The organism is Georgenia sp. 311 (assembly GCF_006151955.1).
Taxonomy (GTDB): Bacteria; Actinomycetota; Actinomycetes; order Actinomycetales; family Actinomycetaceae; genus Oceanitalea; species Oceanitalea wutianyii.
The window spans coordinates 28828-86498 of the sequence record NZ_VDFS01000064.1; the positions used below are offsets into that span (position 1 = coordinate 28828).

Annotated in this window: 28 protein-coding genes and 7 pseudogenes (1 of these 35 running past the window's edge); 15 read left to right on the top strand and 20 right to left on the bottom strand. The window is 67.1% G+C overall.

Features of this window, described 5'->3' with window-relative positions; translation table 11 throughout:
* Positions 1-480: 480 nt before the first annotated feature.
* Positions 481-999, bottom strand: a complete 519-nt coding sequence (locus tag FHE66_RS14580) for a hypothetical protein (RefSeq protein ID WP_139073708.1) — start codon at positions 997-999, stop codon at positions 481-483.
* 250 nt (positions 1000-1249) lie between these two features.
* Here FHE66_RS14580 and FHE66_RS14585 point away from each other — a divergent pair, with 250 nt between their 5' ends.
* The gene (locus tag FHE66_RS14585; RefSeq protein ID WP_139073709.1) at positions 1250-1441 is read left to right on the top strand and encodes a hypothetical protein; all 192 of its coding nucleotides are present in this window, start codon (positions 1250-1252) and stop codon (positions 1439-1441) included.
* Between the two features lie 157 nt (positions 1442-1598).
* Here FHE66_RS14585 and FHE66_RS14590 read toward each other — a convergent pair whose 3' ends face one another.
* Complete coding sequence (locus FHE66_RS14590; RefSeq protein ID WP_139073710.1) at positions 1599-2903, bottom strand: exonuclease domain-containing protein; 1305 nt, start codon at positions 2901-2903, stop codon at positions 1599-1601.
* A gap of 241 nt (positions 2904-3144) precedes the next feature.
* Between FHE66_RS14590 and FHE66_RS14595 the strand changes: the two genes are divergently transcribed.
* Positions 3145-5523 (top strand): AAA family ATPase, encoded by a 2379-nt coding sequence (locus tag FHE66_RS14595; RefSeq protein ID WP_255303767.1) that lies wholly within the window; start codon positions 3145-3147, stop codon positions 5521-5523.
* A 16-nt stretch (positions 5524-5539) separates the two neighbouring features.
* On the opposite strand, the pseudogene FHE66_RS14600 reads toward FHE66_RS14595, so the two are convergent.
* Positions 5540-8637 (bottom strand): annotated as a pseudogene (locus FHE66_RS14600) (DUF3427 domain-containing protein).
* A 366-nt stretch (positions 8638-9003) separates the two neighbouring features.
* Here FHE66_RS14600 and FHE66_RS14605 point away from each other — a divergent pair.
* A protein-coding gene (locus tag FHE66_RS14605) for an IS3 family transposase (protein ID WP_139073712.1) occupies positions 9004-10283 on the top strand; the annotation gives its coding sequence in 2 pieces (ribosomal slippage) (positions 9004-9277 and positions 9277-10283; 1281 coding nt in all).
* Positions 10284-10311: 28 nt separating this feature from the next.
* Here FHE66_RS14605 and FHE66_RS15775 read toward each other — a convergent pair.
* The 9 genes and pseudogenes from FHE66_RS15775 to FHE66_RS14645 all read right to left on the bottom strand — a co-directional run.
* Positions 10312-10419: pseudogene (locus FHE66_RS15775) on the bottom strand (helix-turn-helix domain-containing protein); the annotation flags it as partial.
* 69 nt (positions 10420-10488) lie between these two features.
* A pseudogene (locus FHE66_RS14610) lies at positions 10489-10775 on the bottom strand (transposase); the annotation flags it as partial.
* Between the two features lie 536 nt (positions 10776-11311).
* Positions 11312-16219, bottom strand: a complete 4908-nt coding sequence (locus FHE66_RS14615) for an ATP-binding protein (protein ID WP_139073713.1) — start codon at positions 16217-16219, stop codon at positions 11312-11314.
* Positions 16216-17859, bottom strand: a complete 1644-nt coding sequence (locus FHE66_RS14620) for a hypothetical protein (protein ID WP_139073714.1) — start codon at positions 17857-17859, stop codon at positions 16216-16218. Before FHE66_RS14620 ends, FHE66_RS14615 begins: the two co-directional genes overlap by 4 nt.
* Positions 17856-21644, bottom strand: coding sequence for a protein kinase (locus FHE66_RS14625; RefSeq protein ID WP_139073715.1), 3789 nt, complete (start codon positions 21642-21644; stop codon positions 17856-17858). The genes FHE66_RS14620 and FHE66_RS14625 overlap by 4 nt, the downstream gene beginning before the upstream one ends.
* A 1-nt stretch (position 21645) precedes the next feature.
* The gene (locus tag FHE66_RS14630; RefSeq protein WP_139073716.1) at positions 21646-23244 is read right to left on the bottom strand and encodes a 3'-5' exonuclease; all 1599 of its coding nucleotides are present in this window, start codon (positions 23242-23244) and stop codon (positions 21646-21648) included.
* A gap of 711 nt (positions 23245-23955) precedes the next feature.
* Positions 23956-24357 carry a hypothetical protein gene (locus FHE66_RS14635; protein ID WP_139073717.1) on the bottom strand — a complete coding sequence of 134 codons (402 nt, stop codon included), beginning with the start codon at positions 24355-24357 and terminating at the stop codon, positions 23956-23958.
* Entirely contained in the window at positions 24354-25307 is a 954-nt protein-coding gene (locus FHE66_RS14640; protein WP_139073718.1) for a hypothetical protein, read from the bottom strand. Before FHE66_RS14640 ends, FHE66_RS14635 begins: the two co-directional genes overlap by 4 nt.
* Positions 25307-26026 carry a hypothetical protein gene (locus tag FHE66_RS14645; RefSeq protein ID WP_369692771.1) on the bottom strand — a complete coding sequence of 240 codons (720 nt, stop codon included), beginning with the start codon at positions 26024-26026 and terminating at the stop codon, positions 25307-25309. Before FHE66_RS14645 ends, FHE66_RS14640 begins: the two co-directional genes overlap by 1 nt.
* A gap of 189 nt (positions 26027-26215) precedes the next feature.
* On the opposite strand from FHE66_RS14645, the gene FHE66_RS14650 reads away from it, so the two are divergent.
* Genes FHE66_RS14650 through FHE66_RS14665 form a run of 4 tightly spaced genes read left to right on the top strand, consistent with a single transcriptional unit; the run spans position 26216 to position 42355 of the window.
* The gene (locus FHE66_RS14650; protein WP_255303768.1) at positions 26216-29089 is read left to right on the top strand and encodes a helicase-related protein; all 2874 of its coding nucleotides are present in this window, start codon (positions 26216-26218) and stop codon (positions 29087-29089) included.
* Positions 29089-33777: a class I SAM-dependent DNA methyltransferase gene (locus tag FHE66_RS14655; RefSeq protein ID WP_139073721.1), complete on the top strand. Its 4689-nt coding sequence runs from the start codon at positions 29089-29091 to the stop codon at positions 33775-33777. The genes FHE66_RS14650 and FHE66_RS14655 overlap by 1 nt, the downstream gene beginning before the upstream one ends.
* Positions 33774-40124, top strand: coding sequence for a DEAD/DEAH box helicase (locus FHE66_RS14660; RefSeq protein WP_139073722.1), 6351 nt, complete (start codon positions 33774-33776; stop codon positions 40122-40124). The genes FHE66_RS14655 and FHE66_RS14660 overlap by 4 nt, the downstream gene beginning before the upstream one ends.
* Positions 40124-42355, top strand: a complete 2232-nt coding sequence (locus FHE66_RS14665; protein ID WP_139073723.1) for a 3'-5' exonuclease — start codon at positions 40124-40126, stop codon at positions 42353-42355. The genes FHE66_RS14660 and FHE66_RS14665 overlap by 1 nt, the downstream gene beginning before the upstream one ends.
* Before the next feature lie 226 nt (positions 42356-42581).
* Here FHE66_RS14665 and FHE66_RS15930 read toward each other — a convergent pair.
* Positions 42582-43019 (bottom strand): annotated as a pseudogene (locus FHE66_RS15930) (hypothetical protein); the annotation flags it as partial.
* A gap of 1169 nt (positions 43020-44188) precedes the next feature.
* Between FHE66_RS15930 and FHE66_RS14675 the strand changes: the two are divergent.
* From FHE66_RS14675 to FHE66_RS14685, 3 genes and pseudogenes are all read left to right on the top strand, one after another.
* The gene (locus tag FHE66_RS14675) at positions 44189-44842 is read left to right on the top strand and encodes a DUF5919 domain-containing protein (protein WP_139073725.1); all 654 of its coding nucleotides are present in this window, start codon (positions 44189-44191) and stop codon (positions 44840-44842) included.
* Positions 44843-45153: 311 nt separating this feature from the next.
* Positions 45154-45654 (top strand): hypothetical protein, encoded by a 501-nt coding sequence (locus FHE66_RS14680; RefSeq protein ID WP_139073726.1) that lies wholly within the window; start codon positions 45154-45156, stop codon positions 45652-45654.
* Between the two features lie 233 nt (positions 45655-45887).
* Positions 45888-46160, top strand: a pseudogene (locus FHE66_RS14685) (leucine zipper domain-containing protein); the annotation flags it as partial.
* A gap of 68 nt (positions 46161-46228) precedes the next feature.
* Here FHE66_RS14685 and FHE66_RS14690 read toward each other — a convergent pair.
* The 3 genes and pseudogenes from FHE66_RS14690 to FHE66_RS15935 form a co-directional block, all read right to left on the bottom strand.
* A pseudogene (locus FHE66_RS14690) lies at positions 46229-47422 on the bottom strand (IS3 family transposase).
* 374 nt (positions 47423-47796) lie between these two features.
* Entirely contained in the window at positions 47797-50403 is a 2607-nt protein-coding gene (locus FHE66_RS14695) for an NB-ARC domain-containing protein (protein WP_139073728.1), read from the bottom strand.
* An 83-nt stretch (positions 50404-50486) separates the two neighbouring features.
* A pseudogene (locus FHE66_RS15935) lies at positions 50487-50689 on the bottom strand (integrase core domain-containing protein); the annotation flags it as partial.
* Positions 50690-51191: 502 nt separating this feature from the next.
* Here FHE66_RS15935 and FHE66_RS14700 point away from each other — a divergent pair.
* Together FHE66_RS14700 and FHE66_RS14705 are read left to right on the top strand one after the other, a co-directional pair.
* Positions 51192-52415: a toxic anion resistance protein gene (locus FHE66_RS14700; RefSeq protein ID WP_139073729.1), complete on the top strand. Its 1224-nt coding sequence runs from the start codon at positions 51192-51194 to the stop codon at positions 52413-52415.
* A gap of 3 nt (positions 52416-52418) precedes the next feature.
* Positions 52419-53207 (top strand): hypothetical protein, encoded by a 789-nt coding sequence (locus FHE66_RS14705; RefSeq protein ID WP_139073730.1) that lies wholly within the window; start codon positions 52419-52421, stop codon positions 53205-53207.
* A gap of 58 nt (positions 53208-53265) precedes the next feature.
* Here the strand turns inward: FHE66_RS14705 and FHE66_RS14710 are convergent, their stop codons facing one another.
* Together FHE66_RS14710 and FHE66_RS14715 are read right to left on the bottom strand one after the other, a co-directional pair.
* On the bottom strand, positions 53266-53475 hold the full coding sequence (locus FHE66_RS14710) for a hypothetical protein (RefSeq protein WP_139073731.1): 210 nt from the start codon (positions 53473-53475) through the stop codon (positions 53266-53268).
* Between the two features lie 121 nt (positions 53476-53596).
* Positions 53597-54391: an isocitrate lyase/phosphoenolpyruvate mutase family protein gene (locus tag FHE66_RS14715; protein WP_139073732.1), complete on the bottom strand. Its 795-nt coding sequence runs from the start codon at positions 54389-54391 to the stop codon at positions 53597-53599.
* Between the two features lie 126 nt (positions 54392-54517).
* Between FHE66_RS14715 and FHE66_RS14720 the strand changes: the two genes are divergently transcribed.
* Entirely contained in the window at positions 54518-54865 is a 348-nt protein-coding gene (locus tag FHE66_RS14720; RefSeq protein WP_139073753.1) for a UBP-type zinc finger domain-containing protein, read from the top strand.
* A 73-nt stretch (positions 54866-54938) separates the two neighbouring features.
* Entirely contained in the window at positions 54939-55826 is an 888-nt protein-coding gene (locus FHE66_RS14725; protein WP_139073733.1) for an oxidoreductase, read from the top strand.
* Between the two features lie 41 nt (positions 55827-55867).
* Here FHE66_RS14725 and FHE66_RS14730 read toward each other — a convergent pair whose 3' ends face one another.
* Both FHE66_RS14730 and FHE66_RS14735 read right to left on the bottom strand, forming a co-directional pair.
* Positions 55868-56497 (bottom strand): bifunctional 2-polyprenyl-6-hydroxyphenol methylase/3-demethylubiquinol 3-O-methyltransferase UbiG, encoded by a 630-nt coding sequence (locus FHE66_RS14730; RefSeq protein ID WP_139073734.1) that lies wholly within the window; start codon positions 56495-56497, stop codon positions 55868-55870.
* A 107-nt stretch (positions 56498-56604) separates the two neighbouring features.
* On the bottom strand, positions 56605-57546 hold the full coding sequence (locus FHE66_RS14735; RefSeq protein ID WP_139073735.1) for a LacI family DNA-binding transcriptional regulator: 942 nt from the start codon (positions 57544-57546) through the stop codon (positions 56605-56607).
* A 79-nt stretch (positions 57547-57625) separates the two neighbouring features.
* Between FHE66_RS14735 and FHE66_RS14740 the strand changes: the two genes are divergently transcribed.
* A protein-coding gene (locus tag FHE66_RS14740; RefSeq protein ID WP_139073736.1) for a zinc-binding dehydrogenase crosses the window boundary here: on the top strand, positions 57626-57671 show its 5' portion. Its footprint extends 890 nt past the window's final position; 46 of the gene's 936 nt are visible here — the first part of the coding sequence; it begins with the start codon at positions 57626-57628; its stop codon lies off the right edge, out of view.

Sequence of the window (57671 nt, forward strand, 5' to 3'; positions counted from 1 at the left end):
GCGACCCGCATTCTGTCACCTGATTGCAGACGTGCCTAGCAGTAGCTTCGGGCCTCGATGGGGTCAAAGTGCCGGTCGAGGCCCGTCCATGGCGCCAGTGGTAGGTCCCCTCGATCCCGGTCAACCGCGGGACCCTGAGTTCCCCACGTGTGGCCGAGGAGCGTTGGCTAAGGATGTTCTTCCCTGGGAGCGCGAAACTCTGCAATTGCTCGCCGCTAAGCCGATTCGAAGTAGGCGCCACGTCCTGGCAACACTCAAGGTGATCAGGCCAAGCCGATCAACATTCCATACAGCCAACTGGATAGCCTCACAGTCCAGGGAGCGTACGTACGCTCCCTGGACTGTCGCGGCGCATCTTCATCGCGCATCTTGGCGCTCGGTGCGGCGAGCGGCTCGCCAAGGCGCTGAGCTCGACCGGCGGCAGCCCGACACGCACCGGCCCCACCGCCGTGCGCCCGTCGACCGGCACGCCGTTCTACGTCACGACGAGCAGTCCATCGTCGGCGAGGGCGCACGCGACCGCCCGGGCCACGGGCGTGAGCTTGCGGCGCCGCTCGGGGGCGACGGCGCCCGCGGCCTCCGAGGGCACAGCGTCCGGTCTGGGCCGCTGACCGGCGAGGCGGAGCAGGTGGCGAGCAGCCGGTCCTGGAGCTCGTCGGTCGTGTCGAAGGTTGTGACGGCGTCGTCCAGGGGGCGGCGGAACCCGGCGAACCCGCGACCGGCGCGGCCCTGGCGGCGGGAGGAGGTGAGCACCCGGGGGCGGTCGGGGCTCGTCCACGGCAGGTCGGCGACGTCGCGCACGGCGTGGGTGTGCCGGACGTCCTCACCGTCGTCGAGGTCGGGGAAGCCGCCGGCGTCGTCATAGACGGTCAGGCGCAGCCCGGGGTTGCCGCCGGGGATGCCGAGGTGTCCCTCGGTGAGGTGGTGCTGGGTATGCCAGAGGTGCGCGGACTCCGAGCCGTCGTCGCGTGGCTCGACGGTACCGAGCGCGAGGTCCAAGCCCTGGGTCGGCGAGGGCGCGTTGCTCGGTGAGCCAGGCGGGCGGAACCTGGAAGTCGGCGTCCGTGCTCTCACAGCACACGGTGACCGGGACGAGACCGGCGAGCGCGTCGTGGGCGCGACCGGCGGCGATGCCGTCGGCGCGCGCGGCGTCCAGGCTGCCGGCGGCGCTGTCTGCGGCGACCCAGTGGACGTCGGACCGGGCGCTGACGGCAGCGGCGACCGCCTCGGCGGTGCCGTCGGTGCACCGGTGGAGGACGACGTACACGACGACCGGCAGACCGGCCCGCCCGGCGGCGGTGGCGAGGTGGGTCAGGCAGGCGCCGATCTCGGGCTCCTCGTCCCGCGCGGGCACGACGACGAGCGCGCCCGGGAGAGCGGGGCGGGGGAGCGGTCACGTCGCGGGGCGCACGTCGGCATCCTCACACGCTCCACGCCGTGAGCACGACGTCGTCCTCTACGAGGTGGCTGCGTCGCCGCAGCCCGGTCACGGTGAGCGGGTCCTCGAGCACGGAGTGGACGTCGTCGCCGACCAGCGGCCAGCCGACGGTGGCCGTCCAGGTTCATGACCGGGTGGCGATCATCCGTCGTCGACCGAATCAGTTCAGGTCAGGACACCTCGTGCGGTAGTGCCCGGGAGTGCGGCAGTGCCCGCACCGCCGCACGGCTGGCGTCCGCGTCGCCGTCACGGTGGTGACGGGCGCACCGCTCACAGCCGCCGGGGCGCTGGTCGGAACCAGGTCATCGAAGTAGTCCGACACGCTGAGGGCGTCGGCTGCGCGGTTGAGCTGGCGCAGCTCCGTGGTCGTGAGGACGCCGTCGGAGAGTGCCACCTCCCGCATGAGCTCCAGGAAGCGCTCGTTGAGTGCCGCGACCTGCGCCGCTCCCATGCCTGCCGAGCCTGCGATCCGGGCCAGCGCCCGTGCCTCATCACCGATGATCTTGCCATCCGCCAGTGCCTCGCCCAGAGTTTCGAGGTACGCGGCGGCGGCGGCGTCGTCGAGCTCCTGGGTCGACATGGGCAGACGGGCGAGGAGCGAGCTCATCCAGCCGTCCTGGCCCTTGCGCAGGCTGACTGCGCGGGTCATGGGGCGGCAACCGCCCACGGGGAAGTCACCACACAGGTCACTTCCGGGTGGGCAGGGGTAAGTGAGAGAGTCCGCGTGGCGGTCCATCATCGTGCCGAGAAGACCCGCCACCGCCCGCACATCACCGAGGGCCGCATGCGCGTCAGGCATGACGATTCCCGCATGCTCCGCCAGAGTGGCGAGCTTGTAGTTCGGGGTGTTGAAGGTCTGCTTGCCGAGCCACAGAGAGCACAGGGCCGGCATGGTCGAGGTTCGTGCGCCGACCCGGCTGAGCTCCGCCGCCAGGAACCGCTCCTCGAAGGCTGCGTTGTGGGCGACGACCACCGCTCCGTCGAGGCGGCTGAGGATCTCGCCGGCGACATCGCCGAAGAGCGGAGCGTTCCTGACCATCTCGTTGGTGATCTGGTGGATGAAGACTGCTCCGGTGTCTCGCCCCTCAGGGTTGAGGAGTGTGGAGTACTCGTCCTCGATCCGGCCAGAGGCGTCGACGCGCGCGATCGCGATCTCGATGACGCGGTCCCCATTGCGCGGGGAGAAACCAGTCGTCTCGACGTCGATGACGGCGAAGGGGCCGTCATGCCGGATCCCTCCCTTCCGGCCGAGCTCCGCGTAGGAGAAGAGCGGGCCGACCCGGCCCGGCTCGGCGAACGGCACGCGGGAGCTCGAGTCGGCCTTTGGCCGCGGCGTCGCGGTGACCGGCGCAGGAGCGGGCGCAGGCGCGGCTGCAGGGTGACGGGGAGTGGGCTTCGCGGGGCGTCGCCGCCGGAACAACAACAGCGCTAAGGCAATGGCGGCAAGGCCGATGAACAGTTCCACTCATACTCCTTTAGAGGCTCACGCACAGGTTGTGCCCCCCTGCTCGTGAGCCTAGGGGGGAGCTCGGACATTGCTGTTCACCCGGACCGAGAACAGGCGCCGGCGTCTGTCTGGCAGAGGCGGTGCCAGTCACGGGCTCATCCAGCGCTAGCCTGAGCGCGAGGGGTCCCAGCAGGAGGTCATCATCGAACAACAGCACAGCCCGACCGTTGCAGCTGAGGCCCGGCTGACCGGCGAAATCGTGCTCACCGAGGAGTTTGCCGCAGCGCTGCAGATCCTCGAAGGAGGTGGCAACCTCTTCCTCACCGGGAAAGCCGGCACCGGTAAGTCCACGCTGATCCGGCACTACCTCGAGCGCACCAAACGGCGCGTCGTCGTCGCCGCCCCCACAGGGATCGCGGCGCTCAACGTCGAGGGCTACACGATCCATCGGTTGTTCAGCTTCCAGACCACCACGAGCCTGGACGACGTCCGCTCGGGAACGTATCGGCCCGGTCGTTTCGCCACCACGCTGCGCCAGCTCGACACGCTCATCATCGACGAGGCCTCCATGGTGCGGGCCGACATCTTCGACATGGTGGTCACCGCTCTCGAGCGGTTCGGCCCGCAGCCCGGGGAACGATACGGGGGAGTTCAGCTGGTTCTCGTCGGGGACCTGTTCCAGCTGCCGCCCGTCGTCACGACCGGCGAGGAGGAGTACTTCACTACCCGGTACGAGACGCCGTACTTCTTCTCCGCAGACCACTTCGAGCGGGCGGACTTCCCGACTGTCGCCCTCACCACGGTCTTCCGCCAGCGGGGCGACCAGCGGCTCACCGCCCTCCTCAACGCCGTCCGCGAAGGAGTGCTCATCGAGGAGTCCCGCCGCGAGCTCAACTCCCGAACCAATCCCGACTTCGTCCCTGGCGACGACGAGTTCTGGTTGACGTTGGCGCCCACCAACCGAGTGGTCGACGCCCGCAACCGCCGCCACCTCGAGCGGCTCCCGGGCGACGTCATCGAGCACCGTGCCACCGAGCGCGGCGATCTCGGCCTGTTCGACCCGCCCGTGGAGCGAATGCTCCAGATCAAGGTGGGCGCCCAGATCATGATGCTCACCAACGACGGAGCAGGTCGTTGGGTCAACGGCACCCTCGGTCGCATTGCCGGGATCGAGAACGGCGAGCAGGGACTGCAGGTGGCGGTCGAGTTCCGTGATGGCTCGGCAGCGATGGTCGGTCCGTACACCTGGGAGGCGACGCGCCCAGTGGTGGAGGCCGGCGGGCTGCGGCACGAGGTGGTGGGTTCCTACACCCAACTGCCGTTCAAGCTCGCGTGGGCGATCACCATCCACAAGAGCCAGGGCCAGACCCTCGACCGGCTCGTCGTCGACCTCAGCGGCGGCGCCTTCGACTACGGGCAGGTGTACGTCGCGCTGAGCCGGTGCACCTCTTTCGACGGCCTGGTGCTCACTCGACCGGTGCTGCCCAAGGACCTGAAAACCGACCGGAGAATCCTGCGCTTCCTCCATTCCGCCACCGCGTCAGACGCCGCGACGGGGCGGTGTGCGCTCGCGATCCTCACGGTCGGAGACGAGGGGCGGATGTCACGCCCTCGGCCGGTGGAGATCGCCGTCGCGTTCGAGGACGGCACCGCGCTCAGCACTCTCGTCAACCCGGAGCGCGACCTGGCAGATGCGCGCACGACGTACGGGATCAGCGTCGATGACGTCCTGATGGCACCGACGCTGGCTGAAGTCTGGTCCGTCCTGCTGCCGCTGCTCGACGGCCACACGCCGGTCGGCGTGGAGACGGACAGGACACTGGGGCTCATTGACTTCGAGCTCAAGCGGCTCGGCACCGTGTCCTCACTCCCCTTGGGCATCGACGTGCCACGGGAGCGACTCAACGACGACGAGCGTCGGGGTCTCTCCGCCGGCACCGCGCTGGCACGCGCACGTGCTGCACTGTCGGCGTATGCCCGGCTCCAGCCGGAGGACGAGAGTGCGAGTGCCTTCACCGCCGTCGATGGCGCGGAGGCAGGAGCCAGCTACCTGCTGACGCGAGACCCCGACGAGCCCACGCCGTCGAGCGCGGTCCTGCCGACCTTGTCTGCGCTGGTGGAGACCAGCCGCGCGGTGAGCGACGTGCTGCTGCGCGGGGCAGGGGCAGCTGAGGTCCGTGACCGCGCGGTGTTCCTCAGCGATCCTGAGGTCGGCTCGGCGCTGCGCGGCATTGTCTCTGACCGACTCCACGCCGTGGTGGAGCGTGCCTCATCGCTGCCCCCTGTGCTGGCGGACCGGCTGCGAGGGCTGGAGCAGATCCTCGGGATCGACGTCGTGAGCTCTCTCCTCGGTGAGGACGACGGCACGACCATCGGCGCCGTCCTCACACCGGGCACCCGGGTCTGCTTCACCGGGACGGCGTGCTTGCCGGACGGGCGGACGCTCAGCCGGGAGGAGATGACCGCCCTGGCCGAGGAGCGCGGCCTGGTGCCGGTAAACACGGTGACGAAGAAGAAGTGCGACGTATTGGTCGTCGCTGAGCTCGGCACGCAGTCAGGAAAGGCCCGGAAGGCAAAGGAGTACGGTCACCCGGTGTTCTCGGTGGCCGACTTCCTCGCGTGGGTCGACGGGACGTAAGCCCTTCCCTCGCGGATCATGCGGACGCGACCGACGCCTCCTGGAAGAAGTCCATCGGCAGCGGCCGGCGCAACTTCCACGTGATGGCGATGGGCCGCTCACCCCGGTGGCTGACGTAGTCAGCGGGTCCGAGGAGCAGGTAGGGCGCCGTGCCGAGCGGCCCAACCTTCCGCGCGCGGGCGAGGAGCAGCACGTGCGAGCCCAGCTCACGGTGGTTGAGATACCGCTGGCCAGTCGGTGATGCCACGGTGGTGCGGGACTGGGACTCCCAGTGGAAGAGACGCGGGCTGATCGCGTAGTCGTTGTACATCGTCGTGGGGGAGTAGTCGCGTTCGGACTTCTTCAGCGTCACGAACAAGGCGTCGGTATTCCACGGCTTCGAGTAGAGGACGCCCTCACGGAAGCTGTCGGCTCGCCGCTCCAGGCTTGCGTGATCGAGTGCCGCCACGATCTCGTCTCGGCTGTAGTGGGCGTGCGACCTCAGACCGAGCCTGGCGAGCGGTCCGTCGATCCCCGCCGGGACGTGGGTGATGGAGTCGAGCCCGAGATTGATGACCTCGCTGAGCTCGCGCCGGGCCGCTCGCTCGGGGCGCAGTGCCGCGAGTCCCTCGGCGTAGGACCCGAAGCCGCCTCGGTCCGGCCAGAGGCTGAAGAAGAGCATCCGGGCGTACCGCTGCTGGAGCTCGTCGACGGCGTCGTAGTCGGGTGCGTCGTCCGCGAGGAACGCCAGGTAGGCGGCCCCGCGCTCCAGGTCATCGACGTGCCCCAGGGCCGTGGCTCTGCGAACGAGCTCCTCGTGACGCGGTCCCCACTCGGGAATGGCCAGGCCGGCGTCCGCTCGCAGCTGTGTCCAGCCGCGCTTGGGCTTGAGAACGTCGGCGAGCTCTGCGTCGGTCTCGCGCAGGAACGTCGCGAGCGAGACGTCGTCGTGCTCTCGCTTGAGCGACCTGAGCTCGTTGACGAGTGCAGCCCACCGCGGCTGCACCTGGGCCTTGATGCCATCGAGCACGATCTGCTGGCTCTGCCGGTCGAGCACGATCGGCACCCCGACGGCAAGAACGGGAACCCCTTCTCGATCTGCTCGCGCAGGCCCTTTCGAGTGGCTCCCGTCAGGGAACGGAACTTGCGGTCGAACCGGAACTCCCTGCGCTGATGACCGACGAAGTCGAGCGCCGTCAGCACGGCCTTGGTCGGTGCGGCGCGCAGTCCGCGGCCGAGCTGCTGCAGGAAGATCGTGGCGCTCTCGGTGGGACGCAGGAAGAGGACGGTGTCGACCTCCGGCAGGTCGATCCCCTCGTTGTAGAGGTCAGCGGTGAAAAGGACGTTCACCTCACGCGACCGGAGGTCCCTGAGCGCCTGCGCGCGGGCATCGGACGGCGTCCCGCCGGACACCGCACGCGCGGGGATACCCGCAGCGGTGAACGTCTGGGCCATGTATTCCGCGTGCCGGACCCCGACGCAGAAGCCCAGGGCGCGCATCTGGCTGACGTCGCCGACCTTGTCCTGCAGCTCCTTGAGGATGATCCGCGCTCTCGCGTCGTTGCCGGTGTAGACGTTCTCCAGCTCCGCCTGGTCGTAACGACCGCGCTTCCAGCTCACATCCCGGAGGTCGACGTTGTCCGAGACGGCGAAATAGTGGAACGGGCTGAGGAGCTCTGCTTCGAGCGCGTCCCAGAGTCGCATCTCGGCAGCTGTTCTCCCGCCGAAGAACGCCTCGCTGACGTCGATGCCGTCCGTGCGTTCCGGGGTGGCGGTCAGACCAAGGAGCTCACGGGGTGCGAAGTGGTCGAGGAGTCGCCGGTACGACGCGGCGTGGGCGTGGTGGAACTCATCGACCACGAGGATGTCAAAGGCGTCTGGCGGGATCGAAGCCAGCTCGTTCGTCACGGACTGGATGGTCGCGAAGACGTGCTGCCCGTGCTGAGGCCGCTGTCCCTGGCCCCACAGCTCTCCGAACGATCCATCGGCCAGGACTTCTCGGTAGGTGCGCTGCGCCTGCTCGAGGATCTCGATGCGGTGCGCGACGAACAACAGCCGCCACTCCTGCGGTGCGCCAGCAGCGAGATTGCGGTAGTCCAATGCCGCCACGACCGTCTTTCCGGTCCCCGTTGCGGCGACGACGAGGTTTCGGTGGCGGTCGTGGACGGTGCGTTCGGCGTCCAACTGCTCGAGGATCTTCACCTGGTGCGGGAACGGCCGCACCTCCAGCCCCGAGAGGTTGAGCGTCGAAGTCGAGGGCTTGCGTCCTGACGCGGCGGCGAGTGCGGCGTCGAGGCGGTCTCCGTCCCGGTCAGGGTCGTAGTCGATGTAGGACGGGTCGTTCCAGTAGGTCTCGAAAGTCGCGTCGAACTTGTGCAGGAGGGCGGGAGTGGCGACTGCGGAAAGCCGGACGTTCCACTCCACGCCATCGAGCAGGGCGGCGGTCGAGAGGTTGGAGGACCCGACGTAGGCGGTATCGAATCCGGTACTGCGACGGAACATCCAGGACTTCGCGTGGAGTCGGGTCCGCGCGATCTCGTACTGGACCTTGACCTGCGCGCCGAAGTCGTTGACGAGACGGTCGAGCGCCCGTCGCTCGGTCGCCCCGACGTACGTCGTCGTAATGACCCGCAACCGGCCGCCCCGAGCGGTGAATGCGCGCAGGGGCTCTTCGAGGACGCGCAGCCCGCTCCACTTGACGAAGGCGCAGAGCAGATCGACCTGCTCCGCTGAGTCGAACTCAGACCGCAGCTCCGCTCCCAGGTTCGGGTCACCCTTGGCATTCGTCAGCAGCGCGGCGTCAGACAGCGGGGTGCGCGGGCGGGAGTGCAGAACCTCTGCCACGTGCGCCTGAGGTTTGGGGCGAACCGCATGGAGTTGGCGCACGGGCGACTGCACGCTCGCCTGCGCTGCCTCGATGTGCTCGAGGACGTCGTTGATGAGGGTCAGCCGCGTCTGGGCGTTCTTCGTCTCGCGTAGAGCCCGCTCGAGCTCCTCCGCAACATGCCGCGCCAAGATGCTCGGAGCATCTGCCTCATCGACCTCCTGCTCGTCAATGACGCGGTGAGGCGCGAGTGAGTTGAGCGTCTGTTGCAGCGATGTGGTGATGAGCGATTCGTAAAGCCCGTCGTGCACGGTGATGTCTCATGTTCTTCGGGGCCGTCGGCAGCCGTGATGTCTGGCAGCAGCTTAGGCGAGCGTCCCTGGGGCAGGGCTAGTTCCGAACGATGGCGGGCGGCCCTGGGTGTTCGACTGCGAAACCAGGGCCGCCCGGTACGTCAGGGGCGAAGGGCAGTCAGAACCTCAGCTGTAGAGGCGCAGACCGACACGGCTCCCGGCCAGTCGCTGTAAGACGGGTGGTCATTGGTGCCGGTGAGATTCGCTCGGTGGATCATCGTAAACGTGGCAATGTCCGCGGGTACATTGAAGGGCGGATTCAAGCGGTGGGTGAAGCGCCCCGGGTTTGATGCCGCATCCTTTTGATTCCGAGAGGATGGCAGCATGTCGAAGAAGATCGATCCTGCGGTCAAGGAGCGGTGCGTACGGCAGGTGCTGGAGCACTTGCCGGAGTACCCGTCGCTGACCGCGGCCGCCGAGTCCGTCGCTCGTCGCGAGGGGCTGGGCAAGGAGACGGTGCGCCGATGGGTCGTCCAGGCCCAGGTCGATGGCGGGCAACGCCAGGGCGCCACCAGCCAGGAGCTGGCCGAGATCAAGGAACTGAAGGCCAAGGTCCGACGGCTCGAGGAAGACAACGAGATCCTCCGTCGGGCCTCAATTTTCTTCGCGGGGGAACTCGACCCCCGCAACCGCTGATCGTCGCGTTCATCGACGAGATGCGCGCCGAGGGCGACGCGGTCGAGTCAATCTGTCGTGTCCTGCGTGAGCAGGGCTGCCAGGTCGCCGCGCGGACCTACCGCGACTGGGCACGCGCCAACCGTGCGGTGGCCGTCCGGACGGTCACCGACGCACGGGTGACCAACCAGGTCCGTGACCTGTCCTGGAGGATCGACCACGAGGGCGTGCGCAGGATGACCCCCGAGGGGCTCTACGGGCGTCGGAAGATGACCGCGCTCGTGCAACGCGCCACCCCGGACGCCTCGCCCGGCGCGGTCGATCGGGCGATGAGATCTCTGTCCTTGCAAGGGATCCGGCGCTCGAAGGGCGTCAGGACGACCATCCCTGCCAAGGACGGCAAGCGGGCCGGTGACCTGCTCGATCGGGACTTCACCGCCGCCGCGCCGAACCGGACCTGGGTCATGGACTTCACCTACGTCCGCACCTGGGCCGGATTCGTCTACGTCGCGTTCATCCTCGACGTGTTCGCCCAGAAGATCGTCGCGTGGAACCTCGCACCCACCAAGGCCGTCGAGCTGGTCGACGTCCCGCTGCGGATGGCGTTGTGGCAACGCGACCGCGAAGGCCACCCGGTGGTGCCCGGTGAGCTCATTGGCCACGCGGACGCCGGGTCGCAATACACCTCGATCGCGTTCACCGAGCACCTCGCCGAGGAAGGCATCCGGCCCTCGATCGGGTCGGTTGCCGATGCCTACGACAACGCCCTCATGGAGTGCGTGATCGGGCTGTACAAGACCGAGTGCGTCCGCACCACGGTCTTCCACGCCGGCCCCTACCGCAGCATCGGAGACGTCGAGTACGCCACCGCTGGCTGGGTCGACTGGTACAACAACCGGCGCCTGCACGGCTCTCTTGGGATGATGACCCCAGTGGAGTTCGAGCAAGCCCACTACGCAGCCCTCAACCGAGAGCCGCAACCCGCATAGGAGCGGCAGAGAACCTGGGGCGCTTCACACTGCAGCCGACCTCTCTGGCGATGTCGACCAGCCGCCAACCCCTCGCGTGAAGTCTGAGCGCGAGTTGCTTCTGCTGTCGACTGAGATGACCGTGCTTGCCCTGCATCCGGATCCTCCTGTGATCAGCGACTGCCTCATCTCACAGGACTCGTTGTGCCCACCGCTTGAATCCGCCCATCTCGTTGGCCCGCTTGAGCTCCCGGTTCTCCTGCTCCAGCTCCTTGATCCGCTTGGCCTCCGCGGTCGTTACGCCTGGGGCGTGGCCCTCGTCGATATCGGCCTGCTTGACCCACTGGCGCACCGACTCCACGCCGTATCCCAGCTGGGTCGCGACCCGCTGGACCGTCCCGTGCTCGGTCCCAGCTCTGCACGCAGCGTGCGGACCATCCGGACCGCCGCAGCCTTCTCCTCCGGGGTGTAGCGCCGCGTCTGCGGCTTCCCTGGCACCTGCTCCTTCGGCATGTCCTCATCCTCGTTTCCAAGGTCACGAGCCTCCAAAGAACCCAGTGCGGTTCAACGATAACGCTTCCTTGCCCGGTTCGTAGAGTTCGCTACGACGGCCATATTGACGACGCAACGGACGTGATAATTCTCGGCGCGCCTGTCTTGTTGGACGGGTCTAGTGCGAATTGGAGACGACGGTTCCGGATCGAGGGTGACACTCCTCTATCCACTCGATGAAGTCTGGGCTGCGGTGAAGTTCAACGGCATTGACGGAAAGTGCGAACGAATTATTGGTCAACTCGACCTGGCGAGATGGCGTTCCGGCGGGGCGGCGGATGAGTGCCATTTTCGCAGCCAGGTTCGCGCTGGAGCGCAGGGCGGTAAGCGAATCAGTCAAGTATGTCACCTCGTGGGCCCGAAGGGCTGGGCGCCCTCGTGAGACGTCGCTCAAATGCCCGACCGGCTGTTGGGTAATTGAGAACGTGGATTGCAACTCGACAAGGTGCGCGGACGCAGGGCCTTACGCCCTGCGAAAGGTGCTGCGGTCGCGCACATCACTCCTGCATGAAGACTCTACGGGCTTGCGGCGAGTCCGGAGTGGAGACGTAGGCCTGGCCCACGCCCAGCTTCTCGATCTCTTGACTGAGGTCCTGGCCCGCGCGGCCACGCAAAAACCCCGCCACCTGCTTACTTTCGGGGAAGTTCGTGCGAAAGACGATCTTGGTGCCGGCATTGCCGAGGACGTCCTTGTGAAAGTCCGAACTTCCTTGACTGGCTACGACCACGACGACGCCGTACTTGCGGCCCTCCTTCATCAGCTTCGGGAGCGTGACATCTCCTGCGAGCCGGTGCGCTTCGTCGAGAACGATGGCCAGTTTGAGAGTCCCGTCCTGCGGCCAGAGGAACATCTCGCGGTAGACCTTCCGTAACAGGAAGGACGTGGCTGCCAGTTGCACCTGATCTAGCGTGAGTGAGCTGATGTCAATCACCAGACCGCCGTGCCGCGGCGCGAAGTTGCCGTCCGAAGCGTCGGAGAAGAGACCGAAATCGGTGAGCGGGCGCACCCGCTCGCGGGCATGCTTGCCCTTCTCCGCAGCCTCTACTGCCTCTAGTGCTTGAGCGAACTGAGTCACCGTGGGAGCGGCAGGGGACCCGCTCTTTAGCGCTTCGGCGTAGGACTGCTGGAGGGCCTTGTAGACGTGCGAGCGCTGGATCTCACCCAGCGTCGCAACGAATGCTACGATCTCCGCCGTTTCGAAGGCGACAGCATTCATGAAAGGGCCGGTCGAGTCGACTGCTTCGAAGGGGCTGAACGGGAGGCCCTTGCTCGCGTCGAGAACGTGAGCCCCAGCTGGTGGGTTGTCCGCCATGTCGCCGTGGAAGTCGAAGAGCAGAGAAGGAAGACCTGCCTCGGAGAAGGAGTGCACGATGCGACGGGTCGTCACGGACTTGCCCTGACCGGGTATACCTAGGATGAAGGAGTGTGGACTGCCCTTAGTGCTGACGCTCCACGTCACATCACTGCCGTGGCCGTCCGCGCCCAGGACAACGTCCACTTTGGCGGGGGACTCTTGGACGGCCGTAGCTGTGGCGAACGACGCCTGCTCCGTAGCCACTGCGACAGCCGCGTCGGCGCTAGAGCCGTTCTCCCCGGCGGACGGGAGCACAGGGTTCACGTGTGAGGGGCGTTCATCCCCCGACGTCTCGTGGCCTGCGAGCTCCGGCAGAGATTCGGGCAGTGGTGTGGAGTCGTTGAGGGCCGGCGTCACCGGGATGGAAGTGCGGTCCGAAGACTCGCGATCAACATCCGAATCTGGGCGCAGCAACTCATCGAACTTAGTGCTGAACCCTGCCCGTCCCAAATCGTCCGCGGTCAGGACCGAGATGGGGACCTGCCGGTGTTCATCGGGGAAGCCGGCTTTTCCGTGCAGGCTGATTACGTATCCATGGACCTTGATGTCGACCGGAGAGTTCGCTTCAAGGTGACGGTCGATGAGCTTATGGACATCGCTGACCTTGTGTGCGGGCATCGTTCCGCTGCCCACTGCGCGGTCAGCGTAGTAGTGGAGGATTCCCGCGAGTCGGGCTCGCTGGAGCTTGTCATCGACTCGCGGCGGGTCGACGGCGAAGAACCGGTTGATTAGAAGCCTGCGGGTTTCCTCGACCTGGTCAGCGATAGATTCGGCCAGCTGGGTAGGCAGCGCAGCAGCCTTACGTGACTTCACCTCGACGCAAGTGATCTGCAGACCGTTGCGGTTGATACGCACCAACAAGAGATCACAACGGCGCGCGGACAGGTCCTCCTCCCGGGCTGCACGGCCGAAGATTTCATCATGGGAGTCGACAGGAACGATGATCGTGTTATCGAGTTGGTCACGCTGCTTCAGATGAGCGATGAGGGCGGCCAGGCTGACCGCTTCCCGGGCGAAGCTCTCGCTTCCCTGGAGGCGCAGCACGAGACGCCCGGAGATCGCCAGGAGGTTCTCGATCACCGGGGTGACGGATTCGTGTACTGCGATGAGGCCAAGCTCTTCCATGGCGCGTGACAGGATGTGCGTGACCTCTGTGCGATGCGCGGTCGTCACGGTGAGTCGATGGCTGAGGCCCTCGATGAAGTCGGGTGCGTAGTCGAGGACGTAGCTGGACGAGCCGAGACCCCCTTCGGTCGGGTTGTCATAGAGGTCCAGACCTACGTGCCGGTCGAGTGTGAGTACCCAGTCGGCTAGCTGGTGGACGATACCCATGGCGCGGAGGCTCTCCGCCTCGACGGCGATCACCAGGCTTGGGCTCTGATTCGCCCCCAGGGTGGCACCGACGGCCAGCTGGTGGGCCCGATGCGCCTCGACGACTGCGCGTGCGGGTCCGTCAGTAGCAGACGTTAGGGCGGGAGAGGTCACCCACAACGGACGGCCTCCGTCAGAGGAGCGGGTCGTGATGACGGGAGTCAGCAGGTCGTGGAAGGCTGTCAGACGCTTGGTCGGAGGGTGGTCGCCGACCGTGATCGACTGGACGGCGAGGTCCTGTAGGAGGGCCAGGTGCGTTGCTCGGGCCTCCGCGGTGAGTGCCGCAGGTGCTCGCGTCGCCACTCCCAGCGGGGGTGCCAGGTGGCTTTGACGGGTCGAGATCTGGACCGTCTGCAGCTCATTCTGCAGGTCGGTGAGCCGTGGCAGAGGTGAGGCGAATCCGGCGTTGCGGCCGTAGGCGATGACCTCCATCCTTGCCGGGCCGTCGTGTTCGGACCCCTCTCCGTTGACGGGCAGCTGAACGATCTCCTCGATCGCCCGTCCGAGGATCTCTCCGTCGCCGGGGTTCAGCGCCGACACGTGCAGCGAAGAAACCTCTGGGTGGGAGCGCAAGAAGTCACGGATGCGTGCGGAGACCATGGTGGCAGCCGAGGTCATGTCAGTGGACTCACGCGGGAGGTTGAGGGCCCCGTGTACCGCCGCAGCAACGACCTCCGGCTGGTGCAGACGGGGTTCGAGCAGAAGAGCGGATCCATACGATAGTTCGTCGAAGTAGACGAACAGACGGCCCTCGAGGTCCGTCGCGGTGAAGGGCATGTTGGTCGGCTGCACCCGCGTCAGCAGATCGGCGTCCACAACCAAGCGTCTGGCCTTGGCGCCTTGAAGGGAAAGGAGGTCGTCACACCAGGTGTCGATGACCTGGCTGTGGGCCGCAATCCAGCCCATGCGCAGCGGATGCACCGGAAGCACGACCACCGCGTGCTCCACTCCTGATGCAGTACCGACGGACACGTTGATTGTGTCTAGTGCGAGCAGGGCCCGACGGGCCTCGTCGTCAGCCGCGTCGAGGGCGCGCCTGTAGGACTGGGCGTACTCAACCGCCAGCCGACGCGCCTCCTCCTCCCACACGAGGACCTCCGGGACGTCATGCGGCGCTGAGTCGGCGAGGAGGGTGAGGAGGTCCTTGCGCTTGCGGGCCAGTGCCGCAGGCAAGGGGGACCGTTGTTCCGGTGCCTCCGCCGGGTCAATGGGCTCGCCGTAGTGCGACACCATACTGAACGACGTGAGCGTAGGGTCCGCGGTGAGTCTCCGCTGTAGCGCGACGATCGTGGGGGCGATCCGGACTTGAGAGGCGAGATGTTTGCCGACGCGCACGCCGAATACGTGGCCGCCGAGATCCCAGGCCTGCATGTCGACTGCGGTGTCCGAGGCTCCAGCCAGCACTGCATGGAGTCGCGCTTCGGCCAGAGAGTGGGCTGAGCTGCGTCGGGTGGAGCGCTCGACCGGAGCTTCCTGGATCACGACCTCAAATGCGTCAGTCTCGCTCTCCGCGCGCGAGCCATCGTGGAGAAGCAGGGGGGTGTCGTTCGCATCTAAGGCCGTGATCCGCACAACGAACAGTGCCCCGCCGCTGAGGTCGTCGTCACCGAGGTCAAGCTTGAGTTGGGCGGAGTTGCGACTGGCGGCCACCCGCATCTCGATGGGAGCGGGGGTGTCTTCGCTGCGGAGGTCTTCGGGCGGAAGAAGCTCCAGCCGCCAGCGGGCGACGTCCTTGGGCTTGCCTGGAGTTGTCTTCCACTTCACGCCGACCGCAGCGGGGTTGTCCTGCGAGGTCTGACAGTAGAGAACACCGTCATCGGTGAGCTCCAGCTTGCTGAAGGTCTCGGGGGAGCCGTTGGCTTTGCGGAAGCTGACCGCCTCGAGGGTCTCGAGCGCCGACTCGGCGGGATGGTCGCGAGGGATTGACGCGAGGTCGATCTCTTCCTCCGCCCACAACCGACGAGTCCATCCGACCGTGTCATGGAGGTCAGAATGCGCTGGGTTCAGAGCCGTCGCCACCTTCTGCAATACGGGGCCGGGAGCGACACCAGCCTTCTGCAGACGCTCGCGCACAGTCGCGGTGGCCTGGCTAGGTTCAGAAACCGCCCGGACGAGACGCGCGTTAAAATCCAGATTGGCGCGCAGCTGCGGACCGGTCGCGTCGTCGACGAGAAGACCGAGTCGCCACAGCTCACGACCGAAGGAGAATTCGTCGTCGGCTTCAAGGACGGCCGAGAGGAAATCGAGCTTTCCCTCGAAGGAGACCGATGCGGATTTCAGCGCTGTCCGGGTGGGCAAGGTCGGCCAGCGAGACTCCACCTCGTCACGTATCTCGTTGAGGACTGACGAGAGTTCCTCCACCATGGGGTGCCGCTCGAAGGAGTTGTCGAGCGAGCTCGCCGCGTGGGCCTGGAGCGGGGGCACGAAGAGGGCAAAGACATGAGTCTTGTCGTTGCGGATGCCGACAGCTGTCTCGACGGAGACCTCGACGCCGTGGTCGGTGGGGGCGAGCACAGCTACCCGCACCGACTCGGGATCGATGAGCTCGTTCAAGTCAGTCGCGCACTCCCGCGCATCCTGGACCGAGATGTCGTCAATGCGCAGGCAGTGTCCGGGTTCCGCCGCCTCCACCAATGCGAGGAGTCGGCGGGTAAGAACCGTGCGGACGCGGGAGATCACTGGCCCTCCAGGAGCTTCATCAAGGGATTGCGGACACGCTGCGCACTGAGGTCGTCACTCAGGCCGTCGAAGGCACCCAAGAGGTGGAGTCGCTGCTTGAACGCCTCGAAGTTACGGGCCGCCGCAGCTCGGTTCTCGGCGCTGTCCATGCCTGCGGGGGGCCGGTTGACGAGGATGCCGAACCTGTTCTCGAAGGTCCCCAGTACGACATCTATCGCATTCTCGGACAGGGGCTTGACGCCTGTGCCTGAACGGCTGAACGTTAGAGCAAGTAGCGACGACAGCAGGAGGTCGGACGGGGCATAGGTCCAGGAACGACGGGAGTTCAGGGGGCCCGAGAGAATCCCCACGTCGGTCTTGATGCCACCGGTCGACCAGAACCACTTGATGGCGTTCTCGTAACCCCTCTTCTTGAGTGCCTCGACGAGAACGTCAGCCACCTTTTCGGCCGCCGGACGCTGATCTCCTAGGACGGCTTGCAGGAAGGTCGCCGTGTCCTCATCGTCGGTGTCCTTGTTGGCCTGACGGATTTGCTTCAGAACATTGCGCAGGTGAGCGACAGTGTCGTTTTCTTCCGACATGGCGGCCAGCTTCATGAACTTCTCTGGCGCACTCAACGAGTCGTCGTGGAAGAGCTCATCGCCGTCCGGGGAATCGGAAATGGAGCGCAGGTAGAGCCGGTCCCAGAAGAACTGACGGACAGATGCAAGGTCACGCTGCACGCACTGTCGGGCGAGCGTATCGGAAGCGGATCCCTTCTCGCCCGTGAAGTCGACGTACTGCTCGAGCTTGTTGGTGGCGCTAGGGCTGAGCATGTCCTCGTTGGCAGTCCCGACCGTGATCAGCTGACGCGTCGCCTGTGCGATGCGGAGTGGCAGCTGGAAGAGGCGCAGTCCAATAATACCCGCGAGGTGGCGCGACATCATGAGGGCCGGTGCGTGCTTGCCATAGCTCTGGACGTAGTCGATGACATCTCGGCCCAGGGGCGCGGAGGCCCCGGGAACGGGGGACTCGTGCTCCTGACCCTTTACCTTTGATGCCGACTTGGCCTCGAACTGTTCCAGGAACCGAATGGTGAGAAGGGTGGAGATGTCGACGTCGGTGCCGTCGTACTCGGGGGCCCACTTGGGCGGATCGCTGAAGGTAACGCCAGCTCCGAACGACGCGCGGAACTGCTCGCCCACCCACACCTTGGCCTTGACATGGTCGTTACCGATGCGTGATGCACTTGCGCGGAGCATCTCGCGGTAGATCAGGTAATCGGCTTGGCGGTGCCGCGAGCGTGCGGGAAAGCCGGCACGGTAGACAGCGACCGTGCTGGGGCGGAGAAACTGCATCTGTTCGCTGGCACGAGTACGGCCAGCGCGGCCCATTTCCACGACTGACGACCGCAGCCAACCGTCAAGCACGGCGCTTCCTTCGGCATTGTCAAAGCCGTCGAGGTGCTCCGACTCGGCGAGGGAATGGAGCTTTTCGGTGTACATGCCTGCGGCCTTACCGTTCGGGGCGGTACGTCCCTGCTTGATCGCCATTTCAAACACCTGAGTTAGCATGCGCTCCACATCGGTGTCGTTGAGCTCGACCAGCGTCAGTTCGGTGAACGCGAACGTCCGGAGGTTCGGGGGTAGCTCGATCTTCATGCGAACTCTCCTCCCCGGCGGATTACGCCGTGCTCGACTCGAACTGCGTTCGGGCGTCCGGCCGGATCGATCACCTGAACGCGTCGCCCGGGCGTGGCGCGAAGCGCGTCGCCGAAGGCACTGAGCTCGAGAGTCACTGCTTTGGCTCCGGCGTCTCCGAGAATTTCGCCATCGGAGGCTCGCCGCACGAGTTCATAGGAGTCGAGGGAGAGCGTCAGAGACGCTAACGGGTGCTCGAGTCTTAAGGCATCCGCCTGCTGCTCGACGAAGCGCTCCAGGACGGGGAGCGGGCGCAGCTCGAATGCGGGTCTGTCGATCTCGCGCAGCACCGACCATCCGTGGCTCTCTCCGTCCCTCAATGCCAGACCGGATCCGGAGTACCCAGGGGCGCCCAGAATGCGGCTCAGTCCGAGGAGCACCTGTGCCCGGGTCGCCTCCGGATCGGTGTCCTCGTGCAGTGCTGCGATGAACTCGTCAAAGTAACGGTAGGCGCGGACCTCGGAGCGAGCGACGCCGTTGCGCCCGGACCCATCGAAGAACAACTGGCGGTGCGCGGAGCCCTGGCGAACGAATGCGGGCAGCTTGAGTCGTCCCTCGCGCTGGGCACGGTCGACCCTGGGGGCGGTCTGCGCCTGTGGGTCGAGCAGAGCCCACTCTGCGACTAGGTAGTCCGGGCTCTCGGAGACGAACGCGAGGTCGTGGGCCAGGGAGTTCTCGGCCATACGAAGGTCTCGCCCTGCCTCGATGCTCGTGTGGACGTCGGCGCAGCCACGGTCGCCGGTGATCGTCCAGGCCATGGCTGATCGGACGTCACGGAATGTAGCGCGCCGTTTTCGACGCAAGTGGGAAACTGTGACGAGTTCGAGTAGCGGTTCCCGTCCGTTCTCGCGGAGCAAAGTGCGGTTGGAGAGGATCGGGCACACCGCTCTAGCCGAACATCCGGAGCAGGTAGCCCAGAGGTTGTCGGAGGTGAAGGAGTCAAGTACGGCACCCGCCAAACCGCCCCGAGTGCCAGGGGTGGGGGCGAGGGTTCGGCGCTTAAGGTCTACCACGGCGACACGAGGGTGTGTGACCGGCTTATGGGCGGCGTACTCCTCGACCGCCGCGTGGTATTCCTCGTAGATGTCCGAATAGTCACGGAAGAAGTTGAGCAGGCGGCCGTCATTAATTGCGATGAGGGCCGTGTGCTTACCGTTCCCGGCGAGAGCCTCGTGCATGAGGTCATCGGAGGTCTTGCCGTCACGTGCCTCGCTGGCGTCGTACAAGGATGCGAAGGTGCGCCCGTCCAGCGTCATCCTCCATCCGGCCGCCGTGGTTGGCTGGGTGTCGACCGCACCAGCCCGGGACAGCTCCTCGCGCAGGGTAGCTAGGAACGAAGTCTTGCCGTCGCCTGGGTTTCCGGTGAGGAGCACGACATCGAGCTCGCCGGCTAGAACACTAGGGGCGAGCTCCGTGTCGAGCTTGGTCTTGACGTACGTGGTGCGCGCGAAGTCGTCGTCCAGTCCGCGGTTGCCGCCGTTACCAGCGGAACTGCCGCGGTAAAGGCGGCGCAGGTCCATAACGGTGGGGTTCACGAGGGATTTGCCCGCCTCCTCGCGAGGCGCGGACGCCATGCGCAGCTGCTCGGCGAACTCAGCGGCGGATACCGGACGGTCCTTCTCGTCGGGCTCGACCAGTCGGTAGAGGCAGCGGAGTACCGCAGTGCCCTGCGGCCCCCACGTCTCCAGCTCCTCTGCTGTGAGGGGCTCAATCTGATCCTTCTCCGCCCTACGGGACTCGGAGGTCTTGTAGGGGTAGCGCCCGAGCATGGAGTAAAGGAGTGAGACGCCGAGGGAATACAGATCGGCCGCCCGGCTCCAGGTGCCGGACCGGTCCACTTCGGGAGCCATGTAAGGAGGAGTGCCGGCGATGGATACGGCGTCGGAGACGGCGGAGGCCAGCCCAAAGTCGATGAGAACAGCGCTCTGATCTGGGCGCACAATGATGTTTGTCGGCGTGACGTCACGGTGCAGGTGCTCCTCGGAATGCATGTATTCGAGGCCGGCCAGCGCGTCGAGGGCGATGGAACGATAGGCCTCCTCATCCGCGGTTCCGGTACGGCTGAAGTCGCGCAACGACTGGCCGTCGACGAACTCGGAGACCAGGTAGACCGGCGAATTCGGCGGTGAGCAGTCCCAGACCCGTGCACACCGGGGGCTGCTCAGACGCTTGGCTGACTCGAACTCCTGCAGGACCGCGGCTCGTGCTTGCGGGTTGGAGTATTGCTTGATCACGCGGGTGCCCTGGGTCCGGTTGTCAACGGCGAGCCAGGACGTTGCGAAACCACCCCGTCCCAGAACGCGCTGGATCTCGTACCGGCCCTCGACTAGACCACCGACCTTGAACTGGTCGGCCGCAGGGCTACTGTCGCCAACAGGAAGCTCGGCCGGGCGGGATTCGGAGGGAGTGAGTTCTTGTAGGAGCTCGACGACCCGCGACGCTGATGGCCGGTCCGGCGAGTTGGCTGCTAGACAGTTCTTAAGGATCGGGATGACGGGGGAAAAGTCCTCGGTGGACAAGGCGATCTGCAGGACATCGGAGCCGTCGTTCAGCGAACCGCACCCATTGAGCCACCACAAGATGGTCAGGGCCAGCGAGTACACGTCGGACTCAGGGACCGCGTTGCCGACGATGACTTGGACCTCGGGTGCGCGAAAGGGGACGGAGCTGTCGACGGTGTCCGCTATGTCGGACGCGATCGTCGCTTCGGAGTCTGCGTGGGCGAGGTAGAAGTCTCGGAAGAGGACCCGGTCGCGGCGGCCGAGGAGGACGCGTGACGGCATGAGCCCTCGGTGCGTTACGCCCTTCTCGTGGACCTCGCTGAGGGCGGTGAAGGCATCCAAGATTATCGCTGCCGCACGTCCGGTTAAGCCGGCGTCATCGCGCGCGACGATGTTTCCCGCCGTTGCATGCCGGCTCAGGGAAACACTTGCCTTCGGGCGGATCGGGAGGATGATCCAGCGACGTGCTTCGTCCTCGAACGAGGACTCGACGGACCAGGATCGCTCGATTTCCGCGACCTGAGCTGTTGCACGGCGCTCATGACGGACGAGGTTCGGGACATCGACCCCGGGTCCCCAACCGTCCATGGGGTAGGCGCGCAGGACGATCGGGTCACCGTCGGAGTCGGAGCCGACGAAGACGCGCGAGCGTCCGACGGGCTCCGCCTCGGAGGCAACCGTGTAGTGCCCTAGGGTCGTGGGTAGTTCCTTGCGGGCGGAGAGACCGGAGAGGAAGTCGATGACGGCTTGGCGGACACCGCTCAGTGAAGAGGGCTGCTTGTCATGTGCAATGAGGTCCTCGGCGGCGTAGGCGAGCTCGAGGATGTGCTCATCATCGTGGGTGTACCGGGAGGTGTCCAGCTGAAGCTCGGGGTGGGAGAGGATGACACGAGGCACCACCAGCTTTTGCCCTGCGGTGCTGCTCATATATAGGGGAACATTCTGTCGGAGCACGCCGGCGAGCACCCGCGCGACGTGGGCGTTGCGGCCCACCGGGCTCTCACGCATGGATCCCTTCACCTGCCAACCGCCGTTGCGTACGATCACGGTCGGCCCCCAGGACTTCTCCTCGAGCACAAAGATGCGGTTGTCGGCGATGACCAGAAGGTCGACGTCGTCCTGCTGAGGCGTGGGCAACGAACGCCCGGCCACGATTACCCAATGCTCAGGGAGAGCTGCGGCGAGTGTTTCGGCGGTCCGCTGCTCGCCAGGACCGTGGTAACCGTAGACCACGAGCTCTGCCACGTCAGTTCCCCACTTCGTAATTGTCCGGCCAGAGCCAGCGACGCACGTTGGCCTCGTCCTTGCTCAGAATCCTCAGGTAGTCGTTGTCGCGTGTGTAGGTGATCATCAACTGGTCCTTGGCGCGGGTGGCGCCGACGAATGCCACGCGCGCCCTCCGCAGAGATTCGATGTCGTCAGGTTCAAAGCTCGGCAGCGCTTCAAGTCCGAACAAGAAAACCACCGGGAACTCGTGTCCCTTCGCGGAGTGCACCGTCATCAGCTTAACGGCATTGTGAGATCGGTCGAAGGTGTGGGCGTTCTCGCGGTTCACCACCGTATGGGGAACTGAATGCGCTTCCAAGACCTTAGTGAGGCGCGAGAAGGTTCCGGACCGGCGGGTGACCAGGATGCCGATGTCCTGGGGCAGCCGGTCGCCGTCTCTAAGCATGGTGGCCACCTCCCAGCCGATGGCCTCTGCCTGTTCGTCCCACGAGTCTGCCCAGATCAGCTCGACCGGTTCGCCCTCGGGCGCCTCGTCCCGGCCAGGAACAGAAAAAGCACCGTTGATGCCTCCTACTGCTTCCAGAATGTTGCGGGTGCTCCGGTAGGGCTTGCTCAGGGTGAAGTACTCGATGTGCGTGGAGGAGAATGCGTCGGTGAAGCTCTCGTCGTGGTATAGCGCCTGGGCTTCGTCGCCAGCCATGAAGAGGCCGCCCCGGCCCTTCACAATCCCCGCACGGACGACGGCGAGCCAGGAAGGTCGGAAGTCCTGGACTTCGTCGACGAGGACAGCATCAGCGATGGGGGACACGCCCGCTTTGGCGTTCATGGCCTTGTCGAGCCAGTGGTAGGTGTAGTGATCATTCTCGAACGAGAACTTCACGCCCAGATCTTGGGCAAAAGCGGTAAAAAGACTCACGGTGATGCTCGGATGCCCCTCGGTGAGGCTCGCGAGGTAGGGGACAAGAGCGCGGTTGTAGCAGAGCACGCGGATGCGCCAGTCGGGGTGGCGCTCGGCCAACCAGCGGGCGCGTGCTGCCAACACCAACGACTTGCCGCTTCCAGGGGGGCCTTGGATGACGGCCACCTCGGTCCCGTCACGCTGGGCTATGTGTGCCTGCTGCGCATCCAGCACGTAACGAAAGGAGGCTCTCTCCTCTGCGCCTGCGTCGTGGGAGTTGTCGCGGAAGATGCTCGTGAAGACGATCTCGGGGAAGAGGGCACGGACCACGATCTCCTCGATCTCCGGGTCCAGTGGCGATGCAGGAACAGCGTCCAGCCATGTGGCGTCGTTCAGCTGTGCGGGGCTGATGGTGATGCGCCCGCCGATGCCGATGTGCGGAGCGTCCAGGACGGTGGCCGGCCGGAGGACCACGCGGGCCACCCTGACCGAGGCGTCAAGCGAGAGAGTCTGGCGGAGCCCGTGCACCCGTTGGTTCAACGTCACAAACGGAGTCTGGTCGGTGACATCTTCGCCGGCATCGACGCAGATGCCGATGAGTCCTTCGTCCGGATGGAGCACCACAACGTCGGGCTCTTCGCTCGTTCCCGGAGCGATTACGCGTCCACCGGCAGAGGCCAGCGCCTCCGCGAGTGCGCTGACGATCTCCTCAGTTCTCAAAATGCTCCTAACGATCCGACTCCGTTCACGTCACTGGCCGGTACTGATGGTAGTAAACCCCACCGACATAATTGGGCGTTCAGTCCTTGTCTGTCGGCGTGCGCCTCATGCTGCACGTCTCGGCGTAGGCACTGCTTGCGCGGCGAGTGAGCCGGCTGAGCAATGCGAGCTGCTGGCGTACCCGCTCCGCGGCTGCGGGCTGGCCGTGCGCGGTCTACGTCGTGCTGTCCACTACCGCAGAAGCCTGCCCGGTGAGGGCATACCAGCAGGCTGGTTGCAGTGCTCATCGAAGTGCTCAGTTCGCTTCGCTTCAGATCGAGATGTCGGTCCTAGGGTTTCATCGGCCGGAAACCCATGGAGCTGAGCGATCGGGTCTGCTGCACGGATAGGTGACTGAATCGCCCCGGGTTTCGTGGAGGCTCGGTTACGTGGAGCCAGCCCCGGTCGGGACAGGTGTTTCAGGGTAGTGCTCGGGCGTGGCGCTGGCGCAGTGGTTGGTCTCGAGCTTGGCCGGCGGGACGAGCCCGATCTCACCGTGTAGGCGCCTGTGGTTGAACCAGTCGACGTACTCGGCAACGGCTATCTGGCTCTTCGGACTTCCGGTGGGGATCCGGGCATCGACATCAGTTGAACACGGTGATCAGTCTCCGGACCGGGCAGCAGCTGGGCATCACGCCCGACGTCCCCGGGGGACGCCGGGTGAGTGGCGGCTCAGACTTCCCACACCTTCTCGGAGCGGAACTGTTCGATCACGATCCTGTGGTCGCGCAGTTCGGAGAAAGGGTTCTTGGTCGCCAGCGCAGTGATAGCAGAGAGTAAGTCGGCGACAGCCCTATCGTTGCCATCGCTCATGGCGACATCGAGTCTTGCGAACAGATCGCGAAAGGCTGTGCGACGTTCGTCGAAGACGACGTCGAGGGAGCGCAGGAGGAAGTCCCGCTGCGCTTCTATCCCCGAGATGATCACGTCCCTTTGGGCGTTGACGCTCGCAATGGTTCGCTTCGTCTCCTGCTCCTGGGAGACCCACTTCGAGACCCAGTCGACGATCATCGTGAACGCTCGGAACGTATCCGCGGCGGCTACGGTGCTCACGCCGGGGAACTGGACGCTCATTTGTACCTCATCACTATCTCGATGGACTCGTCCGTCAGCTCGCCGTCGTCGGCGATGACGCGTACGTTGATGATCTCGCGCAGCGCCCTGACCAAAGTGTAAACTCGGAGCAGCTGGGGCCCGTGAGCCTCAGGATCGAAGTCCAGCAACTCGAGTACGGCGAGGGCATTCTCCGTGCGTTCGGTCGTGGCGGTCAACACACCCCGGAGCTCGCTTATGCGCTCACCGATCCGCAATGTCAGGTCACCGGCTGCTTGCATGGAGGTGATCTGTACTTCCGCCTCTGCGGCGCGTTGTCGTGTCCGCTTACGTCTACGCGAGCCCGACCAGGCAAGGGTGCTCCCGGCAATGAGAGCGGCCGGCGCTGCGGCTATGAAGGCTAGAACGACGGTTCCGCCCGCGACCCCGGCGCCACCTGCTGCAAGGGTTCCCCCGCCGAGCCAAGCGAGTGTGGCGTTCTGGGCCGCGATTCCACTCAGACTCGATATCGCGGCGCCGGTACCGGCAGAAGCGAGCGATCCTACACCCCACAGGGCCGCCGCCTGCGCGGAGAGACCTGCGATTCCGGCGCTGGCGAAGCCCGATGCGCTGCCTGTGGCTTGAGTGAGGTCGAACTTCAGTGCTTTGAGTTCCGGTATGTTCAGCTCTATCCCGTCCACCACGTGTCCGTCCAAACGTCGGACGAGTTGTTCATGTCGCTCCAGCCAATGAACAAAACGACCGATCGTCTGTTCTTGGACGGCCATCTGAAGCTTTCCGTAATCGGTCACGGTCGCGCTCGTCTGTGCCCGGATCCTCTCCAGCTCGTCCAATGCAGACTTGTGCGCGTTCGTGACGTCCGTCCATTCGCGATTTGCGATGATGTGTTGCTGGATGCCGCGTCCGGCGGCGGCCAAGCCGCCGGCAATGGCGACGCCACCCGCAACGACGGGGATGAGTGGCAACGGCATCAGGACCTCTTCCCAGGCGTGCCGAGGCGCGCCCCGAATGCCCAGCGCTCCACCTCGTCGCCTGCGACCTCACGTGCGAGGAGGTCGCCTGCAGCTCGCGCATATAGGTTCAACTGCTCGAGCGTCTCGACGTAGTGCGTCACGGAGTACTGGGAGATGTACCCGAAGCGCACATCACCTGTCGCTTGCCCGAGTGTCTCGCGGACGAACTGGTCGACGATCATGCATGGGTGGTCGGGACTTCCCCCTCCCGCGAAGTAGAGATACTTGGTGAAGAAATTCGGACCGAGCCAACTGAAGCGGTTCCGGCCTCCAGGGCGGAGGATCGCGAAGGCCTCGGCGGGATCCCGCCGCGACGTAGCGGCAGCCAGCATCAGGACACGGGGGGCGTCGTCGGCGGCGAGGACAGACGTGATCCGCCGCTTGTTGTTCCGGTGTCGCTGACCCGTGCCCCAGGCGAGGGAGTGCCAGAGCAAGCGAAGCGCACCGACTTCGCTCACGACAGCGTCCTCAGCCAGGCTGAAAATGTGAGCTCGGGTGATCGGTTGTTGCCCCGTCGTTCCATTGCCGCCGGTCACGGGACCACCCGGGAGCAGTGCGCGGTCCTCTTGGTTCCACCAACCGATGGTGACGTCGACACTATGGCCGAGAACTGCCTGGTCACGGCCGTGGCGGCGCAGGTGATCGACGAGACTGTCAGGAACTGTGTGGTTCGGCATCGTTCGCTTTCAGGTGGAGGTCCTCGCACCGTATCGGCACGGATGTCGACGTGATGCGGGATTCGGTGTCGGAAGACAACCCTTATGCGTGTAGTCGCCGAAGCCTCATCCGTTGTCCCCCCCGCCGATACGATGGACCGGCAGCGGGGGCGGCCATGGCATCAGGGGCGACACGAGGTAGCTGATTCAGTGCACAACGAAGTCGAAGCGGCAGCAGAGGACTCCTTCACCGCCGCCGCAGGTTCGGTCGTCGTCGTCCGGGACCAGGAGTGGCTCGTCACCAACGTCGAGCGTGCGAGCGACGGTTGGTTCGTCCATGTCCAGGGCCTGTCCGAGCTCGTCCGCGACACCGAGGCCACCTTCTCCACGGCGTTGGACGACATCCAGGAGGCGGACCCCCGCAAGACCCAGGTCGTCGCGGACGACTCCCCGGGCTACCGCAAGAGCCGGCTCTGGCTGGAGGCCACCCTCCGGAAGACCTCGATCCCACTCACCGACCCACGCCTGACGGTCGCCCACAAGGGCCTCGCCGACCCGCTCCCGTACCAGGTGGCCGCCGTGCGTCAGGCGCTGGACCCGGACAACCTGCGCCCCCGCATCCTCCTGGCCGACGCTGTCGGCCTCGGTAAGACCATCGAGATCGGCATGATCCTTGCCGAGCTCGTGCGCCGTGGCCGCGGCGAGCGCATCCTCGTCGTCACGCCCCGCCACGTCCTGGAGCAGATGCAGCGCGAGATGTGGACGCGCTTCTCGCTCCCCTTCGTGCGTCTGGACTCCGTGGGCATCCAGCGCATCCGCCAGAAGCTGCCGGCCAACCGCAACCCGTTCGCCTTCTACAAGCGCGTCATCGTCTCGATCGACACCCTGAAGTCCGACCGCTACCTCGCCCACCTCGAGAAGCAGTACTGGGACGCCGTCGTCATCGACGAGTCGCACAACGTGACGAACGCGGCGACGCAGAACAACCGCCTGGCCCGGCTCCTCGCCAGGCGCGCCGAGGCGCTCGTCCTCGCCTCCGCCACCCCGCACAACGGCCGGGCGGAGTCCTTCGCCGAGCTCGTCCGCATGCTGGAGCCGAGCGCCGTAGGCCCGGACGGCGAGCTCGACGAGCGCATGCTCGAGCGGCTCATCATCCGCCGCCACCGTCACTCCCCGGACGTCGCGAGCACCGTGGGCGCCGACTGGGCCGAGCGCATGCCCCCGCGCAACATCCTCGTCCCCGCGTCAGCCGCGGAGAACGCCATCGCCGAGGAGCTCGAGCAGGTCTGGCTGCATCCGGCCGACGGCGTGAGCCCGGTCCACGGCAACAACCGCCTGTTCCCGTGGACGCTCGCCAAGGCCTTCCTCTCCTCCCCGGCCGCGCTCCTTGAGACGGTCCGTGAACGACGACGCCGCATCGCGTCGCGCGACGGCGTGACCTCCACCAGGGAGGACCAGGCGCTGAGCCGGCTCGAGGAGCTCGCGAACGACGCCCTCGACTCCGAGTCGGGCAAGTACGCCAGGCTCGTCGAGCTGCTCGGGGAGATCGGTGTCGGCCCGCGGTCGGACGAGAGAGCGGTCGTCTTCGCCGAGCGTGTCCCCACCCTGCGTTGGCTGCAGTCCAAGCTCGTCAAGGACCTCGGCCTGAGGCCGGAGAACGTCGTCATCCTCCACGGCGGCCTGGACGACGTCACCCAGCAGGAGGTCGTCGAGTCGTTCAAGCAGGCGTCCTCGCCGATCCGGGTGCTCGTCACCGGCGACGTCGCCTCCGAGGGCGTCAACCTCCACACCCAGTGCCACCAGCTCATCCACTTCGACATCCCGTGGAGCCTCATCCGCATCGAGCAGCGCAACGGCCGCATCGACCGGTACGGCCAGCGCCACAGGCCGCAGATCACCACCCTGCTGCTCCAGCCCACCAGCGAGCGGTTCAGCGGTGACATCCGCGTCCTCACCCGGCTCGTGGAGAAGGAGCACGAGGCGCACGGCACCCTCGGTGACTCCGCCTCCCTCATGGGCGAGTACAGCGTCGAGGCGGAGGAGAAGGCGATCACCGAGGTGCTCGCCGGCCGGCAGGAGCTCGACGACGTCGTCCAGGACGTCGATGACGTCACCCCGGGCACCGACGTCGCGGCGTTCTTCGCCCGGCTCACCCAGCAGTCGGCGCAGCCGGCCGCCACCGAGGTCCCGACGCACGACGACGCCCTCTTCCCCGCCGACCTCACCTACCTCGAGCAGGCCCTGGAGGAGGTCCTGGAGACTCCGGGCTCCCGGGCACCGAACGGCGTCTCCTGGCGGAACCACACCCAGCACCACGTCGCCGAGCTCGTCCCGCCGCCCGATCTGCGCCGGCGGTTGGAGGTCCTCCCGCAGCCCTACCTCACGGCCCGCCGCGTGCACGAGAAGCTGCAGCTGGCCACCACACCGCAACGCGGGCTCACCGAGCTCGAACGAGCGCTGCAGGACGAGACGCAGTCCGCCTGGCCGGAGGCCGGCTACCTCGCCCCGCTGCACCCCGTCCTCGACTGGGTCTCCGACCGGGCACTGGCGAACCTCGGCCGCGACCAGGTCTTCGCCGTCCGCGGCGACGGCGACGAGCTCGCCGTCGTCCTCCAGGGCACCCTGACCAACCAGCGCGGTCAGGTCGTGGCCGCCAGCTTCCTCACCGCCACCTTCCTCAACCCGGACAACCCGTCCTTCGCCGCCACCCAGGCGCACGGCTCGGTCACCGCGGCACTGGAGGCCGTCGGGTTCACCGAGCACACGGTCAACACCGGCGCCCTGGCGGACACCACAGGCCTGCAGCGCTTCCTCGGACCGGCGGTCGACTCCGCCCTCCGCACGATGGAAGGCGTCACCCGAGCGGCTGCCGACTCCACGGCCGAGCGCGTCCACGCCTGGGTCGAGCGCACCCGCAGGTGGGACGAGGAGGCCGCGGGCCTCGCCAAGCGGGGCGAGCTTCGCGAGCGACAGGAACGGGTCGACGCCGAACGGGAGCTCGCGGGGGCGATGCTCCCCAGTCGCACGCTCGTGCGCCCGTTGCTCGTCATCGTCCCGAACGACTACACCGGAGGTCAGCACTGATGGCCACCAGCGACGCCCTCATCGTCGGCGAGGACTGGATCAGCGAGCACTACTTCACCACCGACGCCACGAAGGAGTCCTTCCAGGCCAAGGTGCTCGAACGGCGCAAGCAGTGGCAGGCCGACAAGGACGCCGGGACCGTCCGCACCCGCTTCACCGCCGCCCGCCGGGTGCTGCTCGACCGGCTCGCCGCCCTCGACGAGGCCGCCGACCGCGACGTCGCTGCTGCCGTCATCAATGCCCAGCTCCTCGACGTGCTGGGGTACACCCGTCCCGGCCTCACGCAGACCCGGCCGGACCCGGCAGGGCCCGTGGTGCGTATTGGCCGGGCCGGGCTCACTGACGCCGGTCCGCTCGCCGTTGTCGAGGCGGTCCCGGTGGAGAGTGCCGACGAGCTCCTCGCCAAGGACGCACCCACCCTGCTGCGCACCTACCGGCACGACGAGGCCACCGAGCTCACGTCCGTGGCGCGCACCCTGTCCACGCTCTTCGTCTCCGACGACGCACCCGTGTTCGCGCTCGTCCTCGCCGGTCGCTTTGCCCTTGTCGCCGAGCGCGAACGCTGGGCCGAGGGCCGCTACCTCGCCGTCGACGTCCAGCTCGTCGCCGAACGGGCCGACGACACCCGCGGGGGAGAGGTGGACCGGGCACTGACCTGCCTGAGCGCCGAGTCCCTCGCCCCGGACGCCGAGGGCACCATCTGGTGGACGCAGGTGCTGGAGGACTCCGTCCGCCACACCGTAGGTGTCTCGGAGGACCTGCGCGACGGCGTGCGCCTGTCGATCGAGATCATCGGCAACGAGGTCGTCGCCCGCCGCCGGGCCCAGGGACTGCCGCCGCTGCCGGCCGACGAGGCCCAGCCCCTCGCCAAGCAGTCCCTGCGGTTCCTCTACCGCATCCTCTTCCTCCTCTACGCCGAGGCGTCCCCGGAGATGGGCGTGCTGCCCACCGGCGCCCCGGAGTACGAGCGCGGCTACAGCCTCGACCGGCTGCGCGACCTCACTCTCGTCGAGCTCACCACATCGCACGCCAGGTTGAGCACGCACATCTACCAGTCGCTCGGCGTGCTCTTCCGCCTTGTCCAGGACGGGCACGACGGCGGGAAGGTCGACGACGAGGCCGCGGCCCTCGAGGGCCTGACCTTCCGCAACCTCAGGGCCGACCTCTTCACCCCGGAGGCGACCGCCCACATCGACGAGGTCGGGCTCGGGGACGAGGCTATGCAGCGGGTGCTGCGCCACCTCCTCCTGAGCAAGGAGACCAAGGGCAAGGACCGCGGCTTCATCTCCTACGCCGAGCTCGGCATCAACCAGCTCGGCGCGGTGTACGAGGGTCTCATGTCCTACACCGGCTTCTTCGCCGAGGAGGACCTGTACGAGGTCGCCAAGAACGGCGACGCGTCCAAGGGCTCCTGGGTGGTGCCCGTCGACCGTGCCGGCCACATCGCCGAGAAGGACTTCGTCAAGACCACGGACCCGGTGACGGGGGAGCGGAAGGCCGTGCTCCACGAGCGCGGCTCGTTCGTCTTCCGGCTCTCCGGCCGGGCCCGCCAGCAGTCGGCCTCCTACTACACCCCCGAGGTCCTCACCCGCTTCACCGTCTCTCAGGCCCTCGCCGAGCTGCTCGACCAGGACGGACGCAGGACGCCCGCGCGCGAGATTCTCGACCTCACCGTCTGCGAGCCGGCGCTCGGCTCCGGCGCGTTCGCCATCGAGGCGGTGCGCCAGCTCGCCGAGGAGTACCTCAAGCGCCGCCAGGAGGAGACCGGCGAGCGGATCGATCCCGACGAGTACCCGCGCGCGCTGCAGAAGGTCAAGGCCTACCTCGCGCTGCACCAGGTCTACGGGGTGGACCTCAACGCCACCGCTGTGGAGCTCGCGGAGATCTCGCTGTGGCTCGACACCATGGTCGCCGGGCTCGACGCGCCCTGGTTCGGTCTCCACCTGCGCCGCGGCAACTCCCTCATCGGCGCCCGCCGCGCTGTCTACCGCCGCGGCCAGGTGAACGACAAGACCTGGCTCAAGGCGGTGCCGAGGGAGGTGCCGCTCACCTCCCTCGCCGACGACGCCGAGCACGACCGACTCGCCTCCGGTCTGGACGGCGGGATCCACCACTTCCTCCTGCCCGCCGAGGGATGGGGTGCGACGACGGACGCGACGGAAGCCAAGGAGCTCGCTCCCGAGGCGCGCGACCGCCTCCGCGCCTGGCAGCGCTCCATCCGCAGCAAGCCGAGCAAGAAGCAGATCGATGCGCTGGTCGATGTCTCCTACCGCGTCGAGCGGCTCTGGCAGATCGCGCTCCGGCGCCTTCAGGTCGCCGAACAGGAGATCCGCCGCTCGATCGACGTGTGGGGTGCCGAGGATCTACCCGTCGGTGGTCGGGTGCAACGACATGAGATCGAGGCGGCACTGAACGACGCCGGGAGTGCCTACCGGCGGCTGCGCCGCGTCATGGACGCATGGTGTGCGCTCTGGTTCTGGCCGCTCACCGACCGTCTCACGACCGTCGAGGTCGACGGTGAGTTGAAGCGGATCGAACCGCCGACGCTCGACCAGTGGATCGACGCCCTCCGAGGGCTGCTCGGCCGACACACCGGCAATACGCGAGCCACCCGAGGTCATGACCAGACGCTGAGTGCCGGGGTGTCCTGGGACGAGCTCGGGGACTACGAGGCCTTCGACCAGCTCTTCGCCAGTGTCTCGCCCGTGGAAACGGTGCTGCGGGAGCACCCGTGGCTGCGCGTGTGCGAGGCGGTCGCGGGGGCGGAGGGATTCTTCCACTGGGAACTCGACTTCGCGGCGCCGATGGCTCGCGGCGGGTTCGACCTCCAGGTGGGAAACCCGCCGTGGGTCCGGCCACGGTCCGATGTCGAAGCCCTCCTGGCAGAAGGTGACCCGTGGTGGCAGCTGAAAGCCAAGGCCACCCAGGCTGAGGTGCGCGCTGCGCGGGAACGCACATTGGAAGCGAGGAGCCTTCGCGACCTCGTGCTGGAGGGGACCACCGAGGTCGCAGCGACCGCCGAGTACCTCGGCGCGGTCCAGCAGTACCCGCACCTGGCGGGACTGCAACCGGACCTCTACCGCTGCTTCATGGAGCAGACCTGGCGGCACGTCTCGCTACGCGGCACCGTGGGACTCATTCACCCCGAGACCCACTTCACCGACGAGAAGGCCGGCATTCTGCGCAGCGCGAGCTATGCGCGATTGCGCCGGCACTGGCAGTTCATCAACGAGCTCGTGCTCTTCGACATCCACCACCTCGTCAACTACGGCGTGCATATCTACGGTGCCGAACGATCCCAGGTGGGCTTCCTGCACTCCACGTCGCTGTACCACCCCGACACGGTCGACCGGTCGCTCGTGCACGACGGCACGGGACCGGAGCCCGGCCTCAAGGATCCGAACGGAAACTGGGACGTGCGCCCGCATCACGACCGGATCATCCACGTCACGGACGGCGTCCTCAGGACATGGCACGACGTCCTCGAGGGCGACAGCGTGCCTGTCCGGCAGAGCCGGATGGTCTACACGGTGAACCGATCCTCGGCGACGGTGCTGGCGAAGCTTGCTGCCGCCGACCGACTCGGCTCGTTGGGTCTGAAGTTCTCCGCAGGCTGGCATGAGAAGAACGACAGAGTGAAGGGCTACTTCGATTCGTCCTGGGGAGCCGCCGACTCCTGGGACCACGTCATCCTGCAGGGCCCGCACCTGCATGTAGCGACACCGTTCTACAAGTCGCCGAACAAGACGATGCTCCACAACCTCGACTGGTCAAGTATTGACCTGGAGCACCTGGCCCCCAACGCCATTCCGGTGACGTCCTACAAGCCCCGCGGTGACCGCTACGAGTACGACATCGCCTACACCGACTGGGGGACCGAGGAAGAGCCGAAGCCCGCGCGCGACTATTATCGAGTGGCATGGCGGAATATGGCGAATAATGTCGCCGTTCGAACGCTGATTCCGGCGATCATTCCTCCTGGTGTGGCTCATATTCACGGGGTCAGTTCAGCCGGCGTCGATTCGGGTGTATTGCCGACGGTTCTTGCAGCTGCCGTAACGTCGTCGCTTCTGGCGGATTTCTCGGTCCGTGTTGCTCCTAAGTCGACAATTTCGGAGGCGACGGTCGCCCGCCTGTCGCTGGCTGATGGTGCCCTCCTGTCGGATCTTATTCTTCGCTCCTTGCGCCTAAATTGCCTAACGGCGGCGTATGGGCCGTTGTGGCAGTCGGTGTACGACGAGAGGTTCCAGTCGGCGAGTTGGACGGCTTCCAATTCGCACTTAAAGCAGTCAGAATTGGGTGAGGTAACTGCGGAGTGGACGCCTGCTGTCCCGCTTCGCCGCGCGGCAGAACGTCGGCAAGCCCTTGTCGAGATCGACGCCCTCGTCGCACTCATGCTCGGCGTCACAGCTGACGAGCTGTGCAGCATCTATCGCACCCAGTTCCCCGTGCTTTACGGCTACGACCGCAACCGCGACTTCTACGACGCCAACGGTCGGCTGGTCCCCAACGAGGTGCTGAAGATCTGGCGCATCAAGGGGGACCGCATCTCCGTCGAGGAGCGCACCGCCACCAACCAGGCCGGGTACACCTACACCTACGAGCTGCCGTTCCGAACGCTCGACCGGGAGCACGACATGCGGGTCGCCTACGCCGAGTTCGAGCGTCGGCTGAAGGAGCGCTCATGAGCGAGCTGTTGCCCACCGTTCAGGCTGAGACGATCCGAGAGTCGCTGCTCGATTACCTCACCACCACCTTCGCTCTCGCCGACGAGGACGCGCGAGCCGCGCTCGAGGAGTTCCTCGCCGACCCCGAGGACGGCATCTTCAAGGGCCCGTACGTCCGCCTCCGGTTGCCGTTCCGCCCCGCGGACCCCGGCTGGCGCGACACGCTCGAGTGGCTGCCCGGCTTCACCCCCTACGGCCACCAGGCCGCTGCCTTCGCCCGGCTCAGCAGCCTCGGTCTCGCATCGGGGGAGCGCCCCAGGCCGACGCTCGTCACCACCGGGACCGGCTCGGGGAAGACCGAGGCCTTCCTCTACCCGATCCTCGACCACGTCCGCCGGGCCAAGCGCGACGGCGTCACGGGCATCAAGGCGCTCGTCCTCTACCCGATGAACGCGCTCGCCAACGACCAGGCGGGCCGGCTCGCAGCACTCATCACCGAGAACCCCGAGCTCGAGGGTGTCCGTGCTGCTCTCTACACCGGCCAGGAGGGCCCTCAGCGCACGAAGGTGACCGCCGACGGTCTCATCACCAACCGTCGCGAGATCCGCGACAATCCGCCGGACATCCTCCTCACCAACTACAAGATGCTCGACCAGCTCCTCCTGCGCGCCGACGACGCCGCGCTGTGGGAGCGTAGCGCCCACAGCCTCCAGTACCTCGTCCTCGACGAGTTCCACACCTACGACGGAGCTCAGGGCACCGACGTGTCCATGTTGCTGCGTCGCCTCGGCCTCGCCCTCAAGCACCACTGGCATGCGGACGACCCGTCCGTCACGGACGCCGACCGCCGGCGTCCGCTCGGCCGCATCACGCCCGTCGCCACGTCCGCCACTCTCGGCGACAAGGGCGACCCGGCCGCCATGCTCGACTTCGCCCGGACCGTCTTCGGTGAGGACATCGAAGCGGACGCCGTCATCACCGAGTCGCGACTCACTCACGACGAGTGGGCGAAGGGCGCCGGCGGCCGGCTCGATGAGCGCGGTATCTCTCTCCCAGGGCGGGCCGGCCCTCGCGCCGACGCGGACGTCGTCGAGCGGGTCGACGCCGCCGTCGCCGACCTCGGAGACGGCGCCGTCGGGGAGCGACTCGCTGCCGCCGTCCTCAGCGAGCTCTGGCGGCGCGACGACACGCAGGCACCCGGTATCGACCCGCAGGACACCGAGCTGCTGCTCGACCTCCTCAAGGCCCACCCGCTCACCGCCACCCTCGTTGCCGAGACCGCCGCCGCGACGTCGGTCCGGGACCTGGCGCGCGCCCTCGTTGTCGACCGTCCACTTCCCGCCGCCGAGGCAGAGCACTGGCAGCGCACGACCGAACGGTTCGTCGTCAGCCTGCTCGGCGCCGTCAGCCATGTGCGTGCGAAGGCGGGCCGCCGGGCCGTCACGGTCGACCTCCACCTGTGGGTCCGCGAGCTCACCCGCATCGACCGCACCCCCACCCTGGCCCCGCAGTACCGGTGGAGCGACGACGGGCAGACCCTCGAGGAGCTCGACACCCACCCGCTCCCGGCCCTCTACTGCCGGCACTGCGGACGGTCCGGGTGGGGCGTCGTCCTCGCCCCGACCGGCACCGACCTCGACATGGACGACACCCGCATCCGCGCCCGTCGCCAGCAGAACGACGACCGCTTCCGCGCCCTCGTCCACGCCGCCACCGAGGGCCGCCACGCCCTCGACGGCGCGGAGGTCTCCACGGAGACCAACCTGCGCTGGTTCCACGTCCAGGAACGACGCCTGCTCACCGCACCACCCGCGGACGGTGAGGAGGATCTGCGAGGCGGACGCATCCTGCCGGTGCTCGTCCACGTCGGCGACGACGCCGGCAAGCTGTCGACGAACGACACCTGCCCCTCCTGTCTGCAGGAGGACGGCATCCGTTTCCTCGGTACCGCCATCGCCACCCTCCTGTCGGTGACCCTTTCCACGCTCTTCGGCGACCAGCACCTCGACGACCGCGAGAAGAAGGCGCTCGTCTTCACCGACTCCGTGCAGGACGCCGCGCACCGCGCCGGGTTCGTGCAGGCCCGCTCCCACACGCTCACCCTCCGCTCGCTCATCCGCAGCGCCGTCGGCGACGCCCCGGCCGGCCTGGAGGAGATCGTCGAGCGGATGCTCCAGGACGCCGGCGACGACAGCTACCGGCGCCACCGCCTGCTGCCCCCGGACCTCGCCGACCGTGACTCCTTCGCCCCGTTCTGGGAGGCCGCGACCGCGCGGCAGGTGCCGCGCCAGGTGCTGCGCCGCGTGCGCCGCCGGCTGCTGCTCGACGTCGAGCTCGAGTTCGGGCTGCAGGCCGGCATCGGCCGCACCCTCGAACGCACCGGCTCGGTCGCCGGGGAGGTCGACATCGACGAGGCCCTGCTCCGGCGCTGCGCCGAGCGCGCCGTCACGGAAGCCGGGGGGATGCTCCTCGAGCCGTCCCGCGAGCAGCTGCTCGCCTGGGCACGAGGCGTGCTCACCCGGATGCGCAAGCAGGGCGCCATCTACCACGAGTGGTTCGCCAAGTTCCAGCAGGAGGACGGCAACCGCTGGTCCATCTGGGGCGGACGGCGCCGCAGCGACGGCATGCCCGCCTTCCCCAAGGGCCGGCCCGCACCTGGCTACCCGCGTGTCGGGAAGGCGCTCGGCACGGACACCGACCTCGAGCCCGTCGGAAGTGCCCGCGGGTGGTACGCCAACTGGACGGCGCGCACGCTGGGGATCCCCACGGCCGAGGGGGCCACCCTCGCCCGACTGCTCTTCGCGCAGCTCGCCACCCACGAGGTCGTCAACACCGCCACGTCCGCGAGTGGCGCACAGGTGTACTCCCTGCCGCCGTCCTCCGTCGTCGTCCACCCGATCAGCCTCGAGGACATGCAGGCGGGGCGGACCATGCTCCGGTGCACCCACTGCGAGTCGCTGACGGCCGGCACCGTCGCCGTCGTCCGACAGCTCACCGGGGCTCCCTGCCTGGTGAGCCGCTGCTCGGGCACGCTCGAGCCGACGCCCCGCACGGACAACTTCTACCGCCACCTCTACGCCAACAGCGACCCACGCCGTGTCGTTGCTCGCGAGCACACCAGCCTGCTCGACGACGAGGTCCGGCTCGCCTACGAGACCGAGTTCAAGGCGGCCGACCCGCACCCTTCCGCCCCCAACGTGCTCGTCGCGACCCCGACGCTCGAGATGGGTATCGACATCGGTGACCTGTCCACCGTCATGCTCTCCGCCTTGCCGCGCCGGGTCTCCTCCTACCTCCAGCGGGTCGGGCGCGCGGGCCGGCTCACCGGCAATGCGCTCGTCCTGGCCTACGTCACGGGACGCGGCGAGCACCTGCCCCGGCTCGGCGACCCGCTGTCCGTCATCGACGGAAAGGTCCGCCCGCCGGCCACCTACCTCGACGCCGAGGAGATCCTCCGGCGCCAGCTCGTCGCCGCCGTCGCCGACACGCTGTCCCGGGACCCGTCGGCACCGCACCCGGCCCGGGCCGTCGAGGCAATCGGCACGACCGCCCCCGGCTCCTACCTCCACGCGCTCGCCGTCGCCGCGGAGAGCCGGCCCGAGATCGGCGAGGCGTTCCTCGCAGGCTTCCCGACCCTGTCCGAGGGGGTTCGGGAAAGGCTCCGGGAATGGACGCGACCGTCGCCGGGACCAGGGACGAGCCCGCTCGCGGCGCGACTGGCTGAGGCGTCCCAGCGGTGGAACCACACCGTGGAGACGCTCCAGCACCGCCGCGCGGAGATCCAGCAGCAGCTGCCGGAGCTCGAGCAGCGGGCAGGCACGCCCGCGGCGTCCGAGGACGACAAGGCAGCCTTCCGTGCCGCACGCGCGGGCCTCAAGCTGGCCGGCAAGCAGCTCGCCGACCTCCGGGGTGAGTACTGGATCGGCGTGCTCGAGGAGTACGGCCTGCTGCCCAACTACACGCTGCTGGACGACTCGGTGAGCCTCGACGTCTCGATCAGCTGGGTCGACCCCGACACCGGAGACTACGAGGACGACAGCCGCGACTACTCCCGCGCATCGGCCGTCGCCCTGCGCGACTTCGCGCCCGGTGCGACGTTCTACTCCGGCGGGTACGCCATCACCATCGACGCCGTCGACCTGGGCCACGAGGCCGAGGCCATCCGCACCCACGCGTTCTGCGCCGCCTGTGGGTACGCGCACCCGCTCGACGACGTCGGCAAGGTCCCGACAGCCTGCCCGCGCTGCGGAGACACCCGGTTGCCCGACCTCAAGCAGCGGATGGACGTCGTCGAGCTCGAGCGCGTCTCCTCCGCCATCAGCCGCGAGCGTGCCACGATCGACGACTCCCGCGACGACCGCATCCGAACCCGCTACACCGTCCTCACGGGCGCCGACGTCGACCCCGCGAAGATCGTGCGTCAGTGGTTCGTCGAGGACTCCGGGTTCGGCGCGAAGTATCTGCGCGACATGACGCTGCGCTGGGTGAACGTGGGCGAGGCAGGACGGCCGGGCGCTGCCCGTGAGCTCGCCGGTACGTCGAACCCGGCACCACTGTTCCGGGTCTGCGAGGCCTGCGGCCACCAGGACACCGACACGCGCGCCAACCGGCCGACCGAGCACCGTCCCTGGTGCCGTCACCGCAAGGCCGCCACCGAGTCGACCCGGTCGATCGCGTTGTCGCGCACGTTGCGGACCGAGGGCATCGTCCTGCGCCTGCCCGCATCGGTGACCCTGGGTGATCGCTTCGCGGTCCCCAGCCTCGCGGCCGCGCTCCTGCTCGGCCTGCGCGAGAGGATCGGTGGCGACCCCGACCACCTCGCCGTCGCCACGACCGTCGACCCGACGCCCGTGGGTACCGACCCGAACCCCGAGGCCCTGCTGCTCCACGATGTCGTCCCCGGCGGCACCGGCTACCTCGCCGAGCTCGCCGACCCGGACCAGATGTGGCAGATCCTGCTGATGGCTTGGGAACAGGTGCGCGAGTGCCCCTGCCAGGACGAGCATCGCCTCGCCTGCCATCGCTGCCTGCTGCCCTTCGCCCAGTCCTTCGGGACGGAGTGGGTGTCCCGGGCCGTGGCGGAGCGGCACCTGCGGGAGATCCTGGGATCGACAAAGGAAGAGGTACCGCAGACGATGACGTGGCAGTGGACCGAGACGGAACCGGATGGGTTCGACCCGGAGTCCCACCTCGAGCAGCTCTTCCGGAAGGTGCTGAAGGAGCGGCTGGAGACGGCCGGGGCCAAGGTGACCGAGCTGCCCACCGATCGCGGCAACCGCTGGACCATCCGCCTCGACGGGCGCCGGTGGACGCTGGACCCGCAGGTCGACCTGCTCGGGTGCCGTCCGGACTTCGTGCTGCGCAGCGAGCAGCCCGACGTCCCCGAGGTCGCGATCCTCACCGATGGCCTGCGGTACCACGCGTCGGAGTCGAGCAACCGGCTCGCCGACGACGCCGAGAAGCGGGAGGTCCTGCGCGAGAGCGGGCGCCTCGTGCTCGCCGTGACGTGGCAGGACCTTCAGCTCGCGCCCGCGGCCGTGAGCGCGCCGCCCTGGTATGCCGAGGACAATCGCGGCATGGTGATGTCGGCCTCGGGTGGCGCCCTCAAGCCGTCCGCCGTCGACCTTCTCTCCCGCGGGCCGGTCGACTTCCTCCTCCACTGGCTGCAGCGACCCGACGCCGACGGCGTGGGCACGCTGGCGGACTGGTTGCCGATGTTCGCCGTCCGGCCGGACACCGTCGCCTACCAGGTGCCGGCCGAGGCCTCCCTCGTGTCAACAGCAGCGGAGCTGCTGGACGGCAACGAGCCCTCGCCTGCCGCCAGTCCGCTGGACGGCGCCTGGACGTACCGGTCGGGTCCGTTCGTGCTCGCCGCGCGGCTGACGAAGCCCGGCACGATGGCGACCGAGGTGGTCGCCGTGCTGGACGACCGGACGGTGGGGGAGGACCGCGCTGACGCCTGGCGCGAGTGGTTGCGCGTGAGCAACCTCCTCTCGCTGCGCCGGTCGCCGACGACCATCACCGTTCGCTCGCTCGTCGACCAGGCAGCCGGCGCTGCACTCGAGACTCCGTCCCCCGGGGAGGCTGCGGTGGCGGCTGCATGGCCGGACCTCTACGAGGTCGCCACGAAGGAGGAGCAGGCCGTCCTCGACGTCGTGTGGCAGGCCGACGCCGTCCGACCCGAGCTCGGCGTCGAGACCGACACCGGCGTGCCGTTGGCCGTCTCCTGGCCCGGTCTCCGCGTCGTCGTCGACGTCGACCTGCGCGAGGACGAGCGTGACGAGCTGACCGCAGCCGGCTGGACGATCGTCCCGATCGACGCCGACGCCATCCGCGAGACCCTCGCGACCACACAGGAGCGTGTCTGATGCCCCAGATCATCCTCGGCCCGAGCCAGACGAAGAAGATCGACGGGTCGGTGAAGAAGGCGGGCTACGCCTTCCTCGAGAAGCTCGCGGCCGACGATGCCGTACCGGGCCTGCACATCGAGCCGATCAACGGCTCGGCGGATCCTCGGGTGCGGACCGGGCGGGTGAACGACTTCTACCGGGCCGTGCTGTTCAAGGTGCAGGGACAGGGCGACGAGGCGCACTACGTCTACCTCGGCATCCTCCCGCACGACGACGCGATCGCGTTTGCCAAGACGGCCCGGCTCAAGGTCAACCCCGTCAACGGCATCGCCGAGCTGGTCAAGGCCTCGGAGCCGGTCGCAGCGCAACCGGCCGCAGAAGCCGCACCTGAGGGCGGGCACGGGGCCGGGGGCGCCGCGCCGCAGCCGCCCGTCCACGAGACGGAGCCCGCGGCGGAGGCGTGGTCGCTCCTCGAGACCCGCGGGGTGGACAAGGAGGCGTTGCTCGACCTCGGGATCGACGCGGCGCTCGCCGACCGGGCGATGGAGGCCACCTCCGACGACTCGCTGATCGCCGCCGTCGAGGCCGCACCGCAGTGGCAGGCTCTCGCCCTGATCGACCTCGCGGGCGGAAAGCCCGTCGAGGACGTGCGGGCAGACCTCGGGATCGACCGCGTCGAGCTCTCCGGTGACGAAGAGACCGACGAGGAGCTCCTCGCGGCGCTCCAGCACGACGCCGCCAAGCTCCAGTTCGCCTTCATCGAGGACGACGAGGAGCTCCGCAAAGCGATCGAGGACGACGACTTCGCCGCGTGGCGGGTGTTTCTCCACCCGGAGCAGCGCCGCTACGCCACCGGGGGTTACAACGGCGCCTTCCGTCTGTCCGGCGGCGCCGGGACCGGAAAGACCGTCGTCCTGCTCCACCGTGCTCGCCTGCTCGCCAAGCGCGACCCTGGTGCACGGATCTTGCTCACGACCTTCAACAAGGTGCTGGCCGACTCGTTGAGGACGGACCTGCGCCGACTGGACTCGAGCGTCCCGATCGCCTCTCGGCTTGGTGAGCCCGGGATCTACATCGCGGGCGTCGACTCCGCCGTCCACTCGGTGATCCAGATGGCAGGCAGTGAGGTCGGTGCGGCGATCACCGAGGTGCTCGGCAGCCGGAGCCCGTCGATCGGTGGGCGTACTCCGGCCTCTAACTGGCTGGACGCTGCCGCGACCGTGCCGGACCTGCCGGAGGAGCTGCGCAGCACGACGTTCTTCCAGGCCGAGTACTCGATGGTCGTCCTGCCCGAGCGCATCACCACGCGCGACGAGTACCTGCGCGTCCGTCGGCCCGGCAGGGGCGTGGCCCTCGACCGGCGCAAGCGGCAGCTCGTGTGGCAGGTGGTCGAGGCGTACCGGGCGCGAGCCAGCGTCGAGGGCAGCATCGACTACGGCGAGCTGGCCGCCGTGGCCGCCGCCTACTTGGAGAAGGCAGGCTGTGGCGTCGTCGACCACGTGCTCGTCGACGAGGGGCAGGACCTGGAACCGGCCAAGTGGCAGTTCCTCCGCGCCCTGGTCCCGGAAGGGCCGGACGACCTGTTCATCGCCGAGGACTCCCACCAGCGGATCTACGGCCAGCGCGTCGTGCTCGGTCGGTACGGCATCCGCATCGTCGGCCGCGCGCGCAGGCTCACGCTCAACTACCGGACGACGGCGGAGAACCTTCGTTACGCCATGGCGGTTCTCGCCGGCGGCGAGTACCTGGACATGGAGGGCGAGGAGGAGGACTCCGCGCTGTACCGGTCGGCCCGTTCCGGGCCTGAGCCTGAGCTCGTCCCCACCGACTCGCTCGGTGACGGTCTGTCCGAGGTCGCCGGCCGGGTGCAGCGGTGGCTGGACGACGGCGTGGCACCGGAGACCATCGGACTGCTGGTCCGCGATGCGCGACGCGCGCAGGAGCTGGTGCAGGGTCTCGAGGAACACGACGTGCCGGTGCGCGTCGTCGACGCGCACCGCGACGTGCGGCCCGGCCGCCCGCTCGTCATGACCATGCACCGGGCGAAGGGGATGGAGTTCTCCAGGGTCGTCCTCTTCGACGTCAGCCACGACACGGTGCCCGCCGCCTACGCCGTAGACAAGCTCACCGAGGGTGACCGCGCGGACGCGCTGCTGCGCGAGCGGTCGCTGCTCTACGTGGCGGCCTCGCGGGCGCGTGATGAGCTCGTCGTGGTGTGGCGAGGACAGCCGAGCGAATTGCTGCCCTGAGCAGCGAGCGAGCTCCGACTACTGCACGCTTCTCCGCTCCTCGGATATCCGGAGATCGTGGGCCACGTCCACGGCGCGGGTTCGAATCGGGGGACTCGGTGACGCGTGTGGGTCTGCTGCACCAGGTTGCTGACATCTGGCCAGGGGATGCCGAGGCATGCCACTGGAGGCCATACACAGTTCCGGAGCCGGTCCGAGTAGCGATCTGACCCTCTCGCGGTGGCGGCCTTTTGTCGCAGCAGATCTCGGCGTAGGCCACCGGCAGTGGTCATCGATGACGGTGTGTAGGTAGGCGGTGCCGATCATCGGGCGGTAGTTCTTGCCGCGCAGCGCTCACCGGTTCTGTGCGCGGTGGCCTGTGCGTTGCTCCTGCCCTGGGTCCGTCCTAGCTAGTGCTAGCCGCCGCCGGGGATGTCGGCGAACTTGGTGACATGGACGTGGATCAGAGACTCAGGGTGCTCCCCTCGTCGGGCTGGTGAGCGGGCGGCTGGAGCGGCGGCCATGGTGATGTCTCGGCGCGGTACCGCGCGGCCCACTTCTTCGCGGTGCGCGCCGAGCCTATGTACATCTTGGCCGCGGCCCCCAACCTCCAGCCGTCATCGACGATGAACTGGGCCAGGCGCAGCCCGGCCTGCGGACGCTGAGCAGCGCTAGCGTGGGACATGACGGCCTCCGGTTGGTGAAGCGGTTGAACTCGACAGCTCCACTTCACAACCGGCGGCCTTCACCTGTTGCAGACTGACCCACGAATCGGGAGAACGTCCCTGGACATCACAACTAGTCATTCTGAACGCTCCTATCTCGAGCATGGACCTGCGATCTCGCGTTCGCGGCCGGCGCACCCAGATCTGCCGTGCAACGTTGCCGGCTGGTGCCGTCCACACCCTTACGGTCCGCTCGCCGACGATGCCACCGCGCCACGAGTGTGAACAGCTTGTGGGGGCGCGGATAGCGATGCCTGCGGTCTCGACACCTTGTAACGTGATGTCTGGCAGCTCGAAGGGTCGAGCGCCGCCGTGGACAGGGAGGAACTATGGCTGGCCCAAGAGTCGCGTTCGACGATTTCTGTGACTCCAGTCGGAAGTACCTAGACGACCTAACAAGCGGGGATAGTGTGGCGCTGCGCACGAAGTTGATGCAGGCGCCGGCTCACTGGCATCCGAATGGCTTTGCCGTATTTCGGCTCGAAGAGGGCGCCCCTCTCGGTGCGTTGCGACTGCATGTTTGGCCGGTCCGTAGGGGGACGGTCAGGGGCGACTCGCCTCCAATACATTCACACGCGTGGCATCTCTGTAGTCGAATTCTCGCGGGCACCTATCGGGAAAGTCTCTATCATCTCAGCGATGACCCCTCAGGTGGTGCGAAGAAGTACTCGGCAAGGATCGACTACGCAAATGAGCCCGATAGGTTCATTCCCGGCCCCCAAGTGTATGTCGAGCGACTTAGTACAGTCGAGTGCGGTCCTGGTCAATTCCATCAAGTTCCCGCAGGTGTGCCGCATGAGACAGAGATTCCGAACGGGCGATTTGTGGCCACCCTCCTTCTTACATCGCCCCTCCAGGAAGATGGTGTTGTGATGATCGGCTCGGAGCCGATCCCCGCGACGTCTTACAACAGGCCGAAGCTTTCTCTTTCCGAGAGGGGCAGCGTCTTGAGCGAGCTGGGCGCCCGAGTGTGGTCTGGCGAGCCCAACGACCCGTCGTGAGTAGCAAGCGAAGTATTACCAGGCGTGCAACTGCTGGCCTTTTGCATCACCTAGATCTCTGTATACTGGCCCTTGCGGCCACGGCGGTCACCTTCGCGAGTCTTATGGGGTGGGTAGGGCCAGCCGTAGTGGGTTCGACCACGCTTGCACTCCTGACCGTACTGGCGGTTTCCCAGGTGCGCAGCCGCGCCCAAGTCTCCGAAGTGTCTGCTGGGTGGAAGCGCGGACGCACCGATCTGTTTGGTGAGGGTTTCCCTGCCGAATACTACGATGTTCGCGGCGAGGCTGCACGCGACTACTTTTTCGCGGGTTTGTCCATGGCGCGGACGCTACCGACGGCGCTCCCGGACCTTAAGAGAATCATGCGAAATGGTGGCTCGGTGCGCCTTTTGCTGCCCAATCCAAATAATGTGGCACTTCTCACGATGGTTGCTGAGACTAAGTCCGGAGGGCGTAGTGCAAGTGTGCGCCGCAAGATTGAGCACGCCATTGCAACAGCTAATGCGGAACTCGCGTCCTTGGCGCGGTCTGGCACCTTCGAAGTAAGGGTTACAGACGTCCTGCCCAGGATTGGAATAAACGCATTTGACGTCGATGAACCCGGCGGCCGCATAATGATCCAGATGTATCAGTTCCAGCCAACCGAAGAGTCGGCGCCTATATTCATTTTGGGTCATGATGACGCGCCATGGTATGAGCACTTCCGCAGAGAGGCCAGTGCGCTCTGGGAGTCGGGGACGGTATGGAAGACGTCCGCTAGTGCGCGGAAACGATCCAGGTGAGCGCTGGGTCCGGTCTATCGCTTCGATAGCAATTGGCGTGCACCGGGCAATGTTCGCATGTTCGCACCGCCCTTCGCGGCCGGGACGTGGAGGCCATCGCTCGCGAAGGGGCTTCGGGGCTCGAGCCAGGCGTACTTTGGCGCCGGTGCTAGAGCGGCAACTGTCATGAGTTCAGTCAAGGCCGACATGTATCTACCGATGGTAGGGTAATAGCTGACTGCTCACCGTAGGATGTTGTGGCAGGCGCGGCATGGGTCGAAAGGTTGCGGCGCCTGGATGAGTTGAACACCTCAAAACAGGGCGGAGTTCGAATGGCTGCTTCAGGGCTGAAGTACAGGTGGAGATTGACGGTATTCTTGGGGGTCTCCTCCTTCGTTGCGGTCGGGATTTTCTTCTACTCGATCGTGGCCGGATTTGATGATTATGCCTATCTTGGCGTCTTAGTTGGGGCCTTCGGCATGTATGTCTCCCTGATTCCCTCCGTGATCAGGCTCGGCTACTCCAGGCGGCGCCGATATCACGTTTCGGATGTGCCTCGCTTGTTTATGAGAGGCGTTAGTCCCAGTTGGCGTGAACTCTGGGAGGACGAGGACGTTGAGATTCTTTACGCAGTGCTGGGCGCTGTGCCCGTCTTCGTTAGCTTCTTGCTCCTCCTCGACCTGTCCAACACGGCGGCGAGGGCGCTTCTTGTGCTCGCGATGGCGGTTCTCCTACTCGCAGCGCCGCTTCTCGCGGTTCCGCTTGTGAAGCAGTATCGCCATAGCGGCTCTGACGCTGGGCGTGGAACGCCTGGGGCTGGATCGAATGAATAGAGGGTTACTGGGGTGCCTGTCCGGGGAAGTATGTACGCGCGGTCAGTGGTCGGCCAAGAGCGGTTCGTCTTGGCGACGCCGGTGGGGTGGTATCGAGGGCGGGCGTGTGAAGTGATGAACGACTAGTTGTACTCGGCCAGGAGGTTGGTGACGCTCCGGGCCGGTCGTTGACGAAGTGAAGACCTCCGGGTGCGGTGGGCGATGTCTAGGTCGTCTACCGTCCGGAGGTCTTCGTGTCCCACCGTAACGCCCGGTTGAACGTGCGGGGTCGCCAGCTGCTGGTCGAGCGTGTCTGCGTGCAGGGGTGGGCGGTCGCCGACGCCGCTAAGGCCCAAGGGATCTCTCGTCAGTGCGCCCACCGCTGGGTCAATCGCTTTCGCCAGGAGGGCGAGGCGGGGGTGCTTGACCGGTCCTCTCGCCCCCATCACTCTCCCGCGCAGACCCCGGTCGAGGTCGAAGAAGTGATCGTGGCCAAGCGTCATGCAGAACGCCGCGGGCAGGACTGGCTTGGTCCCGAGCTCGGCGTGCCGGCCCGGACGGTCGGGTCTGCTGCACGGATAGGTGACAGGTTGGGTCACGCTGCCTGAATGGCTGGCGTGGTCATGATGGTCTCGTACTCGATGGGGGTCAACCGTCCGGGAGCGTCCTGCCGTCTGCGGCGGTGGTAGGTCCGTTCGATCCAGGTGACGATCGCGATCCGGAGCTCTTCGCGGGTAGCCCATGGGCGGCGGTCCAGGAGGTTCTTCTAGAGCAGGCTGAAGAAGCTCTCCATGGCGGCGTTGTCCCCGGCTGCGCCGACGCGGCCCATCGATCCGACCATGTCGTGGCGGTTGAGGGCGTGGACGTATTTCCTGCTGCGGAATTGAGATCCGCGGCCTGAGTGAACAACACAGCCGGCGACGTCGCCGCGGCGAGCGAGGGCGTTGTTGAGCGCTGCGACGGCCAGCCGGGACTTCATCCGGGAGTCGATGGAGTAACCCACGATGCGGTTGGAGTAGACGTCCTTGACCGCGCAGACGTAGAGCTTTCCCTCACCCGTGCCGTGTTCGGTGATGTCGGTGAGCCACAGCTCGTTCGGGGCATCGGCGGTGAACTCGTGCCGGACCCGGCCCTTGTCGTCGACCACGGCGCACAGGTCGTCGTGGACCGGCGAGCCGGGCCTCTTGCCGTTCTTGCCGCGCTTCTTGCCGAACGCGCTCCACCACCCCAGTTGCGAGCAGATCCGCCACGCCGTCCGCTCAGCCATGGGCTCACCGGCTTCACGGGCCTCGTCGACCAAGAACCGGTAGCCGAACTCGGGGTCGTCCTTGTGGGCGTCGAACAGGGCGCCTGCGCGGTAGGCCTGTGCGAGGTCGGAGTCGGTGACCGGGTTGGCGAGCCAGCGGTAGTAGGGCTGGCGCGCGATCTTGAGCACCCGGCACGTCACCGCGGGCGGGAATCCCGCCTGCGGCCAGCTCGCGGACGAGCGGGTACATCAATTTCCCGGCAGGTTCGCCTGCGACAGATACGCGGCCGCCCGGCGCAGGACCTCATTCTCCTGCTCGAGCAGACGAATCCGCTTCCGCGCCTCCCGCAGTTCGGCGTTCTCGGTTGACGTCGTGCCGGGCTTCTTGCCGCCCTCGACGTCGGCGGTCTTCATCCAGTTCGTCAGGCACGACTCGCTGATGCCGAAGTCGGCAGCGATCTGCTTCAGATGGACACCCGGCTCACGGTTCCTCGCGACACGAACGACGTCGTCGCGGAACTCCTTGGGATACGGCTTCGGCACGGTCTACATCCTTCCAGTGGCACCGTTCGGCACCACAGATCAGATGTCACCTATCCGCGCAGCAGACCCGACCGATCACGACCCTGGTGTGACGACTGGGCGCCTATGGTGTGAAATCTCGCAAGTTGCGCGACGCTCCGAAAGTTCACACTACGGAGGACCGGTCCGTGATTGTCCACGCGAAAAGGGGGAATGAGACTGACTAACTGGTCAGCCCATGGTCTAAGCCAGTCCCTTTCGGGCTTCGAAGCGGCGTCACGAGCAGGCGGATGAGCCGACAAATCTTGCCCCCGGTTTGAAAGGTGTCAGACGGGGAGGTTTAGCTCTGCCTTATCGAACTTCGTTAGTTCTGTCGGCCCTGGGCAAACCTTAACCTATCCCGCTCCCTTAGTGCGTTCTAGGATCTTGAGGCAGTGCTCGTTCCTGGCATCCATTTCTAGCCCACGCGCTGCCCATCGGCTGGCTGCAGCCGCGTCCTGCAAGTGCATGCATAGCCAAGCGAGGCGTGACAGGTCCGTGGCGTCAGCTTCGTCGACGCGTGCTTCCATAAGCGCCCGCAATCGTCCAGCCGTGAGGCGGCGTTCGTCGGTGTTGAGGTCGATCTTCCGCCGGGACAGCATGCCAGTCAGTCGGGCCGCTGTGGTGCTCAGGTCCTCGAAACTCGTTTCCGTCAACTCTGCCAACTGCAGCCTGGCATGCAGCTCTGCCAGCCCATCGTCGCGACGCCGGTGCAGCACTGTAAGAAGCCTCCAGGCCTCCGCGTCGTCGGGTACGGTCTCGAGGTACCGGTTCACTGAACGTACGGCTCCGGAGAGATCCGTCAATTCCTGCTGCAGTGTTGCTAGGCGCAACCATGCCGGCGGAAACTCGGTGGCAATGTACTCTATTACGGCGAGTTGATCTGTGACGTCCTTGCCAGACCCTGCGCGTTCAGACGCCCATCGCACCATCCGCTCCACGCGTGGCCCAAGCCCCTGAGCGACATCGGTAACCGTCGTGACTCCGAATGACCTCACCAACTCCAAGTCGGCATCGATTGCCAACTTCAGTGGCGATGTGACAAGCTTCTTCCTGCCGAACAGTGCGGCCGCCAATGGAACAGATACGAATGCGGCTCCGCTATCGGTGTCGATAGTCCTTTCAACTAGAGAGGCATTTTCTAACGCTTCGATGGCGGAATCGACGTCGATCCTGTCGTTTCCGGGACGCATCAGTACGGCTTCGAGCCCCACCCGTGGAACTAGCGAGCGCCATGAGCAGAGGGTCAGAAAGACGCGTTGAGCACTTGTCGGTAGTGCCGCGAACGAGCGGTCAAACAAAGCATCCAGCAGTGCCTCCCGCGTTGCGACAACATGCTTCAATGATACGCGCCTACCCTCCCTCGCCACCTCACCCAGCAGCACCTTCGTAATGTAGGGATGCGCCCCGGAATCGTCGTAAAGTTGCTCTTCGTATGATTCATCTACCAGTTGTTGCACGCTTAACTTTGCTGTGGTCTCAACGACGAGTTGATGAAACTCAGGCTTGGTCATCCCCTCGACGGCTATGGGATAGTCGGACTTAAAGTCCCGCGTGCGCGTAGTTATCAGCACCTTGTTTGGAAGCCGGACCGCGTTGTTGACATAGTTATATAGAGCGGCTTGTTCGCGCATGGTTTCGAAGTTGTCGAAGACGAAGAGGAAAGGTCCATGCTCCGCGGTTCCAGCTAGACAATCGGTAAGATACTGCTGAGCTTCCCCCTGACGTACCTTCTCACCCGCTCGCAGCAACTGTGCAAAGTCAGAGGCTACGTCCTCCGTCGTGAGTACATCCGCTTTGACGACTTTCGGACCCTGCGGGAGTAGGTCTATGTCGCGCGCGCTAAACCATATGATCGCGAAGAACTCCGGCTCGCGAGCAATGTTATGCACCACTTCGAGTGCGAGCGAGGTTTTCCCTACTCCGCCTCTACCTTGAAGTGTGATGACCGGATTCCTTGAGTCGAGTAGAGTGAATCGGAGTTCGCGCTCAAGCTCGGGCCGAGGTACATAGGCGTCGCGCCTTGGCGGCATGTTGGTAAAAACCTCTCCCACGACATCTAGAGCAGGAGTGGCTGCTGTCTCGCTTCGCGGTTGCGCGCCTATCGGCAGAGTCCAAGCAGCCCCGTCTTCTGTCCTCGAATCGTCGGTAAGGTACGATAGGACCTCACACCTACCCTTACGCCAGTTCCCGTTCGGCAAGTAGAAGTCGGTCAGATCTGGATCACTGAAAAGCAGTCTAACGGGCCGCAGGTCGCCCAAGTCGATGTAGACGCCGTCTGGTAGCTTGTGTTCTGACTGTTGTGTTAGGTATTCGAATGGCTGTCGTCGGCCCCCGAAACTGCTTACTCTGTACTTTCCGGAGAGGTTGCGTTTGAGGTAAGCCCAGTTTCGTTTGAAAGGCGGCGCGTTCTCGATAATGAGGGTTAGTGATTCCAGGAGCGCGGGGCAAACCGTTGCTAAGGTAGCCGCCTTGGGGGCCCCGTGCCCGCGAGTTCTGTTCCGGAGCCAAACGACGTGCCTAGCCCACATCCGTAGCGACACCTTAGACTCTGAGGTCTGTTGATACTCGTTGTCAAGGCATCGGCAGGCCTGCTCGATCGCAGAAACCGCGGCACGTTGCCACGACATGGCGCCTGGACCATGGGTGGCGCTCAGTGCACGTTGTGAGTCGCGAGCGGCCAATACTAAGTGTTGGCTCGCTGGGCCCGTTGTTGCCTCGTCAAGAACTTCCGCCCATTCACCTATTCCGTCTGCGCGTACTAGCCGATATTCGAGTGCGTAGCGATGGCGTTCTCGATCGTCGGACATGCCAGCGATCAACTCGACCGTCAGCAATTTCAGGACCATCTCGGCCTCGTAAAGCAAATCGAAAAAGTATGCCGTGTCTGAGTCCTCTTTGGCCATCCGCCCTCGTTCGAGCATCCGGGCGACCGGCAGGAACTTTGCGGCTTCCGTCGTCATCAACTCACTCGCTTCCGGCCGAGGGTGCCCTTTGACTTTATGGAGACGCGGAGTCTCGCGCAAGGGAAGCGAGCTCTGGCTGGTACGCGGCTGGCGGGCGAGGCACCGCTGAGGCTGCTGTGGCCGCGGTGGTGGTTGCAGTGATGGAGGAAGTCTGGGAAGGCGGCACGGGCGCGGTTTCGCGAAGGTAGGGCTGGCGTGGGCGGTCTCCTCGAGCATGGCGCCGTTGAAGCGCTCGAACTTTGCCGCTCGTCTGGGGCCGGTACGCCGGGTGTGTTCGTGCGTGATCGCCAAGGGGCGCGAGTGGCTGGAGTGCGTGCTGGCAGCGGCCGTCGCAGAAGGGCTGCTCATCGAACTAGCCACGCGGCACTCCCATATGAGCGATTCCCGCCTCGTGAAGGGCATCACTGATGTCGGCCAGAGTGAGCAGCCGGTGCGCGGCGTATACACCCGGGTCGACACGCGAAAGTGGCTCGAGCGCATTCACGGCCATGGTTGCAGTGGCGTGCGCCTCCTGCTGGCCCGTCGCCCACGGCCGGCGAGGTCGACCGGTAGTTCACCGAAACCCGCGATCGAGATGGGGCTGCGCCCGGGCGGAGCGTTGATCAACGCGTCCGTAGTCGAGCCACAATGGGCCGAGAGCGTCTCCTTCGAAGCGGGTCGCGGCTTCGGCGTCGCAGACGGACCTCCGGGTGAGGGGTCTGGTGCCTGCCAGCCGTTCGCAGGCACTTCTCACACAGGCTTTGAGACAATGGGAGCAGACCCCGAGCGTCTGAGGAGCAGACCGCATGTCGAACCCGCTCGATCTTGGCCAGAACCAGACCCCCGCCGTCGAGAACCCGCTGCAGCTCGAGGCGCCGGAGCCGACCACCGACGTCGTCGTCCACGAGCCGGAGAAGGTGGGCGGTTACATCCTTGTCGACGCCCAGACTCAGCAGAAGCACGCCGAGACGGCCCGGGCCTTCCTCGACGACCTGCTCGCCACGCCGCTGCGCAGCCCGGAGTTCCAGACCAAGCTCGCCCAGCTCACCTCGCTGGGGGAGGGGACGATGCGGCAGGCGGCCGACTCCACCAACCGCATGCTCCAGCGTCCGGCCTCCGCCCTTGCCGCCACCGGCGCCGACCCGGCGTCGCGCACGGGCGCCTCGCTGGCCGAGCTGCGCCAGATCGTCACCGAGCTCGACCCCAAGCGCCACGACCTCACCGGCGCGCGCAAGGTGTTCAGGTTCCTCCCTGGTGGCAGCGGCATCCAGCGGTACTTCCAGAAGTACGAGTCGGCCCAGACCCAGCTCGACGCCATCACCAAGGCGCTCAAGGGTGGCCAGGACGAGCTGCGGATGGACAACGCCGCGATCCAGACCGAGCGCGACGCGCTGTGGGCCTCCCTCGAGCAGCTCGCCAACTACGCCGTCCTCGCCCGCCACCTCGGCGACGGCCTCGAGCAGCGCATCGCCGGCCTGCGCGCGGAGGGCAGGGGCGAGGACGCCGCCGCCCTGGAGTCCGACGCGCTCTTCTACGTGCGCCAGCGCCACCAGGACCTCATGACCCAGATGGCCGTCTCCATCCAGGGCTACCTCGCCCTCGACGTCGTGAAGAAGAACAACACCGAGCTCATCAAGGGCGTCGACCGGGCGCTCGACACCACCCTCTCCGCCCTGCGCGTGGCCGTCATCGTCTCCCAGGCGCTCGGGCAGCAGAAGATCGTCCTCGCGCAGGTCGACGCCCTCAACTCCACGACGTCGGACATGATCCTCGCGACGTCGGAGCTTCTGCGCTCCCAGGGCGCCGACATCCAGCGCCAGGCAGCCCAGGCCACGGTCGACCCGGCCATGCTCCAGCAGGCGTTCGACAACGTCTTCCAGGCGATGGACGAGATCGACCGGTACAAGGCCGAGGCCACCCAGGCGATGAAGCAGACGGTCAACGTGCTCGAGGGCCAGGTGAGCCGCGCCCGGCTGCAGCTCGAGCGCAGCCGGTCCTCCGACGTCCCCGACACCACGGGAGGGAGCTGAGCCATGTCCCGCTGGACGCTGGGCAACGTCGTCAAGGTCGGCCTCGCCGTCCTGTTCCTGCCGCTCGTCGCCTACCTCGTCCTGTTCATCGGTGCGGTCAAGAAGAACCTCCGCGCCGTCCTCGAGGGCCTGATCTACGCGGCCGGGTTCTCCGTGGCCGTGTTCGAACTCGGCTGGGGCAGCCCGGGCATCCTGCTCGGCCTCGCCTCGATGGTGGCCTCCGGCGTGCGGGCCTGGCACCTGCGCGACCTGTGGCTGCCCAAGCGGCGCCGCTGGTGGCACCGCTTCACCGGTGAGCAGAACGCGATCGGACCCGTCCCGGACGCCCCGCCGGCGGAGGCCGCGCTCGAGGGCACCGAGGGACGCGTCGCCGCGCTCACCTGGGTGGGCGCCTACGCCACGCAGTACCGGATGCGCCTGCCCGCGACGGCGTACACCACGGTCCACGAGACGTGCCGGACGCTCGGCAGCGTGGTCGAGGCGGAGGCACGCGAGCCCTCCCGTGACGCGCGCCTGGAGTACGAGCTCGACGCCATGGTCCGCCAGTACGTGCCCGGTGTGCTGCGCGGCTACCTCGCCATCCCGCCCGCCATGGTCGACCAGCGTCAGCCCAACGGGCGCACCCCGAACGAGGAGCTCGCCGAGCAGCTCGGGCTGCTCGCCGAGCAGGCGCGGTCGATCAAGGCGACCCGCGACAGCCGGATCCCCGCCCAGCTCACCACCACCGGCAACTTCCTGCGCGAGAAGTACGGGGAGCGGCAGCAGGACGCGTACGACTTCGGGATCAGGTAGGACGCGGGCCCCACACCGGACGTGCCACGAGTCGCACGTCCGGCGTGGGGCGGCCGGCTCAGCCGAAGTGGATGCCGTCGGGGTGACTCCCGATCACCTCGAGCGGGCGCTGGGCGATCTGCCGGACCGGCTGCCAGTAGTTGTCGATCCAGATGGGGGTCTCGTCGTCGAAGTAGGCGAGAAACTCCAGGACCTCGGCCTTGGTGAAGAACTCGAAGTCCTCAGGCGGCGTGCGCCTCAGCGGCCAGGGGTGCTCGTTGGTGTCCATGTCGTGTTCCTTCCGGTGCCATCCCCGCCCGGCGGGCAGGGTTGGTGAAGGAACGGCGTCATGGTCGGCAGCATAGGGCGAACGGACACGGGCCGAGGTGTTCTTGGCCGCCCCTGACGCCTCAGTTGAGCGCGCGCGTCGATGCCGGGATCACGCCGTCGGCGTACAGGCTCTTCGCGACGTCCTGCAGTGCGGTGAGCGCGACCCGCTGGGTCATCGGCCCGTAGGAGATGCGGGCGACGCCGAGGGCCTCGTACTCCGCCGCGGTGAGCGCGCCGGGCAGGCCGATGACGCTGACCTTCCGCTCGCCGATGCCCTCGACGAGCCGGCGGGTGACGTCGGCGTCGAGGACGCCGGGCACGAAGACGATGTCGGCACCGGCGGCGAGGTAGGCGCGGCCGCGCTCGACGGCGTCCGCGATCGACTCCTCGACGGGGCGGCCACCGCCGCGCACGAACGCGTCGGTGCGGGCGTTGAGCGAGAAGGGCACGCCCTCGGCCTCGCCGGCGGCGACGACGGCCTCGACCCGCGCCGCAGCCTCCGCGACGGGGCGCAGGCGGTCCTCCATGTTCGCCCCGACGATGCCGACGCCGATGGCGCGGCGGGTGGTCTCGCCGGTGTCCTCGTAGCCGTCGTCGAGGTCGGCGGTCACCGGCACGTCACCGGCAGCCTCGACGATGCGGCCCACCATGTCGAGCGTGAGGTCGAAGGGGATGGTCCCGTCCGGGTAGCCGAAGGTCGCCGCGATCGAGTGGCCGGCGGTGGCGATGGCCCTGGTCTCGGGCAGCGCGAGGATCGCCTGCGCCGACACGACGTCCCACACGTTCACCACCCGAAGGATCTCAGGCGCCGCGTGCAGTGCGGACAGCGTGCGTGCCCGCTGGGCGGGGGAGGTGGTGGTCGAGGTCTGCGTCATCCCGTCAGGCTAGTCGGACATCTCGGGCGCGTGGGCCGGATGCTGCCCCTGCCCGAGCGCGAGCGCCGGTCGTACAGTGGAGCAGGGGCCGCCGTGGGGGCGACCGGACCCGAGGAGATGGTCACGATGACCGAGGCAGGCATCGACGTCAGCGTTCCTCCCAGCGGCACCGGCTGCGCCGAGTGCCTGCGCGACGGCGGGTGGTGGGCCGAGCTGCGCCGGTGCGCCGCGTGCGGGCACATCGGCTGCTGCGACAGCTCGCCGGGCACCCACGCAACAGCGCACTACCGGGAGACGGGGCACCGGTACATGCGCACCTTCGAGCCAGGGCAGTCGTGGTGGTGGGACTACGAGACCGAGTCCGTCACCGCCGGCCCGGAGCTCGCCCCGCCGCAGAGCCACCCGCTCGACCAGCCCACGCCGGGCCCGGCCGGAGCCGTCCCGCCCGACTGGCCCGAGCACCTCCACCGCTGACACCGCGTCAGGCGAGAAGCTCCCAGGACCCCGCGCCCGGGCAGGTCCGCCGGACGCTGCCTACATTTGCCCGATGGAGCCCTTCTCAGCTGCGAGCGTGCCCGACCTCACCGGCCGTACCGTCGTCGTCACCGGAGCGAACAGCGGTCTCGGCCGGGTGACCGCGCAGGTGCTCGCCGGTCGCGGGGCGCGCGTCGTCCTCGCCGTGCGCGACGTCGCCAAGGGGGAGGAAGCGGCGCGGCAAATGCCCGGCGACGTCGGCGTCCGCCGCCTCGACCTCGCCGACCTCACCTCCGTGCGGGCCTTCGCCGCGGGCGTCGACGAGCAGGTCGACGTCCTCGTCAACAACGCCGGCGTCATGATCCCGCCGCTGGGCCGCACGGCGCAGGGCTTCGAGCTGCAGCTCGGCACCAACCACCTCGGCCACTTCGCGCTCACCAACCTCCTGCTCCCGAAGATCCGCGGGCGCGTGGTCACCGTGTCCTCCAACGCCCACCGCGCCGGAGCGATCGACTTCTCCGACCTCAACTGGGAGCGCCGGCGGTACCGCCCGATGGGCGCCTACGCCCAGTCCAAGCTCGCCAACCTCCTCTTCACCACCGAGCTGCAGCGCCGCCTGGAGGAGGCCGGCTCTCCGGTTCGTGCGGTCGCCGCCCACCCCGGTCTCGCGGCGACCAACCTCCTGCGCGGGCCGGGTGGCCGGCTGCAGGCCGTGCGGGACCGCCTCATCACGGCGTTCGCCCAGACCGACGAGGACGGTGCGCTGCCGGTGCTCTACGCGGCCGTGGCCGACGTCCCCGGTGGGAGCTACGCCGGGCCGGGTGGCCGGTTCGACCGCGGCGCCCCCGCCCTCGTCGGCCGCTCACGGCGGGCGCGCGACGCCGAGACCGCCCGCAGGCTGTGGGCGGTCTCCGAGCAGCTCACCGGCACGACCTTCCCGGTCGAGACCGTCCGGTCCTGAACAGTCCCGCCGTCGCGACCCGCGACGACGGGGAACGGGGGTCAGGCTGTCCGTTCGACGCGCACGACGACGTCGTGCAGCGGGAGCTCACCCTCCCGCGTCGTGACCGTGCGAGCGCGCTCGGTGGAGGTCCGCACCGTCCACGACGACGCCGCGAAAAGCGCGGCGACGTCGGCCGCGCTCACCTCAGCCTCCCGGGGGTAGTGGTGCTCGGCGTCGCCCGAGCCGTGGGCGATGACGAGCAGCGTGCCGCCGGGAGCGACGAGGTCGGACAGGCGCTGGTAGAGGTCGAGCTGGGGGATCGCGGCGTGCGCGTAGCACGTGACGACGAGGTCCCATCGCTGCGCCGGCTCCCAGGCGAGGAGGTCGGCCTCGACCCAGGACAACCGGCCCGTCACGCACGCGCGGCGGGCGTTCTCGCGCGCGGCGGCGAGCGCGGCGGCGGAGATGTCCACCCCCGTGACGTCCCAGCCGTGAGTCACGAGCCAGATGGCCTCCGCTCCGGCGCCGCACCCGGCGTCCAACGCCGTCCCGGGCTTCAGGTGGGCGGTCTCCTCCGCGAGGTAAGGGCTGGCCGCAAGCCGGTCGTGGGACGCCTCGGCCCAGTGCCGGTCCCAGTAGGGCCGGTCGAAGGCGTGGTCGTCGTGCTGGTGCGGGGCGGGGTCGGCCATGGCGACACTGTGCGGCCGGCCCGGCACCAGGGCAAGCCTCGCGGGCCAGGAGGGAGGGAGCAGCGCCGTCGCGCCGCCGGCACGCTCGCCGGGGACGCAGACTGCGCTCACGTCGACTCGCCGAGGACCACCTGCGACGGCGCACTGTCCCACTCCGGGACCGGTAGGCCGAGGACCACCCGGGCCGCCCGCCGACCGTAGGCGGCGCCGTCGATCCGGACCGTCGTCAGCGACGGCCGCCAGAGCCGGGCAGCCGCGTCCTCGTCGAAGCCGATGACCGCCAGATCCTGCGGCGCGCGTAGCCCCAGGGTCGCCATCCCGGCGAGCACGGCGAGAGCGACGTCGTCGCTGTGGGCTGCCACCGCGGAGACCCCCTGCTCCCGGACGAGGCGCTCGACGGTCTCGGCTCGTCGCGCCTCGTCGCCCCCGATGACCGTCTCCACGAGCGGTGGCAGGCTCAGCTGCCGCGCGGCACTGCGGGCGTGTGCGCGTCGCGTGCGCGCGAACGGAACGTCCTCCGCCGGCCCGACGAATGCGATCCGGCGGTGGCCGCGCTCGACGAGGTGCCGCAGCTGGGCGAGGGTGTGAAAGGCGAACCCGGCATGGTCGCCGGCGGCCACCCCCGAGACGACGTCGTCCTCCTCCCCGCCCGTCGTCACCACGGTGAGGTCGAGGGTGGCCCGCGGGGCGACGGCGTCGATGACGTCCGCGATGATCCCGCCCGGCTCCGCGGTGACGAGGAGCGAGTGGCCGTGGCGGCGCAGCTCCGCGGACATCCCCTCGACCAGCGTCGCGACGGTGCTCCCGCCGATCATCGCGCCGACGTTGAGGAGGACGACGGGGGATCGGCCCTCGCGCAGTGCACGGGCGATCCGGTGGGGGACGTACCCGACCGAGTCGGCCGCGCGGCGCACCCGTTCCCGGGTGCTCGGGGTGATCGTCTGCCCGGCCGTGCCGTTGAGCACGTAGCTCACCGTCGCCGTCGAGACGCCGGCGAGGTCCGCGACGTCGCGGATGGTCGGACGGCGCGTCGAGGACTCGAGAGTCACGCTCGGACGCTAACACTTAAACGATTAAGTGACTACGTTTCCCGTACCACCCCACGACATCCGAGCAAGGAGGTATGCGATGAAGGCATGGCAGTTCGAGGGCACCGGAAGGCCGATCGCGCTCA

What these genes read in the sequence shown, in the direction of transcription:
- FHE66_RS14680 (WP_139073726.1), top strand. Translation starts at nt 45,154, where the DNA reads ATGGCTGCTTCAGGGCTGAAGTACAGGTGGAGATTGACGGTATTCTTG.
- FHE66_RS14710 (WP_139073731.1), bottom strand. Translation starts at nt 53,475, where the DNA reads ATGGACACCAACGAGCACCCCTGGCCGCTGAGGCGCACGCCGCCTGAG.
- FHE66_RS14635 (WP_139073717.1), bottom strand. Translation starts at nt 24,357, where the DNA reads ATGAGCGTCCAGTTCCCCGGCGTGAGCACCGTAGCCGCCGCGGATACG.
- FHE66_RS14620 (WP_139073714.1), bottom strand. Translation starts at nt 17,859, where the DNA reads ATGAAGATCGAGCTACCCCCGAACCTCCGGACGTTCGCGTTCACCGAA.
- FHE66_RS14660 (WP_139073722.1), top strand. Translation starts at nt 33,774, where the DNA reads ATGAGCGAGCTGTTGCCCACCGTTCAGGCTGAGACGATCCGAGAGTCG.
- FHE66_RS14730 (WP_139073734.1), bottom strand. Translation starts at nt 56,497, where the DNA reads ATGGCCGACCCCGCCCCGCACCAGCACGACGACCACGCCTTCGACCGG.
- FHE66_RS14640 (WP_139073718.1), bottom strand. Translation starts at nt 25,307, where the DNA reads ATGCCGTTGCCACTCATCCCCGTCGTTGCGGGTGGCGTCGCCATTGCC.
- FHE66_RS14725 (WP_139073733.1), top strand. Translation starts at nt 54,939, where the DNA reads ATGGAGCCCTTCTCAGCTGCGAGCGTGCCCGACCTCACCGGCCGTACC.
- FHE66_RS14720 (WP_139073753.1), top strand. Translation starts at nt 54,518, where the DNA reads ATGACCGAGGCAGGCATCGACGTCAGCGTTCCTCCCAGCGGCACCGGC.
- FHE66_RS14695 (WP_139073728.1), bottom strand. Translation starts at nt 50,403, where the DNA reads ATGACGACGGAAGCCGCAAAGTTCCTGCCGGTCGCCCGGATGCTCGAA.
- FHE66_RS14715 (WP_139073732.1), bottom strand. Translation starts at nt 54,391, where the DNA reads ATGACGCAGACCTCGACCACCACCTCCCCCGCCCAGCGGGCACGCACG.
- FHE66_RS14705 (WP_139073730.1), top strand. Translation starts at nt 52,419, where the DNA reads ATGTCCCGCTGGACGCTGGGCAACGTCGTCAAGGTCGGCCTCGCCGTC.
- FHE66_RS14655 (WP_139073721.1), top strand. Translation starts at nt 29,089, where the DNA reads ATGGCCACCAGCGACGCCCTCATCGTCGGCGAGGACTGGATCAGCGAG.
- FHE66_RS14700 (WP_139073729.1), top strand. Translation starts at nt 51,192, where the DNA reads ATGTCGAACCCGCTCGATCTTGGCCAGAACCAGACCCCCGCCGTCGAG.
- FHE66_RS14665 (WP_139073723.1), top strand. Translation starts at nt 40,124, where the DNA reads ATGCCCCAGATCATCCTCGGCCCGAGCCAGACGAAGAAGATCGACGGG.
- FHE66_RS14645 (WP_369692771.1), bottom strand. Translation starts at nt 26,026, where the DNA reads ATGCCGAACCACACAGTTCCTGACAGTCTCGTCGATCACCTGCGCCGC.